The organism is Methylobacterium sp. GC_Met_3 (genome assembly GCF_026540775.1).
In the GTDB taxonomy this organism is placed as follows: Bacteria; Pseudomonadota; Alphaproteobacteria; order Rhizobiales; family Beijerinckiaceae; genus Methylobacterium.
Map to the genome: position 1 here is coordinate 1 of NZ_JALNUL010000005.1, position 50,571 is coordinate 50,571.

General features: G+C 67.0%; 66 protein-coding genes (1 of these 66 only partly in view). 25 read left to right on the forward strand and 41 right to left on the reverse strand.

Going from position 1 to position 50,571, the window contains the following annotated elements:
* Positions 1 to 82: 82 nt before the first annotated feature.
* Genes rpsJ through rpsQ form a run of 11 tightly spaced genes read left to right on the forward strand, consistent with a single transcriptional unit; the run spans position 83 to position 5,307 of the window.
* Positions 83 to 391, forward strand: a complete 309-nt coding sequence (gene rpsJ, locus OXS27_RS08755; RefSeq protein ID WP_043351245.1) for a 30S ribosomal protein S10 — start codon at positions 83 to 85, stop codon at positions 389 to 391.
* 51 nt (positions 392 to 442) lie between these two features.
* Positions 443 to 1,168, forward strand: coding sequence for a 50S ribosomal protein L3 (gene rplC / locus OXS27_RS08760; RefSeq protein ID WP_243920336.1), 726 nt, complete (start codon positions 443 to 445; stop codon positions 1,166 to 1,168).
* On the forward strand, positions 1,168 to 1,788 hold the full coding sequence (gene rplD / locus OXS27_RS08765) for a 50S ribosomal protein L4 (RefSeq protein WP_267355520.1): 621 nt from the start codon (positions 1,168 to 1,170) through the stop codon (positions 1,786 to 1,788). Before rplC ends, rplD begins: the two co-directional genes overlap by 1 nt.
* Positions 1,785 to 2,081 carry a 50S ribosomal protein L23 gene (locus OXS27_RS08770; RefSeq protein ID WP_020094257.1) on the forward strand — a complete coding sequence of 99 codons (297 nt, stop codon included), beginning with the start codon at positions 1,785 to 1,787 and terminating at the stop codon, positions 2,079 to 2,081. Before rplD ends, OXS27_RS08770 begins: the two co-directional genes overlap by 4 nt.
* Positions 2,082 to 2,106: 25 nt before the next feature.
* Entirely contained in the window at positions 2,107 to 2,943 is an 837-nt protein-coding gene (rplB, locus tag OXS27_RS08775) for a 50S ribosomal protein L2 (RefSeq protein ID WP_243920338.1), read from the forward strand.
* A gap of 5 nt (positions 2,944 to 2,948) precedes the next feature.
* A complete protein-coding gene (rpsS, locus tag OXS27_RS08780; protein WP_192708807.1) occupies positions 2,949 to 3,227 on the forward strand; it encodes a 30S ribosomal protein S19 in 279 nt (92 codons plus the stop codon).
* Between the two features lies 1 nt (position 3,228).
* The gene (rplV, locus tag OXS27_RS08785; RefSeq protein ID WP_243920340.1) at positions 3,229 to 3,615 is read left to right on the forward strand and encodes a 50S ribosomal protein L22; all 387 of its coding nucleotides are present in this window, start codon (positions 3,229 to 3,231) and stop codon (positions 3,613 to 3,615) included.
* A gap of 10 nt (positions 3,616 to 3,625) precedes the next feature.
* The gene (gene rpsC / locus OXS27_RS08790) at positions 3,626 to 4,366 is read left to right on the forward strand and encodes a 30S ribosomal protein S3 (RefSeq protein WP_243920342.1); all 741 of its coding nucleotides are present in this window, start codon (positions 3,626 to 3,628) and stop codon (positions 4,364 to 4,366) included.
* Positions 4,367 to 4,377: 11 nt separating this feature from the next.
* Positions 4,378 to 4,791, forward strand: a complete 414-nt coding sequence (gene rplP, locus OXS27_RS08795; RefSeq protein WP_091719330.1) for a 50S ribosomal protein L16 — start codon at positions 4,378 to 4,380, stop codon at positions 4,789 to 4,791.
* Positions 4,792 to 4,803: 12 nt separating this feature from the next.
* Positions 4,804 to 5,019 carry a 50S ribosomal protein L29 gene (gene rpmC, locus OXS27_RS08800; RefSeq protein ID WP_243920344.1) on the forward strand — a complete coding sequence of 72 codons (216 nt, stop codon included), beginning with the start codon at positions 4,804 to 4,806 and terminating at the stop codon, positions 5,017 to 5,019.
* A 21-nt stretch (positions 5,020 to 5,040) separates the two neighbouring features.
* Positions 5,041 to 5,307, forward strand: coding sequence for a 30S ribosomal protein S17 (rpsQ, locus tag OXS27_RS08805; protein ID WP_243920346.1), 267 nt, complete (start codon positions 5,041 to 5,043; stop codon positions 5,305 to 5,307).
* Between the two features lie 356 nt (positions 5,308 to 5,663).
* Here the strand turns inward: rpsQ and recA are convergent, their stop codons facing one another.
* Both recA and OXS27_RS08815 read right to left on the reverse strand, forming a co-directional pair.
* Positions 5,664 to 6,755, reverse strand: coding sequence for a recombinase RecA (recA, locus tag OXS27_RS08810; protein WP_243920348.1), 1,092 nt, complete (start codon positions 6,753 to 6,755; stop codon positions 5,664 to 5,666).
* A gap of 275 nt (positions 6,756 to 7,030) precedes the next feature.
* Positions 7,031 to 9,793 carry a PAS domain-containing sensor histidine kinase gene (locus OXS27_RS08815; RefSeq protein ID WP_267355523.1) on the reverse strand — a complete coding sequence of 921 codons (2,763 nt, stop codon included), beginning with the start codon at positions 9,791 to 9,793 and terminating at the stop codon, positions 7,031 to 7,033.
* Positions 9,794 to 10,414: 621 nt separating this feature from the next.
* Here OXS27_RS08815 and OXS27_RS08820 point away from each other — a divergent pair.
* On the forward strand, positions 10,415 to 11,419 hold the full coding sequence (locus OXS27_RS08820; protein ID WP_267355525.1) for a helix-turn-helix domain-containing protein: 1,005 nt from the start codon (positions 10,415 to 10,417) through the stop codon (positions 11,417 to 11,419).
* On the forward strand, positions 11,419 to 12,717 hold the full coding sequence (locus tag OXS27_RS08825; RefSeq protein WP_243920357.1) for an MFS transporter: 1,299 nt from the start codon (positions 11,419 to 11,421) through the stop codon (positions 12,715 to 12,717). The genes OXS27_RS08820 and OXS27_RS08825 overlap by 1 nt, the downstream gene beginning before the upstream one ends.
* Positions 12,718 to 12,809: 92 nt before the next feature.
* On the opposite strand, the gene flhB is transcribed toward OXS27_RS08825, so the two are convergent.
* The 6 genes from flhB to flgB all read right to left on the reverse strand — a co-directional run bounded on the left by flhB (position 12,810) and on the right by flgB (position 16,324).
* On the reverse strand, positions 12,810 to 13,877 hold the full coding sequence (gene flhB / locus OXS27_RS08830; RefSeq protein WP_243920359.1) for a flagellar biosynthesis protein FlhB: 1,068 nt from the start codon (positions 13,875 to 13,877) through the stop codon (positions 12,810 to 12,812).
* 12 nt (positions 13,878 to 13,889) lie between these two features.
* A complete protein-coding gene (gene fliR / locus OXS27_RS08835) occupies positions 13,890 to 14,651 on the reverse strand; it encodes a flagellar biosynthetic protein FliR (protein WP_267355528.1) in 762 nt (253 codons plus the stop codon).
* 51 nt (positions 14,652 to 14,702) lie between these two features.
* Positions 14,703 to 14,969 carry a flagellar biosynthesis protein FliQ gene (fliQ, locus tag OXS27_RS08840; protein ID WP_243920363.1) on the reverse strand — a complete coding sequence of 89 codons (267 nt, stop codon included), beginning with the start codon at positions 14,967 to 14,969 and terminating at the stop codon, positions 14,703 to 14,705.
* A 171-nt stretch (positions 14,970 to 15,140) separates the two neighbouring features.
* Complete coding sequence (gene fliE, locus OXS27_RS08845) at positions 15,141 to 15,455, reverse strand: flagellar hook-basal body complex protein FliE (protein ID WP_243920365.1); 315 nt, start codon at positions 15,453 to 15,455, stop codon at positions 15,141 to 15,143.
* Between the two features lie 19 nt (positions 15,456 to 15,474).
* A complete protein-coding gene (flgC, locus tag OXS27_RS08850; protein ID WP_243920366.1) occupies positions 15,475 to 15,882 on the reverse strand; it encodes a flagellar basal body rod protein FlgC in 408 nt (135 codons plus the stop codon).
* Between the two features lie 40 nt (positions 15,883 to 15,922).
* Positions 15,923 to 16,324, reverse strand: a complete 402-nt coding sequence (gene flgB / locus OXS27_RS08855; protein ID WP_243920367.1) for a flagellar basal body rod protein FlgB — start codon at positions 16,322 to 16,324, stop codon at positions 15,923 to 15,925.
* Between the two features lie 346 nt (positions 16,325 to 16,670).
* On the opposite strand from flgB, the gene OXS27_RS08860 reads away from it, so the two are divergent.
* Entirely contained in the window at positions 16,671 to 16,937 is a 267-nt protein-coding gene (locus OXS27_RS08860; protein WP_267355532.1) for a hypothetical protein, read from the forward strand.
* Positions 16,934 to 17,134: a hypothetical protein gene (locus OXS27_RS08865; protein WP_267355534.1), complete on the forward strand. Its 201-nt coding sequence runs from the start codon at positions 16,934 to 16,936 to the stop codon at positions 17,132 to 17,134. The genes OXS27_RS08860 and OXS27_RS08865 overlap by 4 nt, the downstream gene beginning before the upstream one ends.
* Before the next feature lie 253 nt (positions 17,135 to 17,387).
* On the opposite strand, the gene OXS27_RS08870 is transcribed toward OXS27_RS08865, so the two are convergent.
* Both OXS27_RS08870 and umuD read right to left on the reverse strand, forming a co-directional pair.
* Positions 17,388 to 18,716: a Y-family DNA polymerase gene (locus tag OXS27_RS08870; protein ID WP_267355536.1), complete on the reverse strand. Its 1,329-nt coding sequence runs from the start codon at positions 18,714 to 18,716 to the stop codon at positions 17,388 to 17,390.
* Entirely contained in the window at positions 18,713 to 19,165 is a 453-nt protein-coding gene (umuD, locus tag OXS27_RS08875) for a translesion error-prone DNA polymerase V autoproteolytic subunit (RefSeq protein WP_267355538.1), read from the reverse strand. Before umuD ends, OXS27_RS08870 begins: the two co-directional genes overlap by 4 nt.
* Positions 19,166 to 19,362: 197 nt before the next feature.
* On the opposite strand from umuD, the gene OXS27_RS08880 reads away from it, so the two are divergent.
* From OXS27_RS08880 to OXS27_RS08890, 3 genes are all read left to right on the forward strand, one after another.
* Positions 19,363 to 19,617 (forward strand): hypothetical protein, encoded by a 255-nt coding sequence (locus OXS27_RS08880; protein WP_267355540.1) that lies wholly within the window; start codon positions 19,363 to 19,365, stop codon positions 19,615 to 19,617.
* 71 nt (positions 19,618 to 19,688) lie between these two features.
* On the forward strand, positions 19,689 to 20,354 hold the full coding sequence (locus tag OXS27_RS08885) for a hypothetical protein (RefSeq protein ID WP_267355542.1): 666 nt from the start codon (positions 19,689 to 19,691) through the stop codon (positions 20,352 to 20,354).
* Positions 20,347 to 21,495, forward strand: coding sequence for an ImmA/IrrE family metallo-endopeptidase (locus tag OXS27_RS08890; RefSeq protein ID WP_267355544.1), 1,149 nt, complete (start codon positions 20,347 to 20,349; stop codon positions 21,493 to 21,495). Before OXS27_RS08885 ends, OXS27_RS08890 begins: the two co-directional genes overlap by 8 nt.
* 480 nt (positions 21,496 to 21,975) lie before the next feature.
* On the opposite strand, the gene OXS27_RS08895 is transcribed toward OXS27_RS08890, so the two are convergent.
* The 8 genes from OXS27_RS08895 to OXS27_RS08930 form a co-directional block, all read right to left on the reverse strand.
* Complete coding sequence (locus OXS27_RS08895) at positions 21,976 to 22,917, reverse strand: glycosyltransferase (protein WP_267355546.1); 942 nt, start codon at positions 22,915 to 22,917, stop codon at positions 21,976 to 21,978.
* 433 nt (positions 22,918 to 23,350) lie between these two features.
* The gene (locus OXS27_RS08900; protein ID WP_267355548.1) at positions 23,351 to 23,818 is read right to left on the reverse strand and encodes a hypothetical protein; all 468 of its coding nucleotides are present in this window, start codon (positions 23,816 to 23,818) and stop codon (positions 23,351 to 23,353) included.
* Positions 23,815 to 24,072, reverse strand: coding sequence for a hypothetical protein (locus OXS27_RS08905; protein ID WP_267355550.1), 258 nt, complete (start codon positions 24,070 to 24,072; stop codon positions 23,815 to 23,817). Before OXS27_RS08905 ends, OXS27_RS08900 begins: the two co-directional genes overlap by 4 nt.
* Positions 24,073 to 24,280: 208 nt before the next feature.
* Positions 24,281 to 24,577, reverse strand: a complete 297-nt coding sequence (locus OXS27_RS08910) for a hypothetical protein (RefSeq protein ID WP_267355552.1) — start codon at positions 24,575 to 24,577, stop codon at positions 24,281 to 24,283.
* Positions 24,528 to 24,977 carry a hypothetical protein gene (locus tag OXS27_RS08915; RefSeq protein WP_267355554.1) on the reverse strand — a complete coding sequence of 150 codons (450 nt, stop codon included), beginning with the start codon at positions 24,975 to 24,977 and terminating at the stop codon, positions 24,528 to 24,530. The genes OXS27_RS08910 and OXS27_RS08915 overlap by 50 nt, the downstream gene beginning before the upstream one ends.
* Entirely contained in the window at positions 24,977 to 26,032 is a 1,056-nt protein-coding gene (locus OXS27_RS08920) for a peptidoglycan-binding protein (RefSeq protein ID WP_267355556.1), read from the reverse strand. Before OXS27_RS08920 ends, OXS27_RS08915 begins: the two co-directional genes overlap by 1 nt.
* Positions 26,033 to 26,047: 15 nt before the next feature.
* Positions 26,048 to 26,281 (reverse strand): hypothetical protein, encoded by a 234-nt coding sequence (locus OXS27_RS08925; protein ID WP_267355558.1) that lies wholly within the window; start codon positions 26,279 to 26,281, stop codon positions 26,048 to 26,050.
* Positions 26,281 to 26,676: a septal ring lytic transglycosylase RlpA family protein gene (locus tag OXS27_RS08930; RefSeq protein WP_267355560.1), complete on the reverse strand. Its 396-nt coding sequence runs from the start codon at positions 26,674 to 26,676 to the stop codon at positions 26,281 to 26,283. Before OXS27_RS08930 ends, OXS27_RS08925 begins: the two co-directional genes overlap by 1 nt.
* 277 nt (positions 26,677 to 26,953) lie before the next feature.
* On the opposite strand from OXS27_RS08930, the gene OXS27_RS08935 reads away from it, so the two are divergent.
* Positions 26,954 to 27,244 (forward strand): hypothetical protein, encoded by a 291-nt coding sequence (locus tag OXS27_RS08935; protein WP_267355561.1) that lies wholly within the window; start codon positions 26,954 to 26,956, stop codon positions 27,242 to 27,244.
* A gap of 12 nt (positions 27,245 to 27,256) precedes the next feature.
* On the opposite strand, the gene OXS27_RS08940 is transcribed toward OXS27_RS08935, so the two are convergent.
* The gene (locus OXS27_RS08940; protein WP_267355563.1) at positions 27,257 to 27,388 is read right to left on the reverse strand and encodes a hypothetical protein; all 132 of its coding nucleotides are present in this window, start codon (positions 27,386 to 27,388) and stop codon (positions 27,257 to 27,259) included.
* Between the two features lie 103 nt (positions 27,389 to 27,491).
* On the opposite strand from OXS27_RS08940, the gene OXS27_RS08945 reads away from it, so the two are divergent.
* On the forward strand, positions 27,492 to 27,659 hold the full coding sequence (locus OXS27_RS08945) for a hypothetical protein (RefSeq protein ID WP_267355565.1): 168 nt from the start codon (positions 27,492 to 27,494) through the stop codon (positions 27,657 to 27,659).
* Positions 27,660 to 27,673: 14 nt separating this feature from the next.
* On the opposite strand, the gene OXS27_RS08950 is transcribed toward OXS27_RS08945, so the two are convergent.
* From OXS27_RS08950 to OXS27_RS08970, 5 genes are read right to left on the reverse strand one after another with little or no spacing between them, the layout of a single operon-like run.
* On the reverse strand, positions 27,674 to 28,093 hold the full coding sequence (locus OXS27_RS08950; RefSeq protein WP_267355567.1) for a hypothetical protein: 420 nt from the start codon (positions 28,091 to 28,093) through the stop codon (positions 27,674 to 27,676).
* A gap of 2 nt (positions 28,094 to 28,095) precedes the next feature.
* Entirely contained in the window at positions 28,096 to 28,365 is a 270-nt protein-coding gene (locus OXS27_RS08955; protein ID WP_267355569.1) for a hypothetical protein, read from the reverse strand.
* A gap of 57 nt (positions 28,366 to 28,422) precedes the next feature.
* On the reverse strand, positions 28,423 to 28,986 hold the full coding sequence (locus OXS27_RS08960) for a hypothetical protein (RefSeq protein ID WP_267355571.1): 564 nt from the start codon (positions 28,984 to 28,986) through the stop codon (positions 28,423 to 28,425).
* Positions 28,987 to 29,005: 19 nt separating this feature from the next.
* Complete coding sequence (locus OXS27_RS08965; protein ID WP_267355573.1) at positions 29,006 to 31,456, reverse strand: LamG domain-containing protein; 2,451 nt, start codon at positions 31,454 to 31,456, stop codon at positions 29,006 to 29,008.
* A gap of 10 nt (positions 31,457 to 31,466) precedes the next feature.
* The gene (locus OXS27_RS08970; protein WP_267355575.1) at positions 31,467 to 31,925 is read right to left on the reverse strand and encodes a hypothetical protein; all 459 of its coding nucleotides are present in this window, start codon (positions 31,923 to 31,925) and stop codon (positions 31,467 to 31,469) included.
* 182 nt (positions 31,926 to 32,107) lie between these two features.
* On the opposite strand from OXS27_RS08970, the gene OXS27_RS08975 reads away from it, so the two are divergent.
* Complete coding sequence (locus OXS27_RS08975; protein WP_267355577.1) at positions 32,108 to 32,278, forward strand: hypothetical protein; 171 nt, start codon at positions 32,108 to 32,110, stop codon at positions 32,276 to 32,278.
* 19 nt (positions 32,279 to 32,297) lie between these two features.
* Here OXS27_RS08975 and OXS27_RS08980 read toward each other — a convergent pair whose 3' ends face one another.
* The 15 genes from OXS27_RS08980 to OXS27_RS09050 all read right to left on the reverse strand — a co-directional run bounded on the left by OXS27_RS08980 (position 32,298) and on the right by OXS27_RS09050 (position 45,056).
* Entirely contained in the window at positions 32,298 to 34,268 is a 1,971-nt protein-coding gene (locus OXS27_RS08980) for a hypothetical protein (RefSeq protein ID WP_267355579.1), read from the reverse strand.
* A 111-nt stretch (positions 34,269 to 34,379) separates the two neighbouring features.
* Entirely contained in the window at positions 34,380 to 34,670 is a 291-nt protein-coding gene (locus OXS27_RS08985) for a hypothetical protein (protein ID WP_267355581.1), read from the reverse strand.
* Positions 34,670 to 35,680: a hypothetical protein gene (locus OXS27_RS08990; RefSeq protein ID WP_267355583.1), complete on the reverse strand. Its 1,011-nt coding sequence runs from the start codon at positions 35,678 to 35,680 to the stop codon at positions 34,670 to 34,672. The genes OXS27_RS08985 and OXS27_RS08990 overlap by 1 nt, the downstream gene beginning before the upstream one ends.
* On the reverse strand, positions 35,680 to 35,997 hold the full coding sequence (locus OXS27_RS08995; RefSeq protein ID WP_267355585.1) for a hypothetical protein: 318 nt from the start codon (positions 35,995 to 35,997) through the stop codon (positions 35,680 to 35,682). The genes OXS27_RS08990 and OXS27_RS08995 overlap by 1 nt, the downstream gene beginning before the upstream one ends.
* Positions 35,998 to 36,004: 7 nt before the next feature.
* Positions 36,005 to 36,637, reverse strand: coding sequence for a hypothetical protein (locus OXS27_RS09000; protein WP_267355587.1), 633 nt, complete (start codon positions 36,635 to 36,637; stop codon positions 36,005 to 36,007).
* Positions 36,638 to 36,712: 75 nt separating this feature from the next.
* Complete coding sequence (locus OXS27_RS09005; RefSeq protein WP_267355589.1) at positions 36,713 to 37,264, reverse strand: DUF4376 domain-containing protein; 552 nt, start codon at positions 37,262 to 37,264, stop codon at positions 36,713 to 36,715.
* A 5-nt stretch (positions 37,265 to 37,269) separates the two neighbouring features.
* On the reverse strand, positions 37,270 to 38,445 hold the full coding sequence (locus OXS27_RS09010; RefSeq protein WP_267355591.1) for a glycine-rich domain-containing protein: 1,176 nt from the start codon (positions 38,443 to 38,445) through the stop codon (positions 37,270 to 37,272).
* Positions 38,446 to 39,341: 896 nt separating this feature from the next.
* Positions 39,342 to 40,052, reverse strand: a complete 711-nt coding sequence (locus tag OXS27_RS09015; protein ID WP_267355593.1) for a putative phage tail protein — start codon at positions 40,050 to 40,052, stop codon at positions 39,342 to 39,344.
* Complete coding sequence (locus OXS27_RS09020; protein ID WP_267355595.1) at positions 40,049 to 41,122, reverse strand: baseplate J/gp47 family protein; 1,074 nt, start codon at positions 41,120 to 41,122, stop codon at positions 40,049 to 40,051. The genes OXS27_RS09015 and OXS27_RS09020 overlap by 4 nt, the downstream gene beginning before the upstream one ends.
* A gap of 74 nt (positions 41,123 to 41,196) precedes the next feature.
* The gene (locus OXS27_RS09025; protein WP_267355597.1) at positions 41,197 to 41,721 is read right to left on the reverse strand and encodes a phage GP46 family protein; all 525 of its coding nucleotides are present in this window, start codon (positions 41,719 to 41,721) and stop codon (positions 41,197 to 41,199) included.
* Positions 41,718 to 41,954, reverse strand: coding sequence for a hypothetical protein (locus OXS27_RS09030; RefSeq protein ID WP_267355599.1), 237 nt, complete (start codon positions 41,952 to 41,954; stop codon positions 41,718 to 41,720). Before OXS27_RS09030 ends, OXS27_RS09025 begins: the two co-directional genes overlap by 4 nt.
* Positions 41,955 to 41,972: 18 nt before the next feature.
* Positions 41,973 to 43,010 (reverse strand): phage baseplate assembly protein, encoded by a 1,038-nt coding sequence (locus OXS27_RS09035; protein ID WP_267355601.1) that lies wholly within the window; start codon positions 43,008 to 43,010, stop codon positions 41,973 to 41,975.
* A 393-nt stretch (positions 43,011 to 43,403) separates the two neighbouring features.
* A complete protein-coding gene (locus OXS27_RS09040; protein WP_267355603.1) occupies positions 43,404 to 43,913 on the reverse strand; it encodes a hypothetical protein in 510 nt (169 codons plus the stop codon).
* The gene (locus OXS27_RS09045) at positions 43,910 to 44,665 is read right to left on the reverse strand and encodes a hypothetical protein (RefSeq protein ID WP_267355605.1); all 756 of its coding nucleotides are present in this window, start codon (positions 44,663 to 44,665) and stop codon (positions 43,910 to 43,912) included. Before OXS27_RS09045 ends, OXS27_RS09040 begins: the two co-directional genes overlap by 4 nt.
* 1 nt (position 44,666) lies before the next feature.
* Positions 44,667 to 45,056, reverse strand: coding sequence for a hypothetical protein (locus OXS27_RS09050; protein ID WP_267355607.1), 390 nt, complete (start codon positions 45,054 to 45,056; stop codon positions 44,667 to 44,669).
* A 298-nt stretch (positions 45,057 to 45,354) separates the two neighbouring features.
* Here OXS27_RS09050 and OXS27_RS09055 point away from each other — a divergent pair, with 298 nt between their 5' ends.
* The 4 genes from OXS27_RS09055 to OXS27_RS09070 are packed head-to-tail and all read left to right on the forward strand — an operon-like array spanning position 45,355 to position 47,103.
* Positions 45,355 to 45,888: an Arc family DNA-binding protein gene (locus tag OXS27_RS09055; protein WP_267355609.1), complete on the forward strand. Its 534-nt coding sequence runs from the start codon at positions 45,355 to 45,357 to the stop codon at positions 45,886 to 45,888.
* Complete coding sequence (locus OXS27_RS09060; RefSeq protein WP_267355611.1) at positions 45,888 to 46,199, forward strand: hypothetical protein; 312 nt, start codon at positions 45,888 to 45,890, stop codon at positions 46,197 to 46,199. Before OXS27_RS09055 ends, OXS27_RS09060 begins: the two co-directional genes overlap by 1 nt.
* On the forward strand, positions 46,174 to 46,680 hold the full coding sequence (locus OXS27_RS09065; protein ID WP_267355613.1) for a hypothetical protein: 507 nt from the start codon (positions 46,174 to 46,176) through the stop codon (positions 46,678 to 46,680). Before OXS27_RS09060 ends, OXS27_RS09065 begins: the two co-directional genes overlap by 26 nt.
* Positions 46,681 to 46,692: 12 nt before the next feature.
* A complete protein-coding gene (locus OXS27_RS09070; RefSeq protein WP_267355615.1) occupies positions 46,693 to 47,103 on the forward strand; it encodes a hypothetical protein in 411 nt (136 codons plus the stop codon).
* Positions 47,104 to 47,105: 2 nt separating this feature from the next.
* On the opposite strand, the gene OXS27_RS09075 is transcribed toward OXS27_RS09070, so the two are convergent.
* Together OXS27_RS09075 and OXS27_RS09080 are read right to left on the reverse strand one after the other, a co-directional pair.
* Positions 47,106 to 48,209: a hypothetical protein gene (locus tag OXS27_RS09075; protein ID WP_267355617.1), complete on the reverse strand. Its 1,104-nt coding sequence runs from the start codon at positions 48,207 to 48,209 to the stop codon at positions 47,106 to 47,108.
* Between the two features lie 3 nt (positions 48,210 to 48,212).
* Positions 48,213 to 50,571: the 3' portion of a hypothetical protein gene (locus tag OXS27_RS09080; protein ID WP_267355619.1), read on the reverse strand. Its footprint extends 122 nt past the window's final position; 2,359 of the gene's 2,481 nt are visible here — the last part of the coding sequence; the start codon falls outside the window, past its right edge — the gene reads right to left on this strand; its stop codon occupies positions 48,213 to 48,215.

Below are 50,571 nucleotides of genomic sequence, written 5' to 3' on the forward strand. Positions count from 1 at the left end.
GAACTCGAGCAAGCATCCTTAGCAGGGCGCGGCGGGGCCAAGGTCCCGCACACCCCGCCGTCCCTCTGTAGGTTCTAGGAACATGAACGGTCAGAACATCCGTATCCGCCTGAAGGCGTTCGATCACCGCATCCTCGATGCGTCGACCAAGGAGATCGTCTCCACGGCCCGGCGCACCGGCGCGACCATCCGGGGTCCGATCCCGCTGCCGACGCATATCGAGAAGTTCACCGTCAACCGCTCGCCGCACATCGACAAGAAGTCGCGCGAGCAGTTCGAGATGCGCACGCACAAGCGGGTGCTCGATATCGTCGATCCGACGCCGCAGACCGTGGACGCGCTGATGAAGCTCGACCTCGCCGCCGGCGTGGACGTGGAGATCAAGCTCTGAGTCCGCTGAGGACTTAGAGCTTACCGTTTCATCGCGCGAGGGAGAGAACCTATGCGCTCAGGCGTCATCGCACAGAAGGTCGGCATGACCCGCGTCTTTACGGACGCGGGGGAGCATGTCCCCGTCACAGTGCTTAAGATCGATCAGTGCCAGGTGGTTGCCCACCGCACCGTCGAGAAGAACGGCTACGTTGCGCTGCAGGTCGGCGTCGGCAAGGCCAAGGTCAAGAACGTCTCGGCTGCCGAGCGGGGCCGCTTCGCGGTCGCCAAGGTCGAGCCGAAGAAGAAGCTCGCCGAGTTCCGCGTGTCCGAGGACGCGCTGATCCCGGTCGGTGCCGAGATCACGGCGGACCACTTCATCCCCGGCCAGTTCGTGGACGTTACCGGCACCACCACCGGTAAGGGTTTCGCGGGCGGTATCAAGCGCTGGAACTTCGGCGGTCTGCGCGCCACCCACGGCGTGTCGATCTCGCACCGTTCGATCGGTTCGACCGGTGGCCGTCAGGATCCGGGCAAGACCTTCAAGAACAAGAAGATGCCGGGTCACCTCGGTGTCGAGCGGGTCACCACCCAGAACCTGCGCGTCGTGCGCACCGATCCCGAGCGTGGCCTGATCCTGGTCGAGGGCGCGGTGCCGGGTGTCGCCGGCGGCTGGATCCAGATCCGCGATGCGGTGAAGCGCAAGCTCCCCGCTGACGTTCCGCTGCCGGGCAAGTTCCGTGAGAACGGCGCGCCCATCCCGGCTCCCGAAGCCGCTGCGGCTGAGGAGACCGCGTGATGAAGCTCGATATCAAAACCCTCGACGGCGCTGGCGCCGGCTCGGTTGAGCTGAACGAAGAAATCTTCGGCCTGGAGCCCCGCGCTGACCTGCTTCAGCGTATGGTTCGCTGGCAGCTCGCCAAGCGGCGCGCCGGTACCCATGCCGTTCAGAACCGCTCGGACGTGAACCGGACCCGCAAGAAGCTGTACAAGCAGAAGGGCACCGGTAACGCCCGCCACGGCGCAGCCTCCGCACCGCAGTTCCGCGGTGGTGGCCGGGCCTTCGGTCCGGTGGCTCGTGACCACAGCCACGACCTTCCCAAGAAGGTCCGCGCTCTGGCCCTGCGCCACGCCCTGTCGGCCAAGGCCAAGGCTTCGACCCTGATCGTCGTGGACGACATCAAGATCGAGGATCACAAGACCAAGGGGCTCGTCGAGCGTTTCGGCAAGATGGGCCTCTCCAACGCGCTGATCATCGGCGGTGCCGAGGTCGACGTGAATTTCGGCCGGGCCGCCCGCGCCATCCCGCAGATCGACGTGCTGCCCGTGCAGGGCATCAACGTCTACGACATCCTGCGCCGCGACACGCTCGTCCTGACGAAGGCTGCCGTCGACGCGCTGGAGGAGCGTTTCAAATGAGTGCCGATCCGCGCCACTACGACATCGTTGTCTCCCCGGTGATCACCGAGAAGGCGACGAACCTGACCGAGCAGAACAAGGTTGTCTTCCGCGTCGCCCCCAAGGCGACGAAGCCTCAGATCAAAGAGGCGGTCGAGAAGCTGTTCGACGTGAAGGTCACGGCCGTGAACACCCTTGTCACCAAGGGAAAGAAGAAGATTTTCCGCGGCCTCCGCGGACAGCGCTCCGACGTGAAGAAGGCGATCGTGACCCTGGCCGAGGGCCACTCGATCGACGTCACGACCGGGCTCTGAGGACGGGTTTTAGGGATCCAAGCCGATGGCCTTGAAGACATTCAAACCGGTCACGCCGAGCCTGCGCCAGCTCGTACTCGTCGACCGCCGTGAGCTCTACAAGGGCAAGCCGGTGAAGGCGCTGACGGAGGGCAAGTCGTCCTCCGGCGGCCGCAACAACCTGGGTCGCATCACTGTCCGCTTCCGCGGCGGCGGCCACAAGCGCGTCCTGCGCAACGTCGACTTCAAGCGTCGCGAGCAGCTGGGCGTGTCTGCCACCGTGGAGCGGATCGAGTACGATCCGAACCGCACGGCGTTCATCGCGCTGATCAACTTCCCCGACGGGAAGCAGAGCTACATCCTGGCCCCCCAGCGCCTTCAGCCGGGCGACAAGGTGGTGGCCGGCGAGAGCGTCGACATCAAGCCGGGCAATGCTGCCCCGGTCGGCTCGATGCCGGTGGGCACGATCGTCCACAACGTGGAGCTGAAGATCGGCAAGGGCGGCGCGATCGCCCGCTCGGCTGGCAACTACGCGCAGATCGTTGGCCGCGATCAGGGCTACGTGACGCTCCGTCTGAACTCGGGCGAGCAGCGGCTGGTCCACGGCCAGTGCTTCGCCAGCGTCGGTGCGGTCTCGAACCCGGATCACATGAACATCTCGCTCGGTAAGGCCGGGCGTAACCGTTGGCTCGGCAAGCGCCCGCACGTCCGCGGCGTGGCGATGAACCCGGTCGACCATCCGCACGGCGGCGGCGAGGGTCGTACCTCGGGCGGCCGCAACCCGGTCACGCCCTGGGGCGTGCCCACCAAGGGGAAGAAGACCCGGTCCAACAAGCGGACCGACGTGTTCATCCTGTCCAGCCGCCACAACCGCAAGAAGTAATCGCTATGGCACGCTCTCTCTGGAAGGGGCCGTTCGTCGACGGCTACCTCTTCAAGAAGGCCGAAGCGGCGCGGGGTTCCTCGCGCTCCGAGGTCATCAAGATCTGGAGCCGCCGCTCCACGATCCTTCCGCAGTTCGTCGGGCTCACCTTCGGTGTGCACAACGGGCAGAAGCACATCCCGGTCTACGTGTCCGAGGAGATGGTCGGTCACAAGTTCGGCGAGTTCTCGCCGACCCGCACCTTCCCGGGCCATGCGGCCGACAAGAAGGCGAAGAGGCGCTGAGATGGGCAAGCAAGCCACCCCCCGCGCGCTCCCCGAGAACGAGGCAAAGGCCGTTGCGCGCATGCTGCGCGTCAGCCCGCAGAAGCTCAACCTCGTGGCGCAGATGATCCGCGGCAAGAAGGTCGACACGGCCCTTGCCGAGCTCGAGTTCTCGCGCAAGCGGATCTCGACCGAGGTCAAGAAGTGCCTCGAGAGCGCCATTGCCAACGCCGAGAACAACCACGATCTGGATGTCGACGATCTCGTCGTCTCCGAGGCCTTCGTGGGCAAGGCGCTGGTTCTCAAGCGCTTCCACGCCCGCGCCCGCGGTCGCGGCGCGCGTATCCTGAAGCCCTTCTCGAACCTCACCATCGTGGTTCGTGAAGTCCGCCAGGCCGAAGCGGCTTGAGGAGGAACTGATGGGCCAGAAAGTCAACCCGATCGGTCTTCGGCTCGGCATCAACCGGACCTGGGATTCCCGCTGGTTTGCCAACAAGGGCGACTATGCGAAGCTCATGCACGAGGACGTCGCGATCCGCGCCGCCCTTATGAAGCAGCTCAAGCAGGCGGCGGTCTCCAAGATCGTCATCGAGCGCCCTCACCGGAAGTGCCGCGTCACCATCCACTCGGGTCGTCCGGGCGTGGTGATCGGCAAGAAGGGTGCTGATATCGAGAAGCTGCGCAAGCTCGTCGGCACCATGACCAAGGCCGACGTGACCATCAACATCGTCGAGGTGCGCAAGCCCGAGATCGATGCCACCCTGGTGGCCGACTCGATCGCGCAGCAGCTCGAGCGCCGCGTCGCCTTCCGGCGCGCCATGAAGCGGGCCGTTCAGTCGGCCATGCGTCTGGGCGCCGAGGGCATCCGGATCAACTGCTCGGGCCGTCTCGGCGGCGCCGAGATCGCCCGCCAGGAATGGTACCGTGAAGGACGCGTCCCGCTGCACACGCTGCGCGCCGACGTCGATTACGGCACTGCCACGGCGTTCACGACCTACGGTACTTGCGGCATCAAGGTTTGGGTGTTCAAGGGCGAGATCCTTGAGCATGACCCGATGGCCCAGGATAAGAAGGCCCAGGAAGAGGGTGGCCGCTCCGGCGGACGCCGTGAGCGCGATGGCGAGGGCGGCCGCGAGCGCGGACGCCGCGAGCACGCGTAAGGTAGGAAGCCATGCTGCAACCGAAAAAGACTCGCTTCCGTAAGCAGTTCAAGGGCCGCATCCACGGTGCGGCCAAGGGCGGCTTCGAGCTGAACTTCGGCCAGTTCGGTCTGAAGGCGGTGGAGCCCGAGCGCGTCACTGCTCGCCAGATCGAGGCGGCCCGCCGCGCGATCACCCGCGAGATGAAGCGCCAGGGCCGCGTTTGGATCCGGGTGTTCCCGGACGTGCCGGTCTCCTCGAAGCCGACCGAAGTCCGCATGGGCTCCGGTAAGGGCGCTCCAGATTACTGGGCTGCCCGCGTGCATCCCGGCCGGATCATGTTTGAGGTCGACGGCGTTGCCGAGGCCATCGCCAAGGAGGCGCTCCGCCTCGGCGCCGCGAAGCTCCCGATCCGTACGCGGGTCGTCCAACGCATCGCCGACTGAACGGAGGCTATCGTGAAGTCGACCCAGAGAGTGTCTGATCTTAAGGCGTTGTCGCCGGATCAGTTGAATGACGAGTTGCTGAACCTCAAGAAAGAGCAGTTTAACCTGCGCTTCCAGGGGGCCACTGGCCAGCTCGAGAACGTCGCCCGCGTCCGTGAGGTCCGCCGCGACATCGCCCGTGTCCGGACTCTGCAGCGTTCCAAGACGCTGCAGCAGGCCAAGGCCTGAGGCGGGTTTTAGGAGACAACCATGCCGAAGCGCATCCTGCAGGGCACCGTCGTCAGCGACAAGGGTGAGAAGACCATCGTGGTGAAGGTGGAGCGTCGCTTCACGCACCCGGTGATGAAGAAGACCGTCCGCCGGTCGAAGAACTACCATGCGCATGACGAGGCGAATGTCGCCAAGGTCGGGCAGACGGTGTTCATCGAGGAGTGCCGTCCGTTCTCGAAGACCAAGACCTGGAAGCTGGTCGAGGGCGAGGCGGCGGTTCAGGCCGAGGCTGGCGAGGCCGCTTGATCTGATGGCTTGGCGGCTGCGGGCGACCGCATCCGCCAGATCGTTTCTATTCGAATCGACGAGAGCCCGGGCAAGGCCGACCTTCATTGGTCGGACTCGCACCGGGCTTCGTCGTTTGAGGATTGCGTTCGGCCTTGGTGCCGATGGTTGTACCTATGCGCATCAGATCAAGCCTAGCCTGTGCGATCGTCCTTGAGCCTCCGGCATTATGCGGCGGTCGGTTTCGACGGGCATCTTGACCTTCGGCGTTGGCACGGCGCTCGGAAAGAAAAACGGCCCCGGAGATGCTCCGGGGCCGTCCTACGTCTCTTGCGAAGAATGCCGCCGCAAACCCTCTTAGAATGCGGCAGCGCCGATCAGGCCTCGCCCTCGTCGAGATCGTCCGCGCTCGGCGTCGCGGTCTCCAAAATCTTCTCGGCCACCAGGCCTGAATTCTGCCGGATCGATCCTTCGATCTCGGCGGCGATCTTCGGGTTGTCGCGCAGGAAGCCCTTCGAGTTCTCGCGGCCCTGGCCGAGGCGCTGGCTGTTGTACGAGAACCAGGCGCCCGACTTCTCGACGATCCCGGCCTTTACGCCGAGATCGATCAGCTCGCCGACCTTCGACACGCCCTCGCCGAACATGATGTCGAACTCGACCTGCTTGAACGGCGGCGCAACCTTGTTCTTCACCACTTTGACGCGGACCTGATTGCCGATCGCCTCGTCCCGGTCCTTCAGGGTCGAGATACGGCGGATGTCGAGGCGCACCGAGGCGTAGAACTTCAGGGCGTTGCCGCCCGTGGTCGTCTCGGGGCTGCCGTACATCACGCCGATCTTCATCCGGATCTGGTTGATGAAGATGACCATGCAGTTCGAGCGCGAGATCGAGCCGGTCAGCTTGCGCAGGGCTTGGCTCATCAGGCGCGCCTGCAGGCCGGGCTGGCTCTCGCCCATCTCGCCCTCGATCTCGGCCCGCGGGGTCAGCGCGGCGACCGAATCGACCACCAGCACGTCGATGGCGCCGGAGCGCACCAGCGTGTCGGTGATCTCCAGGGCCTGCTCTCCGGTGTCGGGCTGCGAGATCAGCAGGTCGTCGAGATTGACCCCGAGCTTGCGGGCATAGACCGGGTCCAGCGCGTGCTCGGCGTCGATGAAGGCGCAGACCCCGCCCTTCTTCTGGGCTTCCGCGATGGTGTGAAGGGCGAGCGTCGTCTTGCCCGACGATTCGGGGCCGTAGATCTCGACGACGCGACCGCGCGGAAGGCCGCCGACGCCCAGCGCGATGTCGAGCCCGATCGAGCCGGTGGAGACGGTTTCGACCTCCTGCACCTTGTCGTTCTTGCCAAGCCGCATGATCGAGCCCTTGCCGAAGGCACGCTCGATCTGAGACAGGGCGGCGTCGATCGCCTTGGACTTGTCCTTGTCCGCGGGGGGCATGTCGACCACTTTCAATGCGGGCTGGGCCATCTGGCGGCATCCTTATGAAGGGGTTGAGCGCCGTTCACAACGCGCGTCAACGTCCGTCTTGTGTACCTGTTTTGTTCTCAATCGGCAAGGGCGCGCGGGTGTTCTGACCGGGCGTTGTGCCCGTCAATTTGCATTGCATGCGTTGCGGGAGCGTGGCTGGTCCGTCTCGCGCTGTGGGATCCGGCGGTGGCGCAATGGCCGCGCCGCCCCTCATACCCGGCGTGCCGGGATGAGGCTGTTTGCGCCGGTGCCTGAAGGGTCGGTGGCCCAGCCCCTCAGCTTGCCATCGTCTTTTTCACGGTCTCGACGAGCTGCTTCAGGCTGAAGGGTTTTGGCAGGAAGTTGAAGGTCTCGCCCTCCGGCAGGTTCTTGCGGAAGGCGTCCTCGGCGTAGCCGGAGACGAAGATCACCTTCAGGTCCGGCTGGTGCTTGCGCACTTCCCGCAGCAGGGTCGGACCGTCCATCTCTGGCATGACGACGTCGGAGACCACGAGGTCGATCGGCTGGGCGTTCTCGCGCACGATCGCCAGCGCCTCGAGACCAGAGGCCGCCTCCAGGACCGTATAACCGCGGGCCGAGAGGGCCCGGCTGTTGACCGCGCGGACCGGATCCTCGTCCTCCACCAGCAGAATCGTACCCTGGCCAGTATGGTCGGCGGCGGGCTGGCGCGGCGGCGTCCGCTCGATCGGGGTCGCAGGCCCCACGGGTTCGATCTTTCCCTCGGCCTTCGACGAACCAGGCAGCCGTGCGGCGTCCGTCCGCGGTAAGGCTGGTGCGGGGGCCGGGAGCGGCACCTCCTCGGGTTCCGCCACCGGTATGTGGCGCGGCAGATAGATCCGGAAGGCGGTGCCCTCCCCGACCGTGGACTGCACGTCGATCGTGCCGCCGGACTGCTTGACGATACCGAACACCGTCGAGAGCCCGAGGCCCGTGCCCTTGCCGATCTCCTTGGTGGTGAAGAACGGCTCGAAGATCTTCTCCATCAGCTCGGGCGGGATGCCCTGTCCGGTGTCGCGGACCTCGATCAGCACGTGATCGCCCGCAGGCGCCCCGCCCCGCCCCTCGGCCACCGCTGCGGGACCCGGATCGGTGACGTTCTCGGTGCGGATCACCAGTTTGCCGCCCTCCGGCATCGCGTCGCGGGCGTTGACCGCGAGGTTCACAATCACCTGCTCGAACTGGTTGACATCGGCCTTCACGGGCCAAACCTCGCGGCCGTGCTTCAACTCCAGGGCGACGCGCTCGCCGAGCAGCCGCTTCAGCAGGAGCGTGAGCTCCGACAGCGCCTCGCCGACACTCATCACCTCCGGCCGCAGGGTTTGGCGGCGGGAGAACGCCAGGAGCTGGCGGACGAGGCCCGCTGCCCGATTGGCGTTCTGCTTGATCTGCATGATGTCTTGGAAGGCCGGATCGGTCGGCCGGTGGCTCGCCAGCAGCAGGTCCGAGTAGCCGATGATCGCCTGCAGCACGTTGTTGAAGTCGTGCGCGATGCCGCCCGCGAGCTGACCCACGGCGTTCATCTTCTGGGCCTGGGCGACCTGCTGCTCCAGCTGGCGCTGCGCCGTCGTGTCGAGGGCGTACAGGATGACGCGCTCGGCCTCGTCGGTCTGCTGCCCGGGATCGCCGCCGTCGGCGGGGCTCAGCCAGACCCGCGCGGAGCGGCCACCGGGTCCGGTCAGCTGAACCTCGATCGGCTCGGGATCGGTCATCCCGCGCGATGCCCGGGCGAGCCCGGCTTCGAGGCTGGTGCGGTCGGTCACCGAGTCGCCGACGTTGGGCTCGGCCCGGTGCGTGCCGTCCCCGTCGATGGCGCCGTCCTCGGCCTGCCGCGGCACCGTACCGAACAGCCGGGTGAAGGAGGCGTTGGCCCGGGCGATCCGCCCCGTGCTGTCGAGGGTCGCGATGGCAATCGGCGAGTTGTTGAGGAACCTGGCGAGGCGGACCTCGGCGGCGCGCTGCGGCTCGTCGGTCTCGGCCCCGGCGGAGCGGTTGATCACGAAGGTCCGCGAGGAGCCGGGCTTGCCGTCCTTGCCGAAGGCGATCCGGTGGTAGAGCCGCACCGGCAGGGTGTGGCCGTTCCGGCGGCGCAGGTCGAGGTCGAAGCGGTCGGTCCGCACCTCGCCGGGCATTCCGGCGGCGCGCACGAGGACGTCGGCCTCGGGGGCGATCTCGGTGAGGTGTGGGCCACCGGGGCCGACGCTCGCGAGGTCGTAGCCGAGCCAGGCCGCCAGCGTGGCGTTCATGTACACGATGGCGCCGGCCGGATCGATCGACAGGAAGCCGGCCGGGGCGTGGTCGAGATAATCGATCGCGTGCTGGAGTTCCTGGAAGACGTTCTCCTGGCGCTCGCGTTCGGCGGTGATGTCGGCGACCGTCCAGAGGGCGGCGGCCCGGCGCGCGCGGGCCAACGGCCGGACCGAGACCCGGTACCAGCCGAAGCTGCGCTCGCCGGCGAGCGGGCCGAGCGGCGGCGACATCCGCACCTCTTCGGTGTGCGCCCGGGCGTCGCGCGAGGCCTGCGACAGGCGGTAGACCGCCTCGGAGACCTCCGGCGGCCCGACCAGGATGCGCTCCACCGGCACGAGGTTCGAGAAGGTGTCGCCCCCAGCGATCCGCAGATAGGCCTCGTTGGCGTAGATCAGCCGGCCACCATCCTCGACCACCAGTGCGCCGTCCGGCGAAGCGTCGACGATGCCCTTGGTGATGTCGTCTCGGGCGGCGCTGCCGCTGAGCTGAAGCGCGCCGATGGCGAGGGCGAACAGGAAGAACACGCCCGCCATGGCGAGCAGGGCGAGCAGCCACACGATCAGCGACTGGGCCTGCTCGTTGGCCACGAAGGACAGGCCGATGGCGGCTCCGACCAGAAGGCCCGCCAGGACGAGCAGCAGCCCGACCCGGCCCGGCTGCTCCGAGCGGTCGATCGAGCCGGTCGCCTGCGGCGCAGCCGGCTGCGATCCCGCACCCTGAGCGGCGACGACCGGCAATCCTGCATTCGGCGCGCCTGCGGCGGGCGCCGGAGGTCCAGTCACGTCGGCCATCGGCTTCATTTCCAGAACGTTCCCCCCGGTTAGGCCGGCCGGCCATATCAGGGCAAGGGCCGCGCGGCATCACGCGCATCGCGCCAAGCCTCGGCTCAGCCTCGCGAAAAAAGGTGGACGAAGCGTGGCTTTCGCGCGGTTTCACGCGCTGACGCAATGCCATCCGGGGATTGGGAGCTTCCTCCGGCCGCCGATGACCATGGCGTCACGACGCCGGATCTCGACAAACGAGACAGATCCAAGGGCGTGGCCACGGCGCCGGCCAACGCGAAGGAGGATGGCTCGCCGCGCACATATCCGAGCCGGGGTCTGTCGCGTTCGACCATGAGCCTCATCCGTCTTCGCCCTCGCGCGTCGGGCAGATCGACCGGACCGACGCGGCACGCCGGGTGTCGCGGCCCGCACCACTGGGCGAATTGATCACGAAAGCGTGATCGACTGGCTGCTCGGACCTCGCATCTCGTTACAGTCCGAATTGATATTCGAGACGTTCATGCAGACGAGACCCATGTCCAAGCGGCGACAGCCGCTTAACCGTGTGGATCCGGGCGCGTATGCGCGCCGCGTCGAACCGGCTCGATCACGCGGCGCTGCCGAACCGGTCACCGCCTGACTCCGCGCGTGGAAAAACTCTTCTTTGCGGCTCGGGGGACGGACGGCGCCGGCTTCGAGAGCTATCGGCGCCTCTACGGCATCGGCGCCGATGTCGAGCCCGCCGATGGGCCGTTCCGCGCCGAGGTTCGGATCCGGCGTTTCCGGCGGATGATCCTGTTCGAGCGGGAGCTCGGCGGCCTGCTGCACATGCGTGGTCCCGGGCGCGTGCGCCATGATGGCTTCGACCACATCACGCTGCACCTCCTGTTGTCCGGCGATCTCACCGGCGGCCCCCTCGGCGCCGGCCATCGCCTGCGGCCGGGCGAGATCATGGTGGTGGATACGCGCCGAGCGCACTGGACGCGGGTCGAACGGGCCCGGTTGATCACCGTCCAGCTCGCCCGCGAGGTGGTCGAGGCCTCGGTCAGCGATCTGGAACCGGTGCACGGGATCGTCCTGCCCGCGGCCGCTGCCGGGCTGCTGGCCGATTTCATTGCGTCCCTGGTCCGCCGGGCGGACGATCTGCCCCCGGTCGCGGTGGAGCGTGCGGCTGCCACGGCGGCCGAACTCCTCGGCCTGGGCTTGAGCGTCGCGACGGCCGCGCCGTTGGCGCGCCTCCTCTCGACCGAGGCGTCGCAGCCGCTGCGGCGGATCCGAGCCGAAGCCTATATCGATGCGCATTTGGCCGACCCGGGCCTGAACAGTTCGGCGATCGCGGCTGGGATCGGAGCCTCCCGGAGCAGCCTGTACGCGGTCTTTGCCGATGAAGGTGGCATTGTCCGCTTCATCCAGAGGCGACGGCTCGAGCGTCTGCGCGCGGACCTGCGCCGTTCCGAGGACGGCCGGACCGTGTCGGCCCTCGCCCACGCGCATGGCTTCGCGGACGAGAGCGGGTTCAACCGCGCGTTCCGGGCTGCCTTCGGCATGCCCCCCGGCCGGTACCGCGCCGCTATGCGGGAGGCCCGGGAGGACCGGTCCGGAGACGGGCCGACCGACGCCGTCCTGGTCCGCTGGACGAGCGAACTGTATTGATGGCCGATCTGGAACGTCGTTACGCGTCGTTCGGCCTGTCGGAGCGGCGGCTGGTGATCCTGCTCGCGGCGACGCAGCTGCTGGCGTTCAGCGACCGCTTCCTGATCACCCTGGTGGCACAGCCGCTGAAGCTGGACCTCGCCCTCTCGGACGCGCAGCTCGGTATCCTCCAGGGATCGGCCTTCGCCCTCCTCAACGCGGCCGCCATGCCGTGGGCCGGGGGCGTCGCGGATGCCGGGCACCGCAGGATCCTGCTGATGGCCAGCGTTCTGGTCTGGAGCGTAGCCACCCTCGCGTGCGGGCTCGCGACCAGCTTCGCGATTCTGCTCGCCGCCCGGGCCTTCCTTGGACTCGGGCAGGCCGCGGTCGCGCCCGCGGCGCTGTCGCTGATGGCGCATCGCTTGCCGCGGCGCAGACTGGGGCGGTCGGTGGCGCTCCTGACCGCCGGAGCCAGTCTCGGCCGCAGTCTCGCCCTCCTGGCAGGCGGGGCGGTTCTGGCCTTGCTGACGGCGGCGCACGACCTGAATCTGCCCGGCTACGGAACGCTCCATCCCTGGCAGGCGCTCTTCCTGCTGGCCTGCCTGCCGAACATCGCGCTCCTGATCGGGCTCCGGCGGGTGGTCGAGCCGCCCGCGGCGCCGCAGCGCGAGGGGCGGCCGGCCCTCGCCTGGGTCGTCCGGCACCGCGCCGCCTATGGGCCGCATTTCGGCGCCGCCGCGGCGGCTGTCCTGATCGGGCAGACCCTGACCGCCTGGGCGCCGACCTTCTACGTGCGCGTCCACGGCCTGACGCCCGCCGAGGCTGGCTTACGGCTCGGGCTTCTGGTGCTCATCGCGGCGCCGGTCGGGCACCTCGCGGGTGGGCGCTGGCTCGACCGCGCCCGGGCTTTCGCGCCCCGGCGGGCGGCCTCGTACGGACTCGCGATGGGCCTGGCGGCTGCACCGGCCTGCACGGCCGCGATGGTCCTCACGGCCGACCGCGCGATGTCGCTGGCGGCGTTCGCAGGGCTCGTGGCTGTGCTTGGCTTCACTTCCCCATCCGCTCTGGCGGGCCTCCAGCTCCTCACGCCGCGGGCGCTCCGCGGCCGCGTGAGCGCCGCCTTCGTGGCCGGGGTGACCCTGGTCGCCTTCGGGGCGGGCCCGGCCCTCGTCGGGCTGATCAACGACCGGATGGTCGGCCCGGCGCAAGTCGGGACGGCGATGCTGGCCGTGTTCGGCGTCGCCTCCCTGATCGGGATCGCCTTCGCCCTGGCGACACGCCCTCTCGCAGGCCGTCGGCGGGCCGTGTCTGAGAGCTGAGCCCGATCGCGTCGCAATCGTGCGCGGCTCTAAGCTCTCGTCGTGACGCGCTTTCTGACGCCGACCCGGCGTCCCTTTCGTCGGAGAGCGCTCTAAGCCGCCCGACGCCGCAGACGCAGCACGAAGCCGATCACCTCAGCCACCGCGCGGAAATGCTCGGCGGGGATCTCGCCGTCGATCTCCACGGTGGCGTGCAGCGCCCGGGCCAGCGGCGGGTTCTCGATCACCGCGACGCCGTGCTCGGCCGCCATCGCGCGGATGCGCAGGGCCAGCGAGTCGACGCCCTTGGCAACGCAGATCGGCGCCGCCATGCCGGTCTCGTAGCGTAGGGCCACCGCGTAGTGGGTCGGGTTGGTGACCACCACGGTGGCGGTCGGCACGGCGGCCATCATCCGCTTCCGCACCCGGGCCATGCGGAGCTGTCGCATGCGGCCCTTCACCTCCGGGTTGCCGTCCGACTCCTTCATCTCCTGCTTCATCTCCTCCTTCGACATGCGGTGGCGCTTGCGCCAGCGGAACCGCGCGTAGAGGGCATCGCCCAGGGTGATCGCGAGATGCACGCACAGCATGCCGGCGAGCAGCCGCAGGCTCAAGGAGAGGATCGCCGGCAGGGCCGCAGCGGGATCGAGCTGGACGAACACCTCCAGCCGGTCGCGGTCGTTCCACAGGACCACGCCGCCCACCACGCCGACGGTGCAGATCTTGGCCAGCCCCTTGCCGAACTGGAACCACGCCTCGATGCCGAGCAGGCGCTTCACCCCGGCCATGGGCGAGAGCCGCTCGAATTTCGGCATCAGCGTCTCGGCGGTGAACACCAACGGGTGCTGGAGCAGCCCGGCGGCGAGCCCGGCAACCACGGCGAGGCCCACCGGGACGGCCACCGCCTGCAGCCACAGCCAGAGCGCCCGCACGGCTGCGGCCCGCATCGCGGTGGCGTCGTCCGGCAGGGTGTGGGCGTTGGCGAGGTAGGCCCTGAGCCCGTACAGCAGGTTCTGCGCGATGCTGGGCGCCGCGAGCAGCAGCGCGAGGGTGAAGGCCGCCAGGATCGCGAAGGTGTTGATCTCGGTGCTGGTCGCGACGTCGCCGCGCTCGATCGCCTGATCCAGCCGCCGTTGGGACGGCTCCTCGGTCTTGTCCTCGTCGTCCGCGCCTTCGGCCATCCCGCGACTACCTCAGCGCCCGATCGATTCGGCGAGGTATCGGCCCATATCGTCCAGGAAGACGCCCATCATCACGCCGAGGCAGCCCATCAGGATCACGACGCCCACCAGCACCGAGGCCGGGACCGCCAGGGCGAACACCTGCAATTGCGGCATCAGGCGCGACAGCACGCCGAGGCCCAGATTGAACAGGATCCCGAACGCGATGAACGGCCCGGAGATCTGCATCGCCAGGGTGAAGCCGCGGGCGAGCGCCCGGGTCGCCAGCGTGAGCGCGTCCGAGAAGGCCGGGACCCCATCCGGCGGCAGGACGTCGTAGCTCCGCGCCAAGCCCTCGATGGCGAGGTGGTGCAGATCGGTGGTGAAGATCAGCGTGATGCCCAGCAGCGACAGGAAGTTGCCGATCGCCACCTGCTGGCCGCCCTGGCTCGGATCCACGGTCATCGCGTAGGACAGGCCGATCTGCGCTGCGATGATCGTCCCGGCGGTCTGGAGGGCCGCAAGCACCATCCGCACCGAGAGGCCGAGGACCAGCCCCACGATCGTCTCGCCGAACAAAAGCCCGATCAGCCGCGGCCCGGCGAGACCCTCCGTGCCGCCGAGCAAAGGACGAACGGTCGGGAACAGCACCAGGGTGGTCAGCACCGCGAAGGCCAGCCGCAGGCGCGGCGAGACCGACTGTTCGCCGATCCCGGGCATCAGCATGATCAGCGTGCCGACGCGCGCGAAGGTGATCAGGAAGGCCGAGGCGATCCCGGGCAGGAGGAGGTTCATCGCCGCCCCCCTGACACGCGGATTGCGCCGCTGTCGTGGCCGGGACGGACCTCACCCGCCCATCGCGATGCGGGCGGCGATGCGGGTCATGTAGCCCGCCATGGCGTCGCCGATGAAGGGCAGCATCAGGAGCAGCACGGCGAAGACTGCCACGACCTTGGGGACGTAGATCAGGGTCTGCTCTTGGATCTGGGTCAGGGCCTGGACCAGCGAGACCGCGAGGCCCACCGCCAGGGAGACGAGCATCAGCGGTCCGGCGATCTTCAGGAACACGAAGATGCCGTCGCGGGCGACGTCGAGGATGGCGAGTCCGGTCATGGCGAGGACGGATCCGAAGGAAAACAGGTCATAGTTTCGAAAGGTCGTCGACCTTTTGCGGGTGCAGGGCGGAGCCCTGCGGTCGGGCTCTGCCCGATCGTCGGGCGAAGCCCGATATCAGGGCTCCGCCCCGATACCCTGCCAAAGGGCGGAGCCCTTTGGGATCCCCGGTCAGATCTGCATCCGCATGATCTCCTCGTAGGCGGAGATCATGCGGTCGCGCACGGCGACCATGGTCTGGAGGGCGGTCTCGCTCTCGGCGACCGCGGTGACCACGTCCACGACGTTGGCCTTGCCGGATGCGGCCGAGACCGCCTGGGCATCGGCCCGGCGCCCGGCATCGCCGACGTTCTCCAGCGTCTTGCCGAGGAACTGCATGAAGTCGGTGCCGGTCTCGGCCGTCGACTGCACCTTGGGGACGGGCCGGCCGGAGGCGATGCCCTGGACGGCGGCGTAGGCGCCCGCCGCGAAGTTGCTCGAAGCCATCGCTATCGCTCCTGACCGATCACTTCAGGATGCCGAGTGTCTGGGACAGCATCTTGCGCGTGGCGGTGATCATGTTGAGGTTCGCCTCGTAGGAGCGCTGGGCCTCGCGCAGGTCCATGTTTTCGACTAGCGCGTTGACGTTGGGCATCTGCACCTCGCCCCGTGCGTTGGCAGCGGGGTTGCCGGGCTCGAACTTGGTCCGGAAGGCGGACGGGTCGCGCCGGACGCGGCCCGCTTCCACGAGCCGGGCGCCGGTCTCGTCATCGAGGTGGCTGGTGAAGCTCGGAATCTTGCGGCGATAGGGCTCCGCCCCAACCGAAGGCGGCGCGGAATCGGCATTGGCGATGTTCTCGGCGATGATCCGCATCCGGCCCGACTGGGCCTTGAGGCCGGCCGCCGCCACCGCCATCGACTTGCTGAATTCCATGGCTCAACGCCCTCCTCTCGCCACGTCCGGTCGGCCGACGTCAGCTCTTGCCGATGGCGATCTTCAGGGTGGTCAGGCTGTGCTGGTAGAGCGAGGCGGCGAGCTGATAGTCCGACTGGTTGTCGCCGGCCTTCATCATCTCGTCTTCGAGATTGACCCCGTTGCCGCTCGGGCGGATCTCGAAACCCTTGGCGCGCTTGGCTTCGGCCCCGCCGCCCTGCCCCGCGGGCGCCAGATGGGCCGGACTCGTCAGGGCGAGGCTGGTCGAGCCGGAAGCCAGGGCGCCGGTCGCCCGATCGAAGCGCGGCTCGACGAGGTCGCGGGGCTTGAACCCCGGCATGTCGGCGTTGGCCACGTTCTCCGAGATCAGTCCCTGGCGCGCCTGGGCCCATTGCATCCGGGTGCGCAGCATGCCGAGCACGGGCAGATCGGTGAGGGCCATGGTCGCCTCCGGTCGGGCATCGCCGCGCCGGAACGAGCGCGCTCGGCAAAAACTGCCGCGCGCATGGTTAACGCTGCGTTAAACCCAGGATCGATGCCGCTGCGGTAGACGCGCCTTAGTCCGGATTCGACGCGTCGAGACGTGGCGACGGGCCCGGGGAAGTCCGTTCTTCCACAGCCGATACGGCGGCAGTGCGCTTCATTTCACACCGTATTGTGTTGATGGCGTTGGTTTAAAAGGTCTGTTAACGACCCCGCAACAGTAAGTCGTTGTTTCCGTTATGCTTCGTTCCTGGGTCTCCCGCGGGTTAGTGGACGAAACGGCGCCCCTGCGCTAGCTCGTAGCCATGGCCAAAGAGATGCCCAGCGTCGGCGACCTGCACCGCAAGTCTGACGTGTCGGACGACGAGATCGAGGCGGCCACCGCGGCCTATCTCGCGGACGAAAACGCCAAGCCTATCGCCTTCAAGTCCGGGCACACCATCGACGTCGCCAAGGCGATCGAGATGCGCCCGCAGGCCAAGAAGCTCCTGGCCGACGAGGCGACGAAGCCGGGCCTGCGCCGCACGATGGTGAAGATCGCGGTCGTCATGGACTTCCCGGTTCAGGAATGAGCGAGGAACCGCACGCGAAGCACGACATCGTGGTCGCTCGGCTAACGCAGCGCCTGCACGGCTACGCGCAGGGGCTCGGCCTGGACGATACCGCGCTCCGCCAGATCGTCGAGCGCGTCATCGCCGACATGCCAGAGGCCGACGACGTGGATCGACTGGCTGAGGCGCGCAACTGGATGCTGATCGCGTCGGCATAGCTATGTACACTCAGCCCAAAGCCCGTGCGCCTGGCGGAGCCAGACCGCGTAAGGACATCCGCCTGCGCGTGCTCGGCGCGCTCACGCCGGAGCCTGCGACCGCCACCGAGATCGTCGAGCGCGCCGGTCTGCCCGGTCGGGAGCGAACCCTTCACGCATCCCGCGCACTCGATCGCCTGGAGGCTGATGGATTGGCCATCAGGGTAGGTACCCCGCAGGTGCCACGTTGGCGCGTCGCGGCCGCCGAGGCTTCTCAGACATAGGCCACTGGCAGCTCCTCCACCTGGGTGGTGTAGCGCGGCGTGCACATCTCGAACTTCGTGGCCCAGTCCCGCCGGGTCACCAGCCCCGCCCACGCCGGCACCACCGCGCCCCGGCCCCAGCGGGCGTTGCACGCGTCCATCGCCGCCATCAGCGGCCCGGATCGCGCCCGGTCCAATGCGCCGATCAGCGCCCGCGGGCTGTGCGACAGCGGCACGAGGTCGTTCGTGACGATGCCCGCCTTCGAGTACCGCCATGGCCGCTCCCCCGGCTCGCGCCAGGTCTTCGCCACCCCGTGCCGCGCCGCCTTGATCAGCGCCAGCGTGTCCGAGCTGTGCTCGGGCAGGCTCACCGTCGTCGTGACCGAGCGCATCGGCGCGTCCCGGTCGTGCTCGCTGGTGTGGTAGAAGACCGTCACGTGGTCGGTGCCCAGCCCCTCCCGCCGCAGCTTCTCGCCGAGCCGCGTCGCGTGGGCGGCCACCGCCTCCTCCAGGGTGGCGCGGTCCTCGATCCGGCCGGAGAACGAGCGGGTCACCGCGCAGCCCTTGCGCCGGGCCGGCACCAGCTCCAGCGGCAGGCAGGCGAGCCCGCGCAGCTCGTGGATGATCCGCTCGCCCACCACGGTCAGCCCCTTGCGCACCGGCCGCGGGTCGAGGTCGCGCAGGTCCGCCACGCTCTCGACGCCCATCGCCTCCAGCTTCGCCAGCGAGGCCCGGCCGATGCCCCAGACCTCGGCCGCCGCGATCCGGCACAGCCAGTGCGCGTAGGCCTCCGGGTCGGTCAGGTCGCACACGCCGTCCAGCACCGGCACCGTCTTGGCGATGTGGTTGGCGAGCTTGGCCAGCGTCTTGGTCGGGCCGATGCCGACGCAGGTCGGGATGCCGGTCCAGGCCAGCACGGTGGCGCGCAGGTCCCGGGCGAGTTCGACCCGGAGCGCCGGCGCCACGTCGGTGAGGTTCAAAAAGCTTTCGTCGATGGAGTAGATCTCCACCTGGGGCGCGAACTGCCGGTAGACCGCGTTGGTGCGGCCCGACATGTCGCCGTAGAGCGTATAGTTCGACGAGAACACGCGCACGCCCTGGGCGCGGCACATCGCGCGGATCTTGAAGTACGGGTCGCCCATCCGGATGCCGAGCGCCTTGGCCTCGGCTGTCCGGGCGATGGCGCAGCCGTCGTTGTTCGAGAGCACGATCACCGGCACCCGGGCGAGCTTCGGGTCGAACACGCGCTCGCACGAGCAGTAGAAGCTGTTGCCGTCGATCAGCGCCACGGCGCGGCCGCCGCCGATCCGGTCGCGCCGGCGGGCCTCTTGCGTGCTCACGACATCTGCCCGCGGGCGACGTGCCAGCGGATCGAGAAGCGCACCACGCCCCAGATCACGCCCTCGCCGAGTTCCTCGACCGCGAAGGCCGGCAGATCCGGGTTGCAGAAGGCCAGCCGCGCGACGTTGCCCGCGATCACGAGGCGCTTGCACGACATCTGGCCGTCGATCGCCGCCACGACGATGCTGCCATGGGCGGGTTTGAGGCTGCGGTCGACGCAGGCGAGGTCGCGGTCGTGGATGCCGGCGCCCTCCATCGACGTGCCGGAGATGCGCCACAGGAACGTCGCCGGCGGGTTCGGCACGAGCCAGCGCGGCAGTTCGAGGGCCCCCTCCAGGAAGTCGTCGGCAGGGGACGGGAATCCGGCGCAGAGCGCTTGGCCAATCAGGGGCACGCGGACGGCGTCGGGACTGTGGATCAGCAGTTCGTCGATCCGGTTAAGATGCACGCAGCGCCCCGCTGTGCTAGAACGGAAACAGAACAAACATCAGCCGGAGCGGCGGTTCAATCCATCGCCGAAAGGTTTCTGCGGTGTCGGTGGACGGATGTGAACTCGGGCCGAAATCGCCAGCGGGTGAAGGCTGTTAGGCCGCCGATCCGGGCGATGGAGAACACGGTTCAAACTGTGGAGAGTGGGGGACAGCGATGACGTTGAAGACGGCGTTCGTGGTGCAGCCATTCGAGCTGCACCGGAAGCGATTGAGGCCGGCACGCCAGGAGCCAGCGCCGACGGAGAGCGGTGCGCTGAAGAAGGCCGAGAACCTGGCCAAGCGGATGCCCGGCGCGGCGGCGCTGAAGGTCGTGGCCGACGACGAGACGGGCGAGCTGGAAGGCGTCACGATCCTCGGCCAGTGGGGCGAGATCCCAGACGATTTCGCGGAGAGCCTACAGAGGGGCTGACATCACCGCTGTTGACATTTTGCTTGGAATATCGGCTTCTGTAGCAAATTGCGATTTACTACAGGCAGCTCATGTCAGCCTCAAATCCCGCAGAGCTCTTCATCGAAGAAGAGTTCCCTCAAACAGTGTGGCCTCTCATTCCGTCGGCCCTCCGGCGGGCATATGCCACCGCTGATCGAACAATTGATCACAACCCCTATCTCTCCACTCCTGGAGGCATGTATCAGCGAGGCGATCTTATCATGCTTGCAGCGTCGTTCGAATTGGAACGGTTGGTAAGGACAGGAGATTTACCGTTTGATGGCGACTGGGAACAGTATGCACGACCGACGGGCAAGCATTTTGTTATACGGACCAAACGCGCATTGATAACGGCGAACCAAGTCGAGGATCCGGCTAAGAAGCCCCGTAAAGCTGTGTTCCGAATGAATTTCGAGGAGTCAAACCAAGCCCTTCTTTTCCAAGATGATGAAAGCGAGCGTCTTAAGAAAATTGAACAAGCGAAGCAAGACGGAGAGAGAAGGTCGCTTCACATCCTTCACGGCTATCAAAATCTCAATTTCGCACATATCGCCTACCCAGACCCGGAGCGAAATAGTCACATATTTCGCACACAGAATTTGATGCGCTTGCCGCACATTGCGATAGGCACATTGACGCCGCCCGAAGGTCCTACTGAGTCTCCCGATCCTGAAATCCTTGAGAGTATCGAGCGTCATTTCCGCGACAATGAGTAAAGTTCTTTCATTCCCCGACCGTAGCGCAGGATTTTCGCCGAGCCGGCTGGCTGAGGCGCGCCTTGCGAAGCAGATGTCGCGAGCGGAATTGGCGCGCGCAATTGACATGAGCGGACAAGCTATTGGCCACTATGAAACCGGGGAGCGCCGGCCGGATATGTCCGTGATTATACGGCTGGCCGATGCACTGGAACAGCCAGTCCCCTTTTTCTTGAGGCCAAGCCCTTCGATCGAAAGACACCAGGGAACGAGATATTTTCGAAGCGTCGGCGTAAGGTCCAATAAGCTAAATTATGCGCTTGATGTTAAAGTTAAGTGGCTTTGGGAATTAGTCAATCTTGTCGGATCTGAAATCAAGCTTCCGGCTTACAATTTACCAGAGATTGCTCCACCTAAGTGTGAAGGGCGCTACTCCCAGGAGGAGCTGGAAGCGGCGGCCACAACACTTAGGAAGCATTGGGGCCTCAGCGATGGGCCTATTGCGAACGTCATAGCTCTCTTCGAAACGCACGGCATCATTGTCACCCGTATGGATCTAGAGTCTACAGACGTTGATGCATTCTCTTGTTGGATAGAGCGGCGTCCGTACATCCTTTTGGGATCTGACAAGCAATCTTGCTCCCGTTCACGCTTCGATGCTGCGCACGAATTGGCACACCTACTTTTGCATCGAGACATCGCTCAGGAGGATCTTGAGGAAAAAGGGGTACGTGAGCGCATCGAAGCTGAAGCCCATACATTTGCGGCGGCGTTTCTCTTCCCTCGCGCATCTATGATGCGTGAGTTCTTTTCGACGCGACTAAGTCATCTGAAGGGTCTAAAACTTCGCTGGCGCATGTCTATGCAAGCAATCGCCCACTGGGCAAAGCAACTCGGAATTATTGATGATTATCAATATGTTTTGTTTAGGAAGCAGATCAGTTCCAATAAGTGGAATAAGGTTGAGCCGTTAGACCGAGAGATCGGGATGGAAATGCCTCAATGGCTCCTCAAATGTTGGCGCCTGTTCGCAAAGCGTCGAGGCTTGCCTGACCAGGGTGTCGAGGAAACGTTTGGATTTTCGTTGGGAATGATTGCTAAGCTGTTCGGGTTTCCTGATAATCCGGATCAACTTACCCGGACTTCCATAGCAGCCGTGTAAGGGGGCGAAAGGTCGGCACACCCGCTCGGCCCCGCCCCGATCTGCTCACGGGGCGGGGGAGCGCCGTGCCTCCTGGCGTCGCAGCCAGCCGTTGGTACACTAGTGGACGATGCACAAGCTCGCCCCCGGCAGCCTCGCCCGCCTGCAAACCCTCTCAGCGCTGGGGCCGCGCTTCTACCGAGCCTCAGTCTACATGCGACGGATGGAGAAACTCGGACTGGTCGCGACCACTGGCCGATTGGATCCAGCCTTTGACGGCGTCGAGTACCAAATCACTGACGCTGGCTGTGCCGAACTCGAGAAGCGGTATGGACCTTCCTCGACGACGCTTGGCGACAACTGAGGCTCAACCTTGTCGCCGTCCTCTTACAAGGCGGGGGAGCGTCCGATCTCACCAGCGTGTAAGCCGAGCCGATACGCAACCCGGCTCGGCCATACTTCGTCGCGGGCTGCCCAATCCTTGATGCCCAAGAAATTATGCTAAACAGCAGCATACTTTTCGAATTCGCCAATTTTATTGGCTATTTCTTGCGTTTGCCAAACTCTAAACTCAATAAATTTTTTTACATACTGCTGCGCAGTATAGCGCAAGACCGTTCGCTTCGGCATTGGTCGATAAAAATTCCTTAGCTGAGGATGGGCACTGATCATATCAACATAAGGACCGTAGCCAGCCTTACCCCAAGGCATAAAGGGCCCGTGCCAGGGCCTCGGATTCGACATGAAATGTTTGATATGTTCGCCTTTTAGGGCGCTATATTTAAAATTTGCAAAAAATGCGGGGTAATTCCATTTCATAGATATCAAATTTATTTGATCCCCGAATGCGATATTCATTGCATCCTGCTCGGTAAATGTATAATGCGCTAAATTCTTGGCGCATAATTTTTGAATTTCGTGATCAAGAGTTTTGAGATCAGATCTTGCGACACGGAATATCCCAGAATTCACATAGCGTGCGGCAGACGTCGCGTTCAATCCGATCGACTGAAGATACGCTGTCGTCTTTCTCGATAATCTATCCGACTCTCCGTAAAGAAGCGCCATTGGATCAGGTGCAGCAAAGATCCTGCCCGAAGGTAGAGGCGCCTCAATCAAAGGATCTACGTTAGCATAGATCTGAGTGTCGCCGTCTATGTGAATGACGTTCGTATAGCGTCTATCGAGTATTGCATCAAGAAAATGTCTAGCCATAAAAATTGGCAGATTATTGATTTCACCTTTTTCGAGAAACTGGACCATCACATCGTATTGGGCCGCTATTTGCTGCAGAATGCTTTTTTCATTGCTGTGGAAATCGAATCCAATAATCAGCACATCTGCTTTGCCACTGGAAATGTTCTTGCGAGCCTGAACCGCACTAAGTAAAGTAGGCAGAAAATAATACTTGTCGGTTGTATAGCAAAAGCAGCATTCAGACATAACGCTTCCTTACTCAAAGGATCCAATTCATGTCATGAATTTCCTCAGTAGTCTGAAGTCGGTAACGATTGCAACGACGATTGCAAAATCTAGGTACTAAATGTCATAGGCTGATAGCGATACGCTCATTATGATCGTCGAGCCAGTTTTCGATGACGCGTGCACGAAAAAGCCCCGCGCGGCTGAGCCGGCGGGGCTGAAGGTTGGGTCGTGAGCTCGGGGGAGTCCATGACCGAGTTCGGTTTACGGGCATCGCTGGGCAAAGAAAAGCCCCGGTCAGCGCGTGGCTGCCGGGGCTGAGATGGGTCTTGCACTTGGGATGTTGGGTAGACGCACCTGCCGCACGGCGGTTCCAGTCGTAGAAACGCAAAAAGCGCCCCCGGCCAAAGCCGAGGGCGCCAGGGGCAGTGTGAAGCAGAGGGTGAAGCGGCGGCTATAGGCCGGGTGCGCTCACGTCGGGCATGCGCTGCGGCACGCGCAGCAAGCCGAAGGCTTCGTGGTAGTAGACAGTCATCTCCAGCCGCACTGGTGCGGAGGCCGGGATAGTGTCGAGGTCCACGCAGTAGCGCTTGCGGAATGGCCCGATCATGCTCGCGCCGACCCTGCGCCACGGGATGCCGTCCGCCTCGCCGTAGACCGCCACGACCATGCGTCCGGCGATCCCGCCCGCGTAGAGGAAGACGTCGAGATCGTCGGACGAGCCCTCGCGGACCTTGATCCCGGACGCGTCCCAGCACAGGCGTTCGCGGGTACGCTCGATGTGATCAGCGCGCAGGTCGACGCGCACCGGGAACGCGGTGGCCACAACGAGAGGCCCCGCAAGGAAGGCGAGCAGCAGTGCCCACGCGAAGGCGCACGCGGCTAGGGCGACCTTGTAGGTTCGGAACTCGGCGCCGCTCATGGGTGGGCCGCCTTGGCGATCCACCATACGAGGCCGCCGACGCCGGAGACCGAGGCGGTGATGAGCGCCCCCGCGATCGTGCGGATGAGCCAGGTCTGGCCCTTCTCCAACTTCTCGATCCGGCTCTCGGCCGCCGCGAGGTCGCGCGTAGTGGCGTACGCGGCGAGCGAAGCCACGAGGTTCTTCACGTCGTGGGCGAGGTTCTTGATCTCGGTGCTGACCGAGCCCTCGAAGCGCGCGAACGCGACCTCCATCGAGGAGCTCCGGCCGTCCGATCCGGTATCGGGCATGGTGGGCCCCCAAGGCCTGAGAGGGGCGCGCCGGCCGTTCCGGTCGCGCGTTGCGTTAAGCGAACCGGCCTCTCGTGAGAGACAAGCCGGCTTGTGTTCGGTGGATGAGAGGCAAGCGGGCCCGGTGGCCGGCCGGGAAGCCCGTGAAATTTTCACGGGCTTGGGCGGTGGATCAGGGCTTGGCGAAGTCGCGCCGAACAGCCGCGATCCAGGCCAGCGCCCGATCGCTGCACCGGGCCTTCTCGCGATCCAGCACCTTGGCCCGGCCGATGATGCGAACGACGTCGCCCCGGGTCAGGGATCGATCCGGAATATCGGGGAAGCTCGCACGGACACAGGCCTTGATGCCCTCGGGCGGCGCCGGCAGCGTCACCCGGATCTCGGTCGGTGCCGCCGGATCGATCGCGGGGGGCTCGTCCCTAAAGCTGGCGCAGCCGCCGAGCCAGGTCGTGAGGAACGCAAGCGCCATCGCGGCGCGGATCACGGGCGAGCGCATCGGTGAGGTCCTTCAGTTTGGCGTGGTCGGCCTGCTCGGTCGCGAGGTCCCGGGTGGCCTGTTCGGCGAGATCGCGGGTTAGCGCCTCGGCGAGGTCGGCCCGCTCGCGCTCGGCCCGGATCGCCACGGCGTGGTCGCGCACGAGCATGCGGCGGGCGCCGTCGGTCACCGCGACCTGCCAGCAGAAGGCGAAGGCCGCGACGCCGGCGGCGGCCGTGAGGGCGACGATGCGCAGGCGTGCGGGCAGGACGATCCGCCCGATCACCAGGATGGCGAAGGCGGCGCCGAGGATCTTCAGCGTCACCGGGGAGATCGCGGCCCAGAGCAATGGCGCAAACGCCATGAGGATGCCGGTCCAGGAGAAGTCGAACATCAGGCGCGCGCTCCGGTGAGACGGGGGAAGCGGCGCGCCAGGGCGTCCGGCATGGGCCGGCCGGCATCATCCCAGCGCGCGTAGAGGCCGTAGAGGGCGCCGGCGATGATCAGGACGCCGACCACCACGCCGAAGACGGTCCCGGCCTGGATGTGCCCGTTGGCGTCGTCGATCTGATCCTTGAGGCCGACGATGTCGCTGACCGTGACGAACGAGGCGCCGCCCGCCGCGATCGCGCCACCCTGGACCGTCCGGCTCTGGGCGAGGTTCGCATCCTTGGCCGGCACCGCCAGCGGTTCGGCGGTGTCGAGGGCGGCGAGCGTGTCGTCGTCGAGCTCGCCCGTGACGGGGAGCCCCGCCTTCTTCTGCAGCAGCTGCACGGCGCCGGTGGTGCGGTCGCCGTGATCGCCGTCGACCTTGCCGACGGGGTAGCGCAGCGCCTTCAGCTTCGCCTGGGCCGGGATCACCCGAAGCGCGGCCTTCGCCTTGGCGAGGTAGGCCTTGCACTCGGAGAGCCCGATCGCGCCGCCGTTCACGCGCCGGCGCAGGGCCTCGATGTCATCCGCGTCGGCCAGCGCGTTGCAATCGTTGTCGGTCCAGAAGGTCAGCGCGGCTGAGATCGCGCCAGCCGGCGTGCGCAGGCGGTCGGGATCCGCCTCGAAGCCGGCCGCGCGATAGTTCGCCCGGCCGGTGTTCTGCAGCAGGCCGCCGCCGCGGTAGCGCCAGCCGTCGCCCGGCTGCACATTGCCCATCCGGCCGCCGTAGACCTTCTCGGCCAGCGCCTTCGGATTGCCCGCGTACGGCTTGGCCGAGGCCAGCGTCGGGAACCGCTTCGGCCAGACCTGGCACAGCCGCTCGGCCGTGTAGAACAGGCTTTCCTCCAGGCGGGTCATCCCGCCGGACTCCGTGGCGATCTGAGCGACGAAGTGGGCGATGCGCAGCGGCGTGGTGATCTCGGCCGCCGCGATCCGGTCGTCGGCTGCGACGAACGCCGCCACGATGTCGGCCCGCGCATGCGGCGCGACGGCGGGGAGGATCCGCTTCCAGTCGGTCATGGCGGCCACCAGGGTTTAGAAGGGGATCGAGAGGCGCAGGCGCAGCGGCGCGAGCTCATCGAGCTCCAGCGTGCGCAGGCGCTCGCCATCGCGGATGAGCGTGCCGTTTGGCGCGATCGGTGCCGCCGCCAGCAGGCTCGCCGCGCTCGGCCGGGGCGGGAGATGCGGCCGATCGCGCGCTGCGCAGGGTCCGGCCGCCGGCGGGAGGCAGACAATGGCGACGATCGCCGCCAGGAGCTGACGCCGCATCAATCCGCGTCCGCCACACGGTGGCCGGACGACACGACCTCGACGCGCACCCGGGCGAGGCCGCAGGCGCCGAGCGCCCGGCACGACCCCGTCGACAGGTCAATCAGCCGGCCGAGCCGCCGATGCGGGCCGCGATCGTTCACCCGAACCACGATGCTCCGGCCGGTGGCCAGATGCGTCACTCGCAGACGGGTGTTGAACGGGACGTCCCAGATCGCCGCCGTGCGGCCCATAGGCTTGAACAGCTCGCCGTTGGCCGTCCGGCCGCCCGGGTTGATGCGGAAGATCTCCCGACCATAGGTCGAGGCGATCCCTTCCCGGGCCTGGGCGGAGGCGGGGGCGAGCAGCAGCGCGCATGCGCAGGCCGCCCGCAGCGCGAGGCGCTGCAGGAGCATGGTCTATCTCCGAATTCGCGGAAGTTAAATGTCCGGTGTTGTGAGACGGGCGGTAGAGGTCACCTCATCGTCGACAGATGCCCGGCCGCGATGCATACGACCTTGTCGTTTCTTCGGCACTAGGGTCCTGTCGCTATAGATTAGGCTTGGTCGACGGCGAGAACTGTATTTGTGTGCCCGGATCGTCTCACGCCTAACCTTGTCCGCGTAGTCGGCAACATCGACCCTTGTTCGTAAGCGGTTTACACCAAAGCATCCGCTCAAAAAGAGATGGCAGATGTTCATTCGGACAGTAGTGGCGGCAACAACTGGCTACGCGACGCTCCTGCTCGCGGTAAGCAGCGTCGCGGTGGCTGCGGAAGAGAATGCGGCGCTGTTCGCTCACATTGAACCCGATCAGAATGCACCGAAGAGCACAGGCCCCACCAAACTGCCGATGCTTCGCATAAGGCCGCACACGGGGGAGAAGCCGCGTCTCCGCGAGATATCCCGCTATGTCGAGAAACCGTGGAAGTCCTACGTCTGCGTGGGCTGCGAACTGAACAATCAACCGTTGGCGGACCGCTGACGCGTTGAACTGTCATGCGGAGACGACGACCTGAAGCGAGCGGGCGATCTGGCCGAAGCCGGGGGGCGCGCTGGCAGGTTCGAGCGGCCTTTGGAACGGCGCGAGGCCGGACGCCCCGAGCCTGGCACAGCGCAAGCAGGTCATGGTGGGCTCCGACACGAGAGAAGTGGAAAGCGGGGACGACCGCGGTGGCGCAACGATCCGATCAGCGTTCGGCGCGTTCCGGTGGACGTGACCGGAGGCGACGATGTTGGCGTGCGTGGTTTGTCAGTGGCAGGCGCAGAGCGGCCGGATCGCGATCGGCATGATCGCCGTGGGCGCGGTCACGAACGTCGCGATGCTGGGCGCCGTAGCAATCGGCGCCCTGTACGAGGTCGGCTGCGGCATCGAGTGGGCCTACACCCAGACTGGCTGAGCGTCGTCGAGCCGTTAGGCAGCCTGGCCCTTGACCGTGCCGCGGATCACGAGAGGCCCGAAGGTCACCGGCGAGGCCGGCTTGCCGACCTCAGTGACCCAGATCTCGTGCTGATAGAGCCCGGTCGGCGGGAAGCCGGCGAGGTCCTGCGGGTCGATCGGCAGCACGGCCATGAACGCGCCGGGCGTCGCTGGGTCGGGCACGACGTCAAGTGCCTTGGTGAAGGCGCCCAGGACGTCGGCGATCCCGAACTGCGGGCCGAGCGGTCGACCGGCGGGCATTGGTCCGACCCACCAGGCCGCGGTCGCGCCCGTCAGGTCGGGCCGCGTGCCGTCCGGGTCGGCGATCGGCACGGTGTAGATCGCCGGCGCGTCCTGGAGGACGACGATCCGCTGGTCGAGCGCCGGTCCGTTCGTCGGGACGGCGGTCGCCATGGTCAGGCCGCCGCGGCGGGAGCGACGGGCGCGTCGGCCAGCAGCTCGGCATAGCCCAGCGCGATCAGCTTGGCGGCGCACTTGTCCGGCACGCTCATCTCGGCGCCCTCAGGCACCTTCCACACCGCACCGACGAGGTCGGTCTCGGGGATCTCGGCGCGAGCGACTTCGCGCGCGGAGGTCGTGGCCACATCGTTGTGCGGAGTGACCGCTTCGTCCTTGTCGTGGATGAAGCGATGCTCGACGGTCATGGTGAAGCGGACGGCCTTCATGGCGCGCGTCTCCGATCAAGGTTTACGGGGGCGGACGAGGGCGGCAGGCGGGCGCGGTCAGCCGCTCGTGTTGCTCATCGACGTCGTGACGTTGAGCGTGTCGAGGTTCTGCATCGAGCGCGGTGTCGCGAAGTCGGAGGCGCCGATCAGCGTGCCTGCGGTTCCGCCCTTGGTGCTGTCGGTGGTGATGAAGGCACCGGCCACCGTCACAGTCGCATTGATGCCGAAGGCGGCGGGCGCTGCGGAATTGTCGACCGAAGCCGTGGTCGTGCCCGACACCGCGCCGAAGGTGAGTGCGGGGCGAGCGGCCTGGCTGTAGCCCTGAACCTCGGTCCAGCCGGCGTGGCTCGCCATGGTGTCGGCGGCCGCGATCGTGCCCGAGCCCTTCAGGCCGACGTAGAAGCCGGCGGTATAGGCCGAGCCCTTCCAGTACTTGGAGAGCATGTCGGCCAGACCGGTGTTGACGGTCAGGTTCTCGATCGTCTCCTCCCACTTCACCTGCCCGTCCGGGCCGATGCACTGGAGGGTGTGGAAGGTGCGCGGCATCACCGCGCCGCCGAGCAGTGCGCGCGCGATCGCTCCGCCCACGGCCGCGAGGCCGGCGCCCAAACGTCCCTGCATGTTCGTGTCCTTGAGAGCGCTAGGAAGCCCGCGGCCCGAACGTGAGCCGCATCGTGCCGGCGAGGGTGCGCGTCCCCATGCGCCGGCCTTGGAGGGTGAGGGTGACGGTCCGGACGCCCCGGAGCTGCGGGGCGCCCGCGTAGGGGTCGCCGACCTGGAAGGCGGCGGTGAGCGCGGCCTGCGCCGCGAGTTGTGCCGCGGCCGCGCCGCTGATCGTGGCCGCCGCGGCTTGGTCGAGGTGCGCCGTGAAGGCGAGGCTCGGCCCGGAGACGCTCGTCGCTGCGGCCGCGAAGGCCGGATCCACGGGCAGGTTCAGCGTGCCCGTAACGATCAGGCCGCCGTTCGCCAGCACCCGGGTCTGGGCCTGGAAGGTGGTCCCGGCCACGGCATTCATGACCGCATCGGCGCTGTGGCCCGCCGCCCCGGCCAGAGCGACCGCCGCGTTCGCGCCGAGCGAGCCGGACGCCTGCGCGCCGGCCGAAGCTGCGAGGACCGCCAGGGCGGCCTGCCCACTCTGCGCGGCGGCTGCCTGCAGGGCCGACGCCGCGAGCGCGACCGCTGCGGCGAAGGACTGCCCGCCGACCCCAGAGCCCGCAGTGAACGCCTCGCGAAGCGCCGCCGCGGCGACCGCCACGGCCTGCGCCTGCGCGCTCGCACCCTCGGCCTGCGTCAACGCCAGGGCGCCGGCGTAGAGACCGGCCGCGGCCCCGGAGAAGCCGGTCGCGGTGGAGAGCGGGGCGGATGCGCCCGCCTGCCCGGCCCCGACCGTGGCGGCCAGCGCCTGCGCGGTCAGCGTGATCGCCGCCGCGTAGGCCTGCGCCCCGCCGGTGCCCGCGCCCGTGCCCAGGGCCTCGCCGAGCGCCGCGGCGGCGATCAGCAAAGCCTGCGACTGGGTGGCGAGCGCGTCGACCTGCGCCAGGGCGACCGTGCCGGCGTAGAGGCCGGAGGCGGCGCCGGACTGGCCCGCGGCTGCCGGCAGGGTGAGAGCGGCCGCGGCCACACCCGCCCCCGACGCTGCGGCGAGCGATTGCCCCGCGAGCGTGACCGCCGCGGCATAAGCCTGCGCGCCGCCCAGGCTCGTGGACGATCCGACGGCCTCGGCCAGCGCCGCGGCGGCCGCCAGGATTGCCGAGCTGCTGGACGACTGGGCCAGCGCCTGGGCGAGCCCCAGCGGCGCCTGTGCAACCGCCTGCGCGGTGCTCAATGCTGCGGGGACGGCTGCGAGGCTCACCGTACCGGCGGCCACGCTCTGCCCGGCGGTGGCAGCCACCGCCGAGGCGGCGAGCGCCATGGCGGAGGCGTAGGCAGTACCCCCGCCCGTGCTCGTGACCGTGCCGAGCGCCATCGCGAGCGCGGCGGCCTGAGCCGCAGTGAGCGCACCGGCCCCGGACAAACCGGCAGCCTGCGCGAGCGCGAGCGCCGCGGACGCCGAGAGCCCGCCAGACGCGGTCTGAGCCGCGAGCGCCGCCAGCGTCAGGGAGGACGCGACCGCGCCCTGTCCGGCGCCCGTGAGGCCCGCGATCTCAGCGAGCGCAGTCGCCGCGCTCGCCGTGACGCTCGGCGCGCCGGCGAGGCCCGCGACCGCGGCGAACGGCACCGGCACGGCGCAGGAGGCCGCACCGGTCACCGCAGCTCCGGTCGCCACCGCCAACGCCGCCGCACTCACGCCGGAAAGCAGCGCTGCGGTCGACTGACCCGGGCTCGCCCCAAGCGCGATGCTGGAGGTGTAGACCGTCCCTCCCGTCGTGACGGTCGGGGCGGCGGCCTTGTAGGGGTGGTTGGCGGGGAGGTTTGCGCCGGCCTTGCCGTCGTACCAGCTCTCCCATCCCTCCAGAGTTTGTAGCTCGGACGCGGACAGCGCCCGATTGAAGATGGTGATCTGCTGAACGCTACCGGGCCAGTTGTCCGCATACTGAACGCCGCGGCCGATATAGCCCGACGTACCCGACAACGCGCTGGCGAACGTGCCTGTTTTTGCGTTGACCGTATCGACGTACAGCGTCCCGACAGTGCCGGCCTTCGTTACTTCGACGAACCGGTCTACATCTGTCCAGTCGACCGTACTGTCGCCGACCGAAAACTCCCCGACCTTCGTCGTTGTGCCGCGACGGATGAATTGGATTGAGTTGCTGTCGTCGCCCGTGCCGTAGCCGAAAACGCGACGCCAGTCCGTAGCCGCAACTCCAGCATTCATGTATGCGGCGACCGCTGAAGTCAGATCGCCAGTCGGTAGCACCGAAGGGCTGAAACTGAGAAACTGACTGGAGCCGTAGAAGACGACAGCAGGTTTCCCATTCCGGCTAGAGCTTACGAGGGTAGGCTGGGCGGACGACGTCGCCTGCGATGCGATGAGGCCCGATGAGCCCTTGGCCGTCCACTGCGCAACATTGCCGGCAGGCAGATCACTCGCGTCCCACCATGCAACGAGAGCGGACCCAAGATCGGTCGGCAGCCAAGGACGCGTCGCCATTACCCGCGCCTCAAGCGAACGTGGCGAGTGCCGCCGTGATCAGTGAGGCGAGAGGGGCGAGGGTGGCGGGATTGAGCGTGACGTCGCCGATCGTGCCATCCGCCCTGTGCTGCCAGCCGGTGTACCCGCCCTTACCGTCACCGGGCATGTTAGCGAGCAGCCAATCCGTCACGGTCTTGCACGCGATGATCGAGGCCATGAACTGCGCGTTGATGTCGTAGTCCGCGCCGAGCTTGTCCTTGGCGTAGTCCGACAGCCCGCCCACACCCTGGATCGACAGGCCGACCGCTTGGCTTGCGTTGAGCGCCTGATACAGGCCGATCAGGTTGTCCATCGTGATCGGGCTGGGCGGGTTCGGCCCGAGCAGGTTGGCGACGCCTGAGAGGTTCGACTTGGCGCTGGCAGCAATTGCCACGACGCGCAGGTACGCACTCTCGGCGGTCTCGGGCACGGAGGTAGGGAGGGCCATCGTCAGATCTCCTCACGCGCATCGACGCCAGCGACGCACGCCTGCGCGCTCGCCTGATCGGGGAAGACGTAGAAGCGGGGCATGGGACCGGACCTCGTGGGCGCGGGCGCGCAAGCGGAACGCGTCGACCCGCCCCGTCATTGACCGCCCGAGCGCGCCAGGACGGCGCACGGGAGGCCGGAATGAGCGGGACGGAGCGGGTCGAGGAACTGGACGGGCTGGACGTCCCGTTGCCGAAGCCGCCGGAGGCTCAGGATCCGGTGAAGCCGGATCCGAACGCACCGACGGGCAGCGAGGCGGAGAAGGCGGCCGAGCAGGCCTACGTCGAGACGTTCAAGGACGCCGGGGTCTGAGGCGGGCGCGGCGGGCACGTCAGTTGCGCGCGAAGATGACCGGCACGAGCGCCTCCACGCCCAGAGTGGGCAGATAGATGCGAAGGTATCCGTCGGTCTGGGTGGGGGCCGCTGCGGCTCCTCCAGGCGGCTGTGTCACCCCGGAGGCCGCGCGGAACGCAGTCGAGCCGTTCAGCGCGAACCTGCCGCCCGTCGGGCTCAGATCCATCCACAGATCCGTGCCGGAGGGGCCCTGCGCCTGCAGGGCGATCGCGCCCGCGCCGGGCGAGGTCACGAACCCAAGAGGAACCAGATTGCTGTTCCCGGACGTATTGCCGCCCATGATCGTGCCGGGATCGATCCGGCATGCCGGGTAATTCGGCGTGATGTTGGTCGCCGTGTAGACGCCATATCCGCCGTTATTCTGGATCGCACCGCCGATGACGTAGCCGATGGTGGCCGTTCCGATCTGGATGCCGTGGCTCTTGGCGCCCTTGCACATCCCGAAGAACGCGAAGAAGCCGTTCATCGCGGCCACGTTGATGTTGACGGAGTTGACCGAGCTGCACGCCCAACCGCCGGTCATCACCAGGACCTGAAGGCCCGGGTCGTTGATTTTTATGTTCTCTTGCGTGGCCGCATCGAAATACGTCCCGTGGATATAGATCTCACGGCTGGAATTGCTGGGGCAGAGGGCGTTGTCGACCAGCAGGTTGAGGTTGTTGCTCGCGACGTCGCCACCGATGATCGTCGTGCCGCCGAGGCCGCCGGCGATGTGAACGCCATTGGCGCCGCACAGTAGGATGCGGGGCGTATGGACGAACAGGTTCGCCTGCGGGCCGCCGCCGAGCGCCGATGGGCCGTAGGCGAGAAGCCCGTCGGCCTGAGCGCAGATTTCAGGGTCGCGCAACCAGACTTGGTCGCACTGATTGATGACGAGCCCGTTGTAGAGAAAGTTATTCACCTGGGCGCGGTCTTGGCCCGCGAAGATCACGTTGCGGATCGCCGAGCGCGTCAGTTTGGTCGCGCGCAGACCCGCCGGGCCGGCCGTCGCGGCGCCGCTCGTCGTCTGCTTGACGGCCGCGTCGATCAGGAAATCCTCGAACAGGATCTGGTTGGCTTCACCCGACCCGTTGGCGATCGCCATGACGTCGGCGGTGGCGCTTCCGCCGAGGAAGATCGTGTTGCGCCCGCATCCGCGCAGCGCCGCCTTGGTCAACGTCCAGTTCAAAGTATTGGAGGCGGCGAACACGCCCGAGGGCACGCGCAGCGTCTTCTGGAGGAATGACGTTCCCCCCAGCTCCGCCATCGCGTTGTTCCAGGCGGCCAAATTGTCCTTGTTGCCGTCGCCCTTGGCGCCGTAGCGCTTCACGAAGTCCGGGTCCTCGGGGACGCCCAGCGCCGTGCGGATGCTGAACTGGCTGGCCTGCGCCATCGTCGATAGGCCGTCGGCGTCGATCTGCGCGGCGAGCGCGGCACCGGCGACCGCGGAGGCGAGCGTCTGGGGGGAGCCGACGTTGCTCGGGATGACCGTCGCGGCGCTGGCGTCGGCCGCGAGGGCGATGCCGCGTCCGGCCGCGACCCAGCGGGAGGCGCCATCGACCCGCAACACCACGGCGAACCACGGCACGCTCAACACGACGCTCGCGGCGCCGTTGATCTTATCCGAACCGGCGGGGGCGAGGGTGACCGTCAAGCTCGTCGAGCACGCGCCGGCCTCGTCGGCGATGACGAGCGTGTGGCCCACCGGGTAGGCGGATGCCGCGGGCAGCGTCAGCACGCGCGCCTGGGTCAGCGCGGACACACCCACGTAGGTATCGGAGGCCGAGACCAGATAGGCGGCGTCCGAGACGGCGGTGCGCTTCGGGAAGAGCATCTGGCGCACGGTGGCCGCAGCGGTCCGCCAGAACAAGATCCCGTCGGCCTGCTGGACGGCAACCTCACCATCGGCGAGGGCGGCGGGCGCGTTGCCAGCCGTGCTGGATCGCTTGAGCTGGATCGCGTTGGGCATGGGATCTCGCGCAAGACGCCGCGGATGCGCGCCGACCGAGGACGGCCGAGCGCTCACGCAGCGGAGCTACCTATGGGGGGTGGAGGGGCCGTGAGGCCGCGCCGGGGCCGGCTAGAATGTTCCGCCGTCGACGCCCGCGGTGGTCGCGACCGTCACCGGACCGGCATCCGAACTCGATCCGTCGGTGTAGGACACGATGAGGTGGCTGCTGCCGTCGACCGTGACGCTGCTGACGCCGCGGCCGGTGGGCCCTGGGGAGCCGGCCTGCCCCGGCTGTCCGGCCTGGCCCTGAATGCCGGGCGCCCCTGGCGCGCCGCTCGGACCCGTAGCGCCGGCGATGAGGCCCGAGGCGTTGGCGAGCGCAGGGTCGCGGCGCAGGACGCTGATCGCGGTGATCGCCATCAGAAAGTCCCTCCGTCGATCAGGGAGGTCGGGGTGAGGTAATCCGTGCCCGGGACCGCGGGGGCGTAGGTCGAGCCGTTGCCCTTGAGCAGGCCCGACACCGCGGCCGTGAGGCCCGTGCCACCGTAACCCGGGGCGATGGCCGTGCCGTTCCAGCTTCCCGCGGTGACGGTGCCGAGGGTGGTGATCGAGGTCTGGCCCGCGTAGCTCGCCGAGATCCGCACGCCCGACGATGAGACGGCGATGCCCGTATCGGCCAACACCGAGATGACGCTGCCGGCCTTCGTCAGGCCGTTGCCGGGCGTCAGCACACCCGCCGATGAGAACTGCACGAAGGTGATCGCGGTCGAATTGATCGAACCGCTGAGCGCAGACGATGAGAGCCAACCCGAGTTGGCGTTGGCCGAGCCCAGCTCCACGAAGGTGAAGGCGCCCGGCACCTCCGACCAGACGTTGAAATCCCCGCGCCGGGTCAGCACCCAGGCCGAGCTGGACGAGCCGGCGTTGGTGACGGTGTAGATGCCGTTGTTGGCCTGATTGCCCTCATCCTTGACCAGCACGCTCTGACCGGCCGACGGCGAGCCTCCGTCGACGGTCAGCGCCCCGTTGGCGGACGCGGTGAGCACACCGTTCGAGGCGGTGTAGCTCGATAGCGCGGCGCCGGCGGTCGCGTATTGGACGCTCGCCTTGGGACTGAGACCCTGGATCGCGCCGTCGACGTAGTTCTTGGTCGCGAGGTGGGCCGGCTGGGTCGGATCGACCCCGGAGATCGGGGCCGTCGCGGCCGCGAACTGGTCGAGGCGAAACGCCGACACCTTCGCCTGGAACGCCGACCCGAACCCGGCGATGGCGGAGATGCTGGTCGCCTGTCCCGAGCCGTTGTCCCCGGCGCCGTAATACAGGTTCAGGTCGCCGGACGCCTCGTTGTAGGCCACTTCACCCGAGGCGAGGCTCGACGGCGACCCGGCGACGCCGGAGGTGCGGCGTTTGATCTTGATCGTGGCGGCCATCAGAAAAACCCTCCGTCGACCGAGGCGGCGATGTCACCGGGCGGCCCCTGCTGGCCCTGGGGGCCCTGGGGGCCGATCGGCCCCGGATCGCCCTTGGCTCCGGCCGGACCTTGAGCGCCGGGGGCGCCCGCCGCTCCGGGCGCGCCGTCGTGGCCCGGCGGCCCGGCGATCAGGCCGCCGGGCTGGATCCGCGCGGGCCGTTCGATCATCGGCACCGGGGCCGGCGCGGCGAGCGGCGCCGGAATGGCGGCGATCTGCTGAATGGGAACCTGCGTCGGCCTCAAAGCCGGACGCACGAGCGAGCGCATCTCGGTCATAGCGCCCTCAGAGAGCCGGGAGCGTGACGCCCTGGACGTGGTTGATCGGTCCGGTCACGCACCGCCGGTCGACGCCGTCGCCCGAGGCCAGGATATCGCAGACGAGCCCGCCGGGCGGCATCTTGAGCATCGAAGACTGGGGCACGGCGAGACCGAGGACGCCGGTGGTGCCCCCGTTGACCAGCATGCCATTGGCGGTCGAGGCGTCGAGGTCGATGGTGGCCCGGGACAAGCTCTCCTTGACCATCATACGGAAGCTCAAGCCGGTGATGTCGATCGGCGTCGGAAGGACGGAGGCGATGAGTTGGTCGCCGGCCACGAAGGCGGCGGCCCCGGCCAGAAGCGTGAAGCTCAGCCCCGAACGGGTGAAGGGGACGCCGAGCAGGCCGGACCCGAGCAGGTAGCCGTCCGGATCCGAGACCCGAAACGTCGTCGGGCCGGTCAGGGCGACGCTGTAATCGCCGATGTAGGCGCCGGGCTGGGTGGCGAGATCGCCGAGCGTGCCGTTGCCGGTGTTGCTCGGCGCCGCATAGCCGACCACCTCGCCCGCGGTGGCGAAGACGAGGCCATCGCGCCAGTCCTCGTTGGTCGCCGTCTCGAACGCGACCTGGAGGAGAGGCAGCTGTAGGATGGCGGTCATGCGGGGAACCTTCCGGCGGCGGATACGGCGGCGCCCGCTGACGGCGCCGCGCAATCGAGGGTCGGCGGCCGGGGATCAGTAAGCCGATTTCACCGCGGCGAAGATCGCATCGACCTGCGCCGTCGTGGCGACGGTCGGCGGACTCGCTGCGAGCGCGGCGTCCACCTGGTCCTCGGCGGCGAAGCAGGCCTGGGTGTGGTTGAACAACGCCGTGCCGATCGCCTTCAACTGGTCGAGGGTCAGCGTCACGAACCCTGAGGCCGACTTGAACGGAATGGAGGCCACGCCGGAGACCACCATGCCGTTGTAGGCATTGTTGACCCGGTTCTGGCTGTCGATGTCGGACGCGATCGCGACGCCGTTCACCGTGATGCCGCCCGCCTCAGTCGCGTCTCGCTTCGCCTTGGCGTAGGCGGTGAGGTCGACGGCGGGCACGGCTGGAGCGGCGAAGGTCTTGCCGCTGTCCGCAGTGGTCCAGCCGACCGTCGGCTGCGGGGACAGCGCGGTCACGTCGGTGAGATCGGCCGCGAAGCTCGGGAGGAAGATGTCTTTGCCCGGGGCGAGACCGTCGGGCAGTTCGATGATCTCGCGGACGGTGCCGCCGGGATGATGTGCCCAGATCTTCATCGTGCTCACCATTTGAACGAGACTTGGCCGGCCTTGCCGTTGCCGCCCTGACCGCCGGTCGAATTGCTGCCGGTCGCGTAGATGCCGCCACCACCCGAGCCCGGCGCTTGACCGTCGGACACGCTCGCCGCGTAGCCGGTCGCGGTTCGTCCGCCGCCGCCCAGGCTCGACGAGCCGCCGAGGCCGCCGGGGGAGTTCGCCGTGTAGAGGTTGCCGTCGTTGCCGGCGCCGCCCACGAGCTGCTCCTGGCCTCCGGACCCGACGCCACCCGGGCCGCCGGCACAGCCGGCCGGCGAGCCGGCACCCCCGCCGCCGGTCGCCTGCATCAGGGTCGAGATCGAGGATGTGCCGCCGTTCCCACCCTGTCCTTGGTAGGCCGCGCCTGCGCCAGGGGCGCCGACCACGTAGGGGATGGCCTGCCCGGGGGTGACGGCAAACCACCCGCGCGCCGTACCGCCGGCTCCGCCACCGGCGCCAGCGGTCACGGCGTTGGTGTTGCCGCCCGTCGCTCCGCCGCCGCCGCCGACGGCCTCCCCGAACAACCAATAGACGTCGTAGTCGTCGCCCGCCGCCACGGACGGCACGATGAAGGTGTAGGAGCCCGCGACCTTGTTGGCGAACTCGCCCTTGCCGACCGGGGTCTGGGTGATCGCGGTCGTGCTGGTCGCGGACAGCTCGGAGGCCGCCGGGCCGACGAGACGGAAGGCGGAGCCGTCGTAGCGAAAGTCGAAGGGGGCGTTGAGCGGCAGATCACCGCCCTGCATCGCCGTCCCGTCGCGGCGTAGGAGCGAGAGGACGCCGATCGCCGGGTTGAACCCGGTCAGAGCAACGGTGACGCCGCCTGTGTTGGCTGAGGTGACGACACCAGCGAACCGCATGCCCTGCAGGAGCCCGGGCAGGACGACGGAGTTCGGGATCGTTGCCGCCAGAGCGTTGGCCGAGCCGGTGAACGTCCCCAGGAAGACCCCGCGACTGATCGCCTGGACCACTTGCGTCAGGTCTGCGCCGTTGCGCGTCAGCCCCGCAGCGTCGACCGCCGCGAGGATCTCGGCCTCGACATCCGTGACGATGGCGTGCCCTGGGTAGGAGCCTTGCGCGCCTGTCGAAGGCACGCCGTCGGTCCAGGGCAGCTGCCCGGCATCCTCGGCGCCGTTGCTGTTGAGCGGGTAGTGCTTGCGCACGGCGAGGCCTCCGGTGAGCCGGGTGAGGGCCGCGCGTGCGGCCGGGTCAGAGCAGGATGGGTCGCGTCAGGACGCGATCAGGCGCAGGAGCGGGTAGCCACTGAATTGAGGCCTAGGAAGATATCGACGGCTGATCTAAGCTTAGACGTGCATTCGGCTCATGAACAAAGCCTACACATGAAGCTTTGCCTAAAATGCAGAGAGCATAGGCCGCTCGCTGATTTTGGAATTCAGGCCTCGACACCCGATGGCCTCAACCGTTGGTGCAAGGCCTGCAATCGCGCTTCGTCAGCCGCATGGCGAGCGCGCGATCCTGAAGCCATACGAGCCAAACGCGAGCTTCAACGGAAAAGCCCGGCGTCTCAAAACGCAACAAAGGCTTGGCGTGCCGAGAACGTCGAGAGGACCAAAGTATACTGCCGCCGCTGGAGAGCGAGATATCCAGCTAAAATGAAGGCTGCCAATCAAAATTGGATCAAAAACAATCCCGAGTATCTACGGCAGTGGGCTCGTAGGAACCGCGAAGATAATCCTCACCTTCGATTGATCGCTTCTGTGCGAACTCGACTATGGAACGCTCTGAACGGCAGCAAGCAGCGTAAACCGACGTTCGAAATTCTGGGGTACTGTCGCGAAATTTTCATCGCGCATATCGAGAACACGTTTAAGGACGGCATGTCGTGGGATAACTATGGAAAAGGCGATCCATGCTGGCACGTTGATCATGTTCGGCCCATCTCCTCATTCAGCCCGGATAAATTTGCGACCGCCGAGCTGTTGTTGATTGCCTGCTTTGCGCTCAACAATCTTGAGGCTAAGTGGAAATCCGACAACTTACGGAAGGCCAACAAATGGAACGGCCATAGATGGAGGCACGGCCGCGCCATATCGCCAATTTACGATGATGAGATTTTAAGTAACGGGTCCCTGCCGAACTCCGAGCCTCCAAAGCTAAAGCGCTTGTAGATTTGGGACACTTGAGGGGCGCCATAATTAAAAAATAACAACGTGTGCGCGGGCTTGATGCGCCCGAAAATGCACTCGATGTCCTCGGCGCGCCGGGTGTCGAGGAGGGGGTCGCGCCCGAACGAGGAGGCTCCGAACTGGAACCGTGTCAGGCGGCGGTTGCCGACGCGGACCGTCCAGCAGTACCGGAAGCCCGGTGGGTTGAACCGACCATGCGAGCCCCCGAACGACGAGAGCCCGAACTGGAACGGCACGTACTCGGTGATCGTGATCGCATAGCCGAGCGCAGCCGCGACCCCGATGAAGAAGGCCCGGCTCTGGCCGCCTTGCATGGCGATCTTCTGCGCGAGCGCCTGACGGCGCTCGGGCAGGGTCTGCACCACGGGCACGCACGGGTCGGGCAGGCCGTAGGCCCGCTCCCACTCACCGAGCAACTCCAGGGTGAAGCGCGGATCGGTCTCGATCTCTAGGAGGTCGGCCGCACGCGGGTCGACCACCGCGCCCCAAATCTCGGCCTGCCCGCGGATCAACTGCATCAGCGTCGAGGCGGGATCGCGTGACCACGCCGCCCCGGTGGGCAGGAGGTTGGCGAAGGCCTGCGCGTAGTCGCCACCATCGCGGCGTATGAAGGCATCGCTCATGAGAAGGCCAGACCACCGCCGTACTGAGGCAGCAGCGACGCGATCGAGCCGGCGTTCGCCATGACGAAGTCCCCCGTCGTCAGATCGAAGGTCGCGTTCGGCAGTGCCTCACTGATCGCCTCCGAGATCCAACAGGCGAATATCGTCTGGCCGGGCGCGGCTTTATCGAGCAGCAGCGCCTGCAGCGCGGTCTCAATCGCCAAGCGGTTCGACGGCGTGTCGCTCGACAGGTTCAGGATCCGCGGCGCAATCCCCTGCGGGATCGCGGCGAGCACGAACAGGTCGGCGACCGTGACCGGTCGGACCGTGTCGAGGTAGGCCTTGGCCAGCGCGCAGTCGTCCAGCGTCGGCAAGCCGTCGTTCGCCGCGCGGAGCTGATCGCAGGCGAAGCGCACGGTGACCGTGCCGATGCCCATCTCCATGGGCGCGACCCAGACGCGGGAGACGCCCGGCAGGGACAGGGTCCACTGCTCGTAGTCCGTGGCGCACCCGCCCATCGGCGGGTTGCGGATCCGCAGGAGGATCCGGGCGCGCAGGTCGTCGTCGTCCTCGGTGTCGGCGCCGCCGTCGATCAGGACGACGGCGGCCTGCGCGTTGACGTTCGAGGCCGCGACCGTGATCGACAGGAGCGCGCCTGCGTCCCGGTTGCCGATCGCGCCGGCGGTCAGGCAGGTGACCGCCACGGACGTCGCAGTGGCGGACAGGTAGACGTCGGCCGCCGTCTGGTACTCGATACCATCCGAGGTCGCGAGCGGCGAGCCGGCCGGCAAGAGCGTGCCCGCCGTGCCGGTCACGGTGATCGTGCCGGAGGCGAAGGTCGCGGCCTTGCGCCCGCCGAACAGGATGTTCGCCCAGCGGTCGAGCCAGCCCTTCTCCGCGAGGTCCGGCAGGAAGTTCCGGGCGAGCCAGGCGAGGTACTTCAGGTTCAGGAACGCGCCGCCGGCGTTCTGATCCGAGAGCACGCGCAGCGCGCTGTTCGGGACGCTCGCGTCGGCGCCCTCCAGGAAGGCCGCCAGGTTATCGCGATTGCTCCGCCGGACGGTCGGCAGGTCCGGCAGGGTGAACGGCATGGGGCAGCCTCAGGCGCGCCGCGTGGGCGGCTTCCAGCGGGACGGCTCGGGCGGTGGCGGTGGTGGTCCGGCGATCAGCCGGTCGGCGCGGAGACGACGATCCCGCGCCAGAGGTCGGCGAACTCCAGGGCAAGCAGCAGCTCGTCGCCCCGGTACATCACGATGGAGGCCGCGATCCGCTCGATGCCGGCGCGCACCACGGTGACGTCGAGGCGGGTCGCGATCTTCCGGTCGAGGAAGGGCTGCAGCGCCTCGCGGATGTCGTCCTCGATCTGCACCGTGGTCGAGCCTTTGCGGGCGGCCGTGCCGGTGATCGTGGTCCGGGACCGGAGCCACAGCTTCGAGCCGATGGGCCAGCCGTCCCAGATCTCCTCGGCGTCGAGATCGCCCCACCAGCCGCGGCGGTCGGTGTCTCTGCTGTCCGGCAGTTCGTCGTCCGGGCCGGCGAGCGCGTCCGTCATCAGCGCGATGGTCACCGCGGTGGCGAGCTCGTCCGAGGTGTCGAGCTGGCCGGCTGGGGTGAGGAGCAGGTCGAGGTCTACGGCCTGGAAGGGCTGGCCTGGGGCGGCGCCCTTCGGCGCAATCCGGATGTCGGTCATGCGAAGGTCGGGTTGGCTTCGACCACGTCGGCGAGCCAGCGCAGCAGCTCGGGTGACGGGGCGACCTGCGCGGACACGCAGCCGTGGAAGGAGCGCGTCTTGCCGACGACGATCAGCCGCTCCGGCGGCGGGGGCGCCTTGTCGGCGTCGAGGCCGATGGAGGCCGAGCGCACGAGTTTGGTGAGCGGTTCGAGGTCACCCTCGAACGCGAGATGCAGGACCCTGGTGGCCATAGCTACCTCGTAAATGGATCAGCCCGGGCCGCCGAAGCGCATCGACTTCGTCTGGCCCTGCACCAGCCGCTTCTGCGGCTCCAGAAAATTCAGTGCCGGCCCGGCCTGGTCGGCGAGTTGCTGGAGCGTCGACCGCAGGTTTGCGATCTGGCCGATCACCGGGTTTGCGCCGGTCAGCTGCTGGATCTGATCCGTCAGCTCGGCGGCCTTCGCAGCGATCGCCGCCTCCGGACCGCCGCTGGCATTCAGCGCGGCCAGCTCGTCGGTCAGATCATCGACCGCTGCGATGACCGGGTTGTTGGCGATCAGGCCGGCGATCTGTTGCTCCAGTCCCGCGATCAGGCCCTCGACCTTGCCGGACAGGAGGCTCGCGAGCCCGGCGAGGTTCGGGTTGAGGAACCGCTGCAGCGCCTGCTGAACTTGCTCCTGCAGGTAGGCTTTCGCCTTCGCCTCGATCGCCCCCTCCATGGCCTTCAGGCCGGAGGGATCCTGATTGAGGATCGGGGCCAACGCGGCGAGACCGGGGATCTGCGCCTGCGCGATCTCCCGCAGCTTCGAGGTCACGTCGAACAGGCCGTGGAGGTTCTTCTCGGCCTGTGCGACGCGAGCCGCCAAGCCTTTCAGTTGTTCGTTGAGTTCAAAAGATTGGGTCGCAGGCTTATCGCCCGCCGTGATCGTCGTTTTCTTGCCCGTAACGTTCACGCCCGCTCGGGTCAGGTGGACGTGTTGCCTTTGATCATCGTGGTGCGAGCTTTCGCCCGGTTTGAGGTTCTTCGGCCGATTGCGGCGGTCCGCAATGCCTATGACGACCGGGTGGGATCGCGAGCCATCCAGGAAGGCTACCAGGACCTCGGCCGCGCCCTTCGCGTCCGGCGGCAGGGGCACATGCGTGAAGCCGTAGTTGAGCCAGTTTTCGACGCCTGTGAACGGCTCGCCGTAGAAGGTCCGGACCTCGGTCTCCTGGAGCTTTTTCGAGTCGTCGGCCTTTGTCAGGGTGCCGCGCGAGATCGCGAGCATCGCACCCCGCGCGGCGGCGGCCAGACCACTTCCGATCATCGGATCCCCTCAAAAGCGAAGGGCGCCCCGATGGGAGCGCCCTTCTTTGGTGCCGTGCGGTACCAGACCCCGCCTTGCCAGGACCGGCCTCGCCTTGTCGGGCCTCACCAAGCCTTGCCTGCCTCACCGGGACAGGCCGTGACTAGCCGTGCCATGACGCGCCGAGCCGGACCAAGCCGTGCCTGCCTTGACAGGCCACGCCTCGCCTCGTCCCGCCGTACCGGGCCTCGCCTGCCTGGACGCGCCAGACCTTGCGATGCCGTTCCACACCGGGCCATGCCTGCCTTGCGTCGCCAGACCATGCCTCACCCGGCCTTGCCGCGCCTTGCCTGCCTCTCCACGCCATGATCCTTGCCAGCCGAACGGGAGACATTCGGCTCCGCACTACGCAACTCAGGCCGCTTCGTCCGTGGCGTTGGACGGAGCTTCCAGCTTCAAGATGATATCCTCAACGGTGTCTGTCGAGCAGCCTGCCTGAACGGCGGCGGACTGGTACCGGCTCCACCAAGAACGCAGAGCGGTGGCGGCCTGCCGGCGATGCTCGGCGAGGTGGGCCGGGTCGTCCGGGTCAGTCAGGACGTAGCCGCCGCCGGTCTGACGCCCGTCCATCGGCGAGAGCACCAGCGGCAGAGCGGTCTCCCGCACCTGGACGCTGCGCCGGCCGTTGTTGACGACCACCACGCTGAAGGTGACCCTCAGGTCGCGGGCGAAGTCCCTGGCCTGCTCGATCTGATAGAGCAGCGCCGCGCGGTTGCTGTTCCACTCGAACCACCCGTAGGCCGGGTGCTTGGGGCCGACTTTGCGGACCTCCTCGACGAAGGCCGCCGCGTTGTACGACCCGCCGTGGCGCCGGGCGAACTCCTCGACGATGCGCTGCCGGATCGCCTTGGTGAAGCCACTCATGCCGCCCTCCGCCGCGTCTCCGCCTGCCAGAAGGCCATCAGGTCGGCAGTGTCCGTGTCGGCATACTCCGGATCGGCGAGCGCCGCCGCCTGTGCTACGCGCCCGTGGTTGGCGACGAGGTCGTCCCATTCGGGATCGTCGTCGCCTTCGCCGAGCACCCGGAAGGAACCGAAGCCACCCTTGCCCTTCTCTTGTCGAAAATCACCAACCCCAACGAGGACGCCGGCGTTGCACAGCAGCGAAACTACTGATGTAGCCGAAAGTTGGGGTACGATGTACTGTACCGTGATCTCAGCACCCCATCGCGGTAAGAAGCACCGTGTCCTGATATCTGGCGTCTTATTAACATCCGCCGATCTGACAACGTCCATGCGCAGCTGCGGCGTACCGTAGAGCGGCACGAGGTCGCCCGGCATGAACAGTAGCCGCTGCGCCGAGGTCTTAGTCAGACCGGGCGTCTCCAAGGCGGCGGTAGCCATTGCGGCCTTCACCGCCACGACCCGAAGGCCAAGTGCGGTCGGGCCGCCGCTGAGGATCTCCGCGCTGTCCCGGTACTCGACGAGCGGGTCATGCTTGATCTCGGCCCTCTCGCTCTTCGATTTCTTCCGGCCGCCGGTGAGCAGGATCTGCTTCACCTTGCTGGCCATGCGGTTCTGAAACAGCGGGGTCTGCCCAATGATCCGGAGCCTAGTCTCACCCCGCCGGAGCGGGGTGATGGTGATCTCGGCGGTCTCTTTCTTCGGCGCGGCCATGTCACTGCCTCCAGTCGCAGCCGACCGCGCTCAGCACGATCGCGGCTCGGGACGAGGGCTGCGGCATGAGGCGCCGGTCGTCAGTGTAGTGCCACCGATGTCCTGCGTTGTCCGCCGGGACGATATCGCTGATCCGATCGGTCGCCGGATTGTACCAAGCGCAAACCGGGCCGGGCGGCTGCTCGCCGGCTCGCGTCCGCCGGTACCGCTCCCACTTCAAGAACTGCCGCTCGGAGAAGAGCCACGCGTCGTAGCTGTCGAGCAGCTCCCGCGTAACAGGCTCAGCCGCCGCGGTCGGCATGCCGATGAGGGAAATACCGCCGCCCACAAGCGGAAGCGTGGTGAGGGCGCGCAGGATCGCGCGCCTCGTGGTAGGGTCTCCACAAGCCATTCTCGATCTCCACAGGATCTTGGGGTGGTCAGGCCCTCGTGAGCGTTCCCGCGCTCTCGGGGGCCGTTTTCATTTTGCGCTCCATCCGCTCACGGACCGCGCGGATGAACTCGGCGTTTTGCGAGGTACAATTGCGCCTCGCCTGATCAGCCAAAAACATCCTGACGTCATCGGGCATCCGGAACGTAGCCCGGTGCTCTCGTTCCATGCTATTGCTCCGCAGTCACCGTGACTGCCAATTGAAGGTGTCACGGTGCCATATGGCTGTCAAGCGATTAAGTCACGGTGACATGCGTCCATGGCGAGTGAGGCGACGGGACGGGACTCCGACAAGTTCATGCTGCGCCTGCCTAACGGCATGCGGGACCGGATCGCTGACGCCGCGCGAGCTAACAACCGCTCCATGAACGCGGAGATCGTGTCGCGGCTCGAAGCCTCCCTCTCGGATGGCACCGAACAGGGACGCTCCCTCCTCAAGCAGCACGACCTGCTCGTCGAAATCCAAGATCGTTACGCCGAGCTAGAACTTGCTTACCAGCGGCAGACGCAACAGCTCGATCGGCGGCGGTTCCAGCAAGACGAGGACTTGGCCGAACGCACACGCGAGGCTGCGGCTGCCGCGATGCAGGTCGCATTGTTTGCCGTGACATCGGCGGCACGGGCCGCGGAACTAAAGGACGGAGGCGCTTTAGGTGAGGCACTGATGCCCACGTTGCTGGATTTGGAGAGCGCGATCAGCTCCGAGGATCCATACGCCGCTCTTCAAATGCTGCGGGGGCGTGCCGTCCATCCTCCGATATCGAGAGCTAGCAAAACCGCAGGAGCGCGCTGATGGAACGCCCGTTCAGCGAGTCGGCGAAGGTCGTCAAAGGCATCGTCTGGAAAGTCGTCGGCCCCGACATGCCCGTTGGAACTTGGTTTCAGCGGACGCAGGGCTCCGAAGGTGAGGATGCAATCCGCATCGTCGTCGTCTTCCCCAAGTCGCGCGCCGCAGAGGTCACGGGCAAGCAGCTCATTGCGATCAGCGGGGACATCCGGGACGCACTCCCGGGCATCGGAGAGGACAGGACGCCAATCGTCAGCTTCGCCCATATTGAAGACGAGCCGGAGCTGGAGCGTGCTCGATTTAGCGCACCTGCTTGAGCAGGCGGACCGCCTCGCCATCCCACTCCCGGGCGAAGCGCAGGCACGGCCGACAGATCTGCGCCGAGCAGTCTCCACGCTCTACTACGCCGTGTTCCATGCCGGCCTCACAGCTGCTGCGGATCAGTTCGCAGGCGTGCCTAACCGCGGCTCGCCTCTCTACAACCTCGTCTACCGGTCGATCGACCATAAGCGGCTGGCGGGCTGGAGCCGAACTGTAAGCTCGGCAAACCTCCCGTCGAACCTGAGGCCGTACGAACCTGCCGGCGGCTGGGATCAGCACATCCGCGATTTTGGCCGGGGCTTAGTCACCTTATACGAGCAACGAACTCTAGCCGATTACGATCCTGCCGCCCTGATCCTTCCGACAGAAGTTGCCAACCACAGCAACACGGCTCGGCAGGCTATCGCAGACTTGGCCGCGTCGAGTGCCGACTGCAAACAAGCGTTCTTTACGCTCCTGCTCTTCCCGCCCCGTTGAGGAGCCACACCTGTGCGCACCCTTCTCCGAACCGCGATCGTTGGGCTTGTTGGGTTGGCATCCACCGCAGGCCTTAGTCAAACCTCACTGTCACAAGCGCTGAGGGTCGGAAGCGACCTCAGATGGGTCAATGCAAATTGTTATGGAGCAAAGATTGATTTCGGCGCCACCGATCGAATGATGCAAGGGGTCGGCTTGTCTGATCCATTCGATCCAGACGGACCTTTCCAGTCATACCTTGTGCAGCATGACAAATTCCTGGACGAAGGGGCGAAAGCCGCGGGCATGCAGTTGATGTGTCAGTCGTTTCTGGATCGCTATCGCTCGACAGGCTTCGTGGCGCCGCGCCCGAAATTCGAGATGGATAGAATGAACCGCATCCGAGCGTCTGAAGGTTTGCCGCCGTTCATGCCGCTTCAGTGAGCTTACGCAGAGCCGATTATCCCCGCCTTGGAAGCACCCTGATCGAATGGGTTCTGCGCTTGTCCATCAGCATACCGCTGCTGGAACGCGACCTCACTCACCAGCTCGACCGTTGTTAGGCTTTGCCCCTCCGGTGATTGAGAGCACGTGACCGTGAAGACTCGCAAATCCTGCTTGTCGACGCGCCCGAACGCCATTGGCGAGTAGACGGTCACGCGATCGGCCAACTCCCAGAGACCATTCGTGCCAGGCTTTAGCCAGCCATGGTGGACCACCGTCACCCGCAGCGTCGCGAGCAGGATTTCGCTCGCATAGGCGTCGGTCGCGATCTTGTTCTCTTCCGGAGACAGGGGCCTGTCCGCGACGATCGTGGCTGTCAGACCGGTTGCCCCGGGATTGAGCGACGTCTTGGCCGCCACCTCCGCAGCCGGCTTCCCGAACATGCCGTCCGATCCCGGGGTTTGCGCCCGGCCGATCACCTGCTCCGCCCATGGAAATTCGATGTAGGCCGAGCAACTGATGATGTTCCGCCCCTCGACCAACACCGCGCCATCGCCGCCGTCCGGCACGCCGCCGATCAGGTCGCCGTTGGCCGCGCAGGTCAGTCGGATCCCACGCGCTCGGGCGAGGCCGATCAGGAACTGCCAGTCCGTCTCGCCCGGGTTCGGAGCAACGCGCGGAAACGGCAGGTCGGCGCCCGGCGGCGCGTTCTTCATGATGAAGCGGACGCCGTACTTCGCGGCGATCTTGTTGGCGATCGCCGAGAATGGATAGCCCGTCAGCTGTCCGAGATCCGCGCTTGCCTGCTGGATGTGCCCGGCCTTGGCGAGCCCCTGGATGGATACGGCGTGCCGGTTCGCGTCGAACCCGGCCTGCCGGATCTTGATGAACCCGTCCTGGATTACCGTGAAGCCGGCGAGCGTCACGTCGACCCGATCACCCGGCACCAGCTTCATCACGCCGGCCGCGGACGGCTCGGCGCAAGTCATAGTGAAGTGCCGGATAGGGTTCGTGTCGGCGTACGTGTAGGTGATGCCGACCGTCAGCCAGTTGGTGTACGCCTTACCGGCCGCGCGGACCTCGCAGATCAGGTTCGGATCGGGCATCGCCTACAGCTTGTCCATCTCGGGAGCGCGATGCCGTGACATGGTCACCCCGTGGAACAGGCCGTCCATATCGTGGCTGACCTTCGTGCCCGGGCTCGCCCCCTCCAGTCGAATGTGCAGAGTGCCCCGTCCTCCGGACGCCTGCGCGCCCGGCATCTGCATCGCCCCGCCCGGGCCAGTGCCGCGAGCGTAGAAACGCTGCATCAGGTCGGCGCCCGCGTCTTTCTGCGGGGCCGACTTCCGCGGTGGGTCCTTCCATCGGTCCGGCGCCGAAGTCTCCGCCTCGGCACGGTGCCGCCGATCCCGGAGCGCGATGCCGAGATCGCGCGCGGCGCGCCGATCGTCCTCCTCGGAGTAGAACGGCTTGTCGCCCTGGCGGCGCTCGTCGTTCGGGTCCGCCAACACATCGGGCCGCCGGCTGCCGTTCTTGAACGCCTCGCGCCGCCGCGCCGCGTCATCGGCGGTAAGGCCGGGCGCGTCCTTCATCGAGTTGGGCTTCAGCACCCGCGGCGCGCCGTTCGGGAAGAAATCCGGGTCGTTCGAGGCGACGGCCGGCTTAGCGGGCGAGAGCGGCCTCGTGGGATCTGGAGGGATTGCCTTCGCCGTCCGCCCCTCCCGCTCGTCCAGCCAGCGCCGCGCGCCCTCTGTGAGGCGGTCTCGTCCGATACTGGCGCTCTGCCCGGGATACATCCCGCCGTTGCGGCCGCGCTGTCCATAGTCACCTGGGAAGCTCGCCCACTCGCGCGCCAGCGCGGTCCGGAAGTGGCGCATGAAGTCACCACCCTGTTTCGCCTGCGCGCGCTTCGCCTCCCTGTAGCGGCGCTCGATCAGCGCGTTCGCCAGCCGGTCCTGTAGCTCGGGCGTGAACTTGTCATCCCGGGAGAGGCCGAGCTCGCCCGTCAGGCCACGATCGCCCCTGTGGCCGCCGCCGAACAGCGTGCCGCGCATGAACTGGTAGCGGCCGATCGCCGAGGAGCCGCGCATGCTGCGCTGGACCTGCTCGATCTCACCGAGCGTCTTGCCGGTTAGGTCGCCCCCGACCTGGTGAGCGAAGCTGTCGTTGTAGCCGCGGTGCGTCGTACCCTCCGCCTTCGCGATCAGGTCGAGCATGCCGCGATCACCGATGGGCATCTCGGGTTCCAGCGGGCCGCGCGAGCCGCCCAGTGCGCCCCCGCCCCTGGATGACCGACCGCCGAGGCTGTCGCCGATCGCGGGCGCGTCTGGGACATCGCGGGCTCTTCCCGCTCCCCCACCGGCACCGCCATATCCGAAGCCACCACCGGAACCACCGCCCGGACCGCCGAAGATCCCGGCTCCCCCGAACGAGCGGGGCACGCCGATGGCGGGGCCGCCCCCGAACGAAGCCTTCTGGATCGTGGCGCCGGCGCCGCCCGGCACCTCAAAGCTCGACGGCTGGGCGGTCGCGCCCTGCTCGCGCAGCTTTCGCAACTCGTCGGCGACGCGCGCGAGTTCCTCGGTCATCCGATCGCGCTTGCGCTCGAAGTCGGCACCGCGCGGCCCTTTTTCCAGCAAATCGAGCTGGCTCTGGACCTGCGCCCGGCGCCCCTCCAGCTTCTCGCGCGGGGTCGCCTCAGGACCGCCGAACGGGCTGAGCTGATTGCGCAGCGCCTGCTCGCCCTCGTTGCCCCTCAGTCCGTGCTTTTCGACGTCCTCGAACAGCGTTACGAGGCCCTTCAGGACCGGAGTCAGCGCCCAGACCTTGGCCTTCTCGACCGCCGTGTTCCAGCGGCCGAGCATGTCCTCGAATTCTTTCGCCGCCTGCCTCGCCTCGGGCGTGATGTCGGCGACGGATTTGCGGATCTCCTGGAGCTTCGTTGCGGCCTGATCGCCATACTGCTGGATGATCTTGTCGATGTCCTCCGTCCCGAAGAAAATCGTCAGGACGCGGCGGCGCGCCTCCAGGTTGCTGATCTTGGGCAGGCCCTGAAACAGCTTGTCCATCATCTCCTCGACCGACTTGGCCGAGCGGAGATCGTTGAGCAGCCAGCCGAGGTTCATCGCCGGCAGCTCTTGCATGGCTTCGCCCCAGCCACGCTTGAGCTTCGTCGCTGCCCGGGAGAAGTTGTCGGCCGCCCCGAGCATTGTCTGCCCGGAGATCCCGACGCGCTCGCCCATGCTCTCCAGGGCCTGAAGCGTCTTCGTGGTTATGCCGGTCTGGCGGCTCAGGATGTCGAGCGCCTGCGTGTTCTGGCTGAAGCCGCGCAGCGCCCCGCCCAGCGCGCCGAGCGACAGCGCCGCGCCGCCCCCGGCGATGCCGAGCGCAGCCAGCGGCGCCGCGAATGTCGACAGGGCGGTGTTCGTCTGACCCAGGACGCCCTTGAAGGCGCTCCACTCCTTGGTC

Excerpts from the sequence above, each read along its gene's own strand:
- rpsJ (WP_043351245.1), top strand. The coding sequence starts at position 83 with ATGAACGGTCAGAACATCCGTATCCGCCTGAAGGCGTTCGATCACCGC.
- rplC (WP_243920336.1), top strand. The coding sequence starts at position 443 with ATGCGCTCAGGCGTCATCGCACAGAAGGTCGGCATGACCCGCGTCTTT.
- rplD (WP_267355520.1), top strand. The coding sequence starts at position 1,168 with ATGAAGCTCGATATCAAAACCCTCGACGGCGCTGGCGCCGGCTCGGTT.
- OXS27_RS08770 (WP_020094257.1), top strand. The coding sequence starts at position 1,785 with ATGAGTGCCGATCCGCGCCACTACGACATCGTTGTCTCCCCGGTGATC.
- rplB (WP_243920338.1), top strand. The coding sequence starts at position 2,107 with ATGGCCTTGAAGACATTCAAACCGGTCACGCCGAGCCTGCGCCAGCTC.
- rpsS (WP_192708807.1), top strand. The coding sequence starts at position 2,949 with ATGGCACGCTCTCTCTGGAAGGGGCCGTTCGTCGACGGCTACCTCTTC.
- rplV (WP_243920340.1), top strand. The coding sequence starts at position 3,229 with ATGGGCAAGCAAGCCACCCCCCGCGCGCTCCCCGAGAACGAGGCAAAG.
- rpsC (WP_243920342.1), top strand. The coding sequence starts at position 3,626 with ATGGGCCAGAAAGTCAACCCGATCGGTCTTCGGCTCGGCATCAACCGG.
- rplP (WP_091719330.1), top strand. The coding sequence starts at position 4,378 with ATGCTGCAACCGAAAAAGACTCGCTTCCGTAAGCAGTTCAAGGGCCGC.
- rpsQ (WP_243920346.1), top strand. The coding sequence starts at position 5,041 with ATGCCGAAGCGCATCCTGCAGGGCACCGTCGTCAGCGACAAGGGTGAG.
- recA (WP_243920348.1), bottom strand. The coding sequence starts at position 6,755 with ATGGCCCAGCCCGCATTGAAAGTGGTCGACATGCCCCCCGCGGACAAG.
- OXS27_RS08815 (WP_267355523.1), bottom strand. The coding sequence starts at position 9,793 with ATGGCCGACGTGACTGGACCTCCGGCGCCCGCCGCAGGCGCGCCGAAT.
- OXS27_RS08825 (WP_243920357.1), top strand. The coding sequence starts at position 11,419 with ATGGCCGATCTGGAACGTCGTTACGCGTCGTTCGGCCTGTCGGAGCGG.
- flhB (WP_243920359.1), bottom strand. The coding sequence starts at position 13,877 with ATGGCCGAAGGCGCGGACGACGAGGACAAGACCGAGGAGCCGTCCCAA.
- fliR (WP_267355528.1), bottom strand. The coding sequence starts at position 14,651 with ATGAACCTCCTCCTGCCCGGGATCGCCTCGGCCTTCCTGATCACCTTC.
- fliQ (WP_243920363.1), bottom strand. The coding sequence starts at position 14,969 with ATGACCGGACTCGCCATCCTCGACGTCGCCCGCGACGGCATCTTCGTG.
- fliE (WP_243920365.1), bottom strand. The coding sequence starts at position 15,455 with ATGGCTTCGAGCAACTTCGCGGCGGGCGCCTACGCCGCCGTCCAGGGC.
- flgC (WP_243920366.1), bottom strand. The coding sequence starts at position 15,882 with ATGGAATTCAGCAAGTCGATGGCGGTGGCGGCGGCCGGCCTCAAGGCC.
- flgB (WP_243920367.1), bottom strand. The coding sequence starts at position 16,324 with ATGGCCCTCACCGATCTGCCCGTGCTCGGCATGCTGCGCACCCGGATG.
- OXS27_RS08860 (WP_267355532.1), top strand. The coding sequence starts at position 16,671 with ATGGCCAAAGAGATGCCCAGCGTCGGCGACCTGCACCGCAAGTCTGAC.
- OXS27_RS08865 (WP_267355534.1), top strand. The coding sequence starts at position 16,934 with ATGAGCGAGGAACCGCACGCGAAGCACGACATCGTGGTCGCTCGGCTA.
- OXS27_RS08880 (WP_267355540.1), top strand. The coding sequence starts at position 19,363 with ATGACGTTGAAGACGGCGTTCGTGGTGCAGCCATTCGAGCTGCACCGG.
- OXS27_RS08885 (WP_267355542.1), top strand. The coding sequence starts at position 19,689 with ATGTCAGCCTCAAATCCCGCAGAGCTCTTCATCGAAGAAGAGTTCCCT.
- OXS27_RS08890 (WP_267355544.1), top strand. The coding sequence starts at position 20,347 with ATGAGTAAAGTTCTTTCATTCCCCGACCGTAGCGCAGGATTTTCGCCG.
- OXS27_RS08895 (WP_267355546.1), bottom strand. The coding sequence starts at position 22,917 with ATGTCTGAATGCTGCTTTTGCTATACAACCGACAAGTATTATTTTCTG.
- OXS27_RS08900 (WP_267355548.1), bottom strand. The coding sequence starts at position 23,818 with ATGAGCGGCGCCGAGTTCCGAACCTACAAGGTCGCCCTAGCCGCGTGC.
- OXS27_RS08905 (WP_267355550.1), bottom strand. The coding sequence starts at position 24,072 with ATGGAGGTCGCGTTCGCGCGCTTCGAGGGCTCGGTCAGCACCGAGATC.
- OXS27_RS08910 (WP_267355552.1), bottom strand. The coding sequence starts at position 24,577 with ATGGCGCTTGCGTTCCTCACGACCTGGCTCGGCGGCTGCGCCAGCTTT.
- OXS27_RS08915 (WP_267355554.1), bottom strand. The coding sequence starts at position 24,977 with ATGTTCGACTTCTCCTGGACCGGCATCCTCATGGCGTTTGCGCCATTG.
- OXS27_RS08920 (WP_267355556.1), bottom strand. The coding sequence starts at position 26,032 with ATGACCGACTGGAAGCGGATCCTCCCCGCCGTCGCGCCGCATGCGCGG.
- OXS27_RS08925 (WP_267355558.1), bottom strand. The coding sequence starts at position 26,281 with ATGCGGCGTCAGCTCCTGGCGGCGATCGTCGCCATTGTCTGCCTCCCG.
- OXS27_RS08930 (WP_267355560.1), bottom strand. The coding sequence starts at position 26,676 with ATGCTCCTGCAGCGCCTCGCGCTGCGGGCGGCCTGCGCATGCGCGCTG.
- OXS27_RS08935 (WP_267355561.1), top strand. The coding sequence starts at position 26,954 with ATGTTCATTCGGACAGTAGTGGCGGCAACAACTGGCTACGCGACGCTC.
- OXS27_RS08940 (WP_267355563.1), bottom strand. The coding sequence starts at position 27,388 with ATGACCTGCTTGCGCTGTGCCAGGCTCGGGGCGTCCGGCCTCGCGCCG.
- OXS27_RS08945 (WP_267355565.1), top strand. The coding sequence starts at position 27,492 with ATGTTGGCGTGCGTGGTTTGTCAGTGGCAGGCGCAGAGCGGCCGGATC.
- OXS27_RS08950 (WP_267355567.1), bottom strand. The coding sequence starts at position 28,093 with ATGGCGACCGCCGTCCCGACGAACGGACCGGCGCTCGACCAGCGGATC.
- OXS27_RS08955 (WP_267355569.1), bottom strand. The coding sequence starts at position 28,365 with ATGAAGGCCGTCCGCTTCACCATGACCGTCGAGCATCGCTTCATCCAC.
- OXS27_RS08960 (WP_267355571.1), bottom strand. The coding sequence starts at position 28,986 with ATGCAGGGACGTTTGGGCGCCGGCCTCGCGGCCGTGGGCGGAGCGATC.
- OXS27_RS08965 (WP_267355573.1), bottom strand. The coding sequence starts at position 31,456 with ATGGCGACGCGTCCTTGGCTGCCGACCGATCTTGGGTCCGCTCTCGTT.
- OXS27_RS08970 (WP_267355575.1), bottom strand. The coding sequence starts at position 31,925 with ATGGCCCTCCCTACCTCCGTGCCCGAGACCGCCGAGAGTGCGTACCTG.
- OXS27_RS08975 (WP_267355577.1), top strand. The coding sequence starts at position 32,108 with ATGAGCGGGACGGAGCGGGTCGAGGAACTGGACGGGCTGGACGTCCCG.
- OXS27_RS08980 (WP_267355579.1), bottom strand. The coding sequence starts at position 34,268 with ATGCCCAACGCGATCCAGCTCAAGCGATCCAGCACGGCTGGCAACGCG.
- OXS27_RS08985 (WP_267355581.1), bottom strand. The coding sequence starts at position 34,670 with ATGGCGATCACCGCGATCAGCGTCCTGCGCCGCGACCCTGCGCTCGCC.
- OXS27_RS08990 (WP_267355583.1), bottom strand. The coding sequence starts at position 35,680 with ATGGCCGCCACGATCAAGATCAAACGCCGCACCTCCGGCGTCGCCGGG.
- OXS27_RS08995 (WP_267355585.1), bottom strand. The coding sequence starts at position 35,997 with ATGACCGAGATGCGCTCGCTCGTGCGTCCGGCTTTGAGGCCGACGCAG.
- OXS27_RS09000 (WP_267355587.1), bottom strand. The coding sequence starts at position 36,637 with ATGACCGCCATCCTACAGCTGCCTCTCCTCCAGGTCGCGTTCGAGACG.
- OXS27_RS09005 (WP_267355589.1), bottom strand. The coding sequence starts at position 37,264 with ATGAAGATCTGGGCACATCATCCCGGCGGCACCGTCCGCGAGATCATC.
- OXS27_RS09015 (WP_267355593.1), bottom strand. The coding sequence starts at position 40,052 with ATGAGCGATGCCTTCATACGCCGCGATGGTGGCGACTACGCGCAGGCC.
- OXS27_RS09020 (WP_267355595.1), bottom strand. The coding sequence starts at position 41,122 with ATGCCGTTCACCCTGCCGGACCTGCCGACCGTCCGGCGGAGCAATCGC.
- OXS27_RS09025 (WP_267355597.1), bottom strand. The coding sequence starts at position 41,721 with ATGACCGACATCCGGATTGCGCCGAAGGGCGCCGCCCCAGGCCAGCCC.
- OXS27_RS09030 (WP_267355599.1), bottom strand. The coding sequence starts at position 41,954 with ATGGCCACCAGGGTCCTGCATCTCGCGTTCGAGGGTGACCTCGAACCG.
- OXS27_RS09035 (WP_267355601.1), bottom strand. The coding sequence starts at position 43,010 with ATGATCGGAAGTGGTCTGGCCGCCGCCGCGCGGGGTGCGATGCTCGCG.
- OXS27_RS09040 (WP_267355603.1), bottom strand. The coding sequence starts at position 43,913 with ATGAGTGGCTTCACCAAGGCGATCCGGCAGCGCATCGTCGAGGAGTTC.
- OXS27_RS09045 (WP_267355605.1), bottom strand. The coding sequence starts at position 44,665 with ATGGCCGCGCCGAAGAAAGAGACCGCCGAGATCACCATCACCCCGCTC.
- OXS27_RS09050 (WP_267355607.1), bottom strand. The coding sequence starts at position 45,056 with ATGGCTTGTGGAGACCCTACCACGAGGCGCGCGATCCTGCGCGCCCTC.
- OXS27_RS09055 (WP_267355609.1), top strand. The coding sequence starts at position 45,355 with ATGGCGAGTGAGGCGACGGGACGGGACTCCGACAAGTTCATGCTGCGC.
- OXS27_RS09060 (WP_267355611.1), top strand. The coding sequence starts at position 45,888 with ATGGAACGCCCGTTCAGCGAGTCGGCGAAGGTCGTCAAAGGCATCGTC.
- OXS27_RS09075 (WP_267355617.1), bottom strand. The coding sequence starts at position 48,209 with ATGCCCGATCCGAACCTGATCTGCGAGGTCCGCGCGGCCGGTAAGGCG.